Consider the following 56,544-nt stretch of genomic DNA (forward strand, 5'->3'; position numbering starts at 1 on the left):
GCCCGGCGTGCGCCCGGACCTGTCGGTGGACGGCCGCATCGTGCTCGGCACGCTGCGCGACGTGGTCAGCATCCCGCGCCCGGCGCTGGCCGTGCCCAACGCCGCCGGCAGCCTGTTCGTGCTGCGCGACGGCGGCGACACCGCGCAGCGCATCCGCGTGCGCTTCGGCGCCGCCTCCAGCGACCGCATCGAAGTCCGCGCCGGCCTGCGCGCCGGCGACCGCGTCGTGCTGTCCGACACCAGCCAGTGGAATGCCGACGCCACCTTGCGCTTACGCTAGCCTCACCAGGAGAGATCCCGCATGACCGCAGTTCCCGCACCATCCGCCGCGCCGCTGATCCACCTGCACGGGCTCAGCAAGGTTTTCCACACCGAGGAAGTGGAGACCCACGCCCTGGCCGAGATCGCACTGGACGTGGCGGCTGGCGATTTCGTCGCCATCACCGGCCCGTCCGGCTGCGGCAAGTCGACGCTGCTGTCGATCCTGGGCCTGCTCGATGCGCCCAGCGGCGGCACCTACCGGCTCAACGGCCGCAGCGTCGCCGAACTGGATACGGTCGGCCGCGCGCGCATCCGCAACGCCGAGATCGGCTTCATCTTCCAGGCCTTCAACCTGATCGCCGACCTCACCGTGGAAGAGAACGTGGCGCTGCCGCTGACCTACCGCGAGGGCGCCCAGCGCAGCCAGATCCGCCAGCGCGTGCGCGAGGTGCTGGAACTGGTCGGCATGCAGCATCGCCACAAGCACTATCCGGGGCAGTTGTCCGGCGGCCAGCAGCAGCGCGTGGCGGTGGCGCGTGCACTGGCCGGCAACCCGGCGATCCTGCTCGCCGACGAACCCACCGGCAACCTGGACAGCCGCAACGGCGAGGCGGTGATGCAGTTGCTCGAACAACTGCACGACAACGGCACGACCTTGTGCATGGTCACCCACGATCCGGCGTTCGCGCGGCGCGCGCAGCGCATCGTGCACATGCTCGACGGCCGCATCGTCGACGAAGACACCTTCGAGCGGTTGCGCCACGAACAGGACGTGGCGTTGCCGGCGCGTGCCGCGGGGCAGGCACGATGAGCGCCGCCCTGCAGTGGACCGAGATGCGGCAATCCTGGCGCACGCTCGCGCGCAGGCCGGGCTATCTGCTGCTGGCGGTGCTGACCCTGGCGCTGGGCGTGGCCACCACCACCGCGGTGTTCGCGCTGCTCGACCAGGCCTTGCTGAAGCCGCTGCCGTTCCCGCAGCCGGAGCGGTTGGTCACCCTCGGCCTGTCCAGCGACCCTGGCCGCAATGTCGCTGCACCCGGCTACTACCCGGTGTTGCGGCGCATGTCGAGCCTGCAGTCCATCGGCATCGCGCGCGGGTTCCCGGTGCCGGCCAACGTCGCCCGCGGCGCTGCCAGCGAGGTGGTCGCGTCGATCAGTGCCGATGCCGGCTTCCTGCGCACGCTCGGCCTGCCGATGGCGGCCGGGCGCAACTTCAACGACGAGGAAAGCCGGCCTGGCGGGCCGCAGGCGGTGATCCTCAGCCATCGTTTCTGGCAGCGCTATTTCGATGGCGACCCGTCTACGGTGGGACGCACCCTGCAGGTGGAAGGCAAGCCGGTGCAGATCGTCGGCGTGCTGCCGGCGGCCTTCCCCTGGGCCGAGCCGTTCGACCTGATCCGCAACATGCAGCCGGACCTGGCCGCGACCAACCTGTCCACCAACGAGATCGTGGTGGCGCGGTTGCGGCCCGGCGTCAGCGTGGCCGCCGCGTCCGCGCAGACCGCGACCACGCTCCAGGCCCTGTTGCGCAACAGCCCGCACATGGACGCGTCGTGGTGGGCGTCGCTGCAGCGACGGCCGCCCAACGCGCTGCCGCTGCAGGACAGCCTGTACGACGCCAACAGCGGCAACACCCTGTGGCTGTTCTTCGCCGCGGCCGCCTGCGTGCTGCTGATCGCCGCGATCAACCTGACCAGCCTGATGTTGTTGCGCGCGCTCGGGCGCAGCCACGACAGCGCGGTGCGTGCCGCGCTGGGCGCCTCGTGGCTGCGCTTGAGCCTGCCGGCGCTGGCCGAAGGCGTGCTGATCGGCGCGCTCGGCAGCCTGGCCGGCTTGGCGCTGGCCTGGCTGGGGCTGCGCCTGCTCGGCGGCTGGGTGCCGCTGATGTGGATGCGCGGGGAGGCGCCGCACCTGACCGGCGCCAGTGTGCTGTTCGCGCTGCTCGCCGGTGGCGCGACGGCGTTGTTGGCCGCAGCGCTGGGCATCGTCCGCGGCCGCCGCCGCAATCTGGTGACTGAACTGGCTGGCGGTGGGCGCGGCGGCTGGAGCCTGCAGGCCGGCCGCCTTGGCCGTGTCCTGGTGATCGCGCAGGTGGCCATCGCCGTGGTGCTGCTGATCGGCGCGGCCCTGTTCACCCGCACCCTGCAGAAGCTGGCGGAGGTGCCGATGGGCTTCGAGAGCCGCTCGGCGGTGGTGTTCACCCTGGCGCCGGTGAAGGAGCGCTACGTCACCGCGGCCGATGCGGTGGAGCAGACCCGGCGTATCGTCGCGCGCTTGCAGCAGGTGCCGGGCATCGACCGCGTGGGGGTGTCGACCAATCCGCCGACGGCGACGCGGTTGAGCTGGAGCGTGGAGATCGATGGCGCGCCGTCTGTCGACAGCCAGTACCGGTTGGCCACGCCGCAGTTCCTGGAGGTCTTCCGCATTCCCTTGCTGGCCGGGCGCGGGATCGCCGACAGCGATGTGGCCGGAGGCGAGCGGGTCTGCGTGGTCAGCGCCAGTTTCGCTGCGCGTTACCTGCACGGGCAGGCGCTCGGCAGGATCGTCAGCTTGCCCGACGACGGCGGCGACCAGCGCGTGTCGATGCGCGTGGTCGGCGTGGTCGGCGACGTGCGCCACACCAGCCCGGCCGAGCCACCGGAGCCGACCGTGTACCAGCCGCTGGCACAGATGAGCGAGCCGATGTGGCAGATCATCCGCGGCTTCGGCGCGCTGACCTATGCGGTGCATCTGCGGGCCGGCGCACTGGGTGCCGACGAGCGCGCGCTGCGTGCCGCCATCGACGAAGTGGCGCCACAGCAGCCGATCGCCGAGCTGCAACCGATGCAGGCGCTGGTCGCCAGCACCACCGGCGAACAGAAGCTCAACCTGCTGCTGGTCGGCCTGTTCGCTGGGCTGGCGCTGCTGCTGGCGGCGGTCGGCCTGTACGCGGTGATGGCGGTGGCGGTGGCCGCGCGCCAGCACGAGTTCGGCGTGCGCGCCGCGCTCGGCGCGCCGCCGGCGCGGCTGCGGCGGCAGGTGCTGGGCGAGGCCGGCGTGCAGATCGGGGTGGGCCTGCTGCTGGGCCTGGGCGTGGCGATGGCGCTGTCGCGGCTGCTGCAGCGGTACTTGTTCGAGGTGCGCGTGGCCGACCCGCTGGCGATCGGCGCGGTGCTGCTGGTGCTGGCTGCGGCCGGCCTGCTCGCCGCGCTGGCGCCGGCACGGCGCGCGGCGCGGGTGCCGCCGATGCAGGCCTTGCGCGCCGAATGATCGCCTCGTTTCTCGATGCGGCCGGCCGCTAGACTCTGCGCCATGACCGAAACCCGCACACCGCCCTTGCCGCGCATTCTCGTCGTCGACGACCAGGCCGACGTGCGCGAGGCCTTGCGCATGCTGCTCAAGAGCGCCGGCTACGGCATGGTTGGCGCCGAGTCGCCGGAACTGGCGCTGGCCTGCCTGCGCGGCGACGCGTTCGCCGCGGTGCTGGTGGACATGAACTACGCCCGCGACACCACCTCCGGCGCCGAAGGCCTGGCGCTGATCGCGCAGATCGCCGCGCAATGGCCGGGGCTGCCGGTGATCGCGATGACCGCCTGGGCCAGCATCGAACTGGCGGTGGCGGCGATGCGCGAGGGTGCGGTGGATTTCATCGAGAAGCCCTGGCAGAACGCGCGCGTCCTGGCGGTGCTGGAGAGCCGCATCGCGCTGGACCGCAGCCGCCGTGCCGCGCAACGGCTCGGCGAGGCGCAGGCGCTGTTGCTGCAGGACGGCGCCGCCGGCTTCGTTGCCGAATCGGCACCGATGCAGCGCCTGGTCGAGGATCTGCTGCGCATCGCCGGCAGCGGCGCCAATGTGCTGCTGCTGGGCGAGAACGGCACCGGCAAGAGCCTGCTGGCGCAGCTGCTGCACCAGTGGTCGCCGCGCCGCACGCAGGCCTTCGTCAAGGTCAACATCGGCGGCCTGGCGCCGACCCTGTTCGAGGCCGAACTGTTCGGTCACGTGCGCGGCGCCTACACCGACGCGCGCCAGGACCGTGCCGGCCGTTTCGAACTGGCCGACGGCGGCACCCTGTTCCTGGACGAGATCGGCAACCTGCCGCTGCAGCAGCAGCCCAAGCTGCTGCGCGCGATCGAGGATGGCGAGTTCGAGCGACTCGGTTCCTCGCGCACGCAGCGGGTGGACGTGCGCATCGTCGCGGCGACCAATGCCGACCTGGAGGCTGACGTGGCGGCCGGCCGCTTCCGCCAGGATCTGCTGTACCGGCTCAACACCTTCCAGGTGCGCGTGCCGCCGCTGCGCGAGCGCGGCGCCGACATCCTGCCGCTGGCGCGGCATTACCTCGCCGCCGCCTGCACCCGCTACCGGCGGCCGCTGCCGACACTGGCGCGCGACGCCGAGCGCGCGCTGCTCGGTTACGCCTGGCCCGGCAACGTGCGCGAACTGGCCCATGCGATGGAGCGTGCGGCGCTGCTGGCCGACGGCAGCACCCTGGGTAGCGACGACCTGCGCCTGCAGCCGGCGACGAATGCCGCGCCGGCACTGTCGACGCAACTCACCCTGGAAGAAGCCGAGGCGCTGCTGCTGAAGCAGGCGCTGGCGCAGCACCAGGGCAATCTGCAGCGCACCGCCGACCAGCTCGGCATCACCCGGCAGAGCCTGTACCGGCGCCTGGGCAAGCATGGGCTGCGCAGCGATGACGCCGGCTGAGCGACAGCGCTTCCGGCCGCTGTGGCTGGTGGCGCCGGCTTCGCTGGCCTTGGTGCTGGTGCTTGCTGCCGGCGCGCCGCGGTGGCCCGAGGCGGTGCTGTTGCTACTGTGCGTGCTGCTGCTGACCGCGGCGCTGTGGCGCTGGCAGCAGCGCGACGCCGGGCAGCGTCTGCGCACCCTCGGCGGCCTGCTGGACGCGCTGCGCGAGGGCGACTACAGCGTGCGCGCGGCGCAGGACGCGCGCGATGCCGATGGCCTGCTGGCGCGCTTCAATGCCCTGGCGCAACGCCTGCAGGACGAACAGCGCGATTCGCACGAAAGCCTGCAACTGCTGAGCAAGACCCTGGCGGCGCTGGACGGGGCGGTGTTCGCCTTCGAGCAGGACCAGCGCCTGCGCCTGGTCAATCCGGCCGGCGAGCGCCTGCTCGGCGTCGCCGCCCAGCAGGCGATCGGGCAATCCGCGCAGGCGTTGGGACTTGCCGGCCTGTTCGACGTGCCGTCGGGCAGCATCCAGGCGCATGCGTTCGCCGGGCAGCTGGGTCGCTGGCAGATCGGCCACGCCGCCTTGCGCAGCCGCAGCCAGGCCGGGCGGCTGCTGCTGGTGCAGCCGATGGAGCGCGCGCTGCGCGAGGAGGAGGCACAGGCCTTCCGCCGCCTGCTGCGCGTGCTCAGTCACGAGATCAACAACTCGCTGACGCCGATCGCCTCGATCGCCGACACGCTCGCGCGGCTGCTGGCGGCCGCGCCGCAGGCGCTCGACGCCGAACTGCAGGCCGATCTGCACAACGGACTGGGCGTGATCGAACAGCGCAGCGCGGCGCTGCAGCGTTTCCTGGGCGGCTACGCGCGGCTGGCCAGGCTGCCCGCGCCGGTCCCGGCGCCGGTGGCGCTGGCGCCGCTGTGCGCGCGCGTGCAGCGGCTGCTGGACGATGCACGAGTGCACCTGGAGATCGACCCGGCGCTGCACGCGCGCGCCGACGCCGACCAGCTCGAGCAGGTGCTGATCAATCTGCTGCGCAACGCACTGGAAGCCGGCGGCAGCGCGCCGGTGACGCTGCGCGCCTGCGGCGACGGCGCCAGTGTGCGGATCGACGTGCGCGACGGCGGTGCCGGCCTGCCGCCCAGCGACAACCTGTTCGTGCCGTTCTTCACCACCAAGCCCGGCGGTTCGGGTATCGGCCTGGTGCTGTCGCGGCAGATCCTGGAAGCGCAGGGCGGCAGCCTGCGTCTGGAGGCCCGCACGGATGCGCCCGGCAGCGTGGCGACGCTGCGCCTGCCGCTGGCGTAGGGCAGGGTGGGGGTCTTCGGCGGGATCCACCACGTGCGCCACGTGATGGCATCGCGCGTCTCCGGGAGGCTCAATGCCGTCGTAGGAGCGGCTTCAGCCGCGACGGGCGTTCCCGATAACCCCCGTCGCGGCTGAAGCCGCTCCTGCAAAACACCAGCGCGTCCGATCGTGTCGCGGCAATCGCGAACTGTTGGCGGTGTTCCGGCCCGCATATCGCCGGTGACGCCGTACGCACCAGGGTGATCCCGCTCGCCGCGTCGCCGCCGCAACAGGCAAAATGGCCGCTTCCATCGGGAGCCCGCATGCCACTGGACGACACCGCCGCCCCGCACGCCGCGCGGCGCCCCCGGCGCTGGATGCGCCTGCTGCCGTGGCTGCGCTGGGGCACGGTGGCGCTGCTGTCGAGCCTGTTGTTGCTGGACCTGGCGTTCCCGCTGCCGCTGCCGAAGTCGCGCGACACCTCGACCCTGGTGGTGGCCGCCGACGGTACGCCGCTGCGTGCCTTTGCCGACAGCAACGGCGTCTGGCGTTATCCGGCCACGCCGGACAGCGTTTCGCCGCTGTACCTGCAGGCGCTGCTGAACTACGAGGACCGCTGGTTCTGGCAGCACCCCGGGGTCAATCCCTGGGCGCTGCTGCGTGCGGCCAAGCAGTGGCTGTTTTCGCGCCACATCGTCTCCGGTGGTTCCACCCTGACCATGCAGGTGGCGCGCATCCTGATGCCGCCAGAGGTCAGCACGCGCACGCCCTGGGGCAAGGCCCAGCAGGCGCTGCGTGCGCTGCAGTTGGAAGCGCATCTGAGCAAGCGGCAGATCCTGCAGCTGTACCTGGAACGCGCGCCCTACGGCGGCACCATCGAAGGCGTGGAGGCGGCGAGCTGGGCCTACCTGGGCAAGCCGGCCGCGCGCCTGTCGCAGGCCGAGGCGGCGTTGCTGGCGGTGCTGCCGCAGGCGCCGAGCCGGTTGCGTCCGGACCGGCATCCGGAGGCGGCGCGCGCGGCGCGCGACAAGGTGCTCGAACGCATGGTCGCGCTGCGCGTGTGGCCGCGCGCGCAGGTCGACGATGCGCGTATCGAACCGGTGGTGGCGCGTTCGCTGCAGACGCCGCTGCACGCCGCGCTGCTGGCCGAGCGGCTGCGCCAGCAGCACCCGCACGTCGCGCACATCGTCTCCACCCTCGACGCCGACCTGCAGCGCACCCTCGAAGACCGGATCAGCGCCTACTTCTCGCAGTTGCCTGAGCGCACCTCCGCGGCCTTGCTGGTGGTGGACAACCAAGACCTGCAGGCGCGCGCCTACATCGGCTCGGTGCAGTTCGGCGACCGCCGCCGGCTCGGCGACGTGGACATGGTGCAGGCCTGGCGCTCGCCCGGCTCCACGCTCAAGCCGTTCCTGTACGGCATGGCCCTGGACGACGGCCTGATCCATTCCGAAAGCCTGCTGGTCGACGCGCCGCAGAGTTTCGGCGACTACCGCCCGGGCAATTTCGACGAAGCCTTCAACGGCCCGATCGGCGCGGCCAGCGCGCTGCGCCTGTCGCTCAACGTGCCGGCGGTGGACCTGCTCGACCGGGTCGGGCCGGCGCGCTTCGCCGCGCGCCTGAGCAACGCCGGCATCGGCCTGCGGTTCCCACGCGGCAGCACGCCCAGCCTGGCGCTGATCCTCGGCGGCACCGGCGCCAAGCTGGAGGAACTGGTCGGCGCCTTCGCCGCGCTCAACCGCGACGGCATCGCCGGCCACGTGCGCTACAGCGCGACCGACCAGCGCATCGAACGGCGGCTGATGTCGCCCGGCGCGGCCTGGATCGTGCGCGAGATGCTCGAGGCCAATCCGCGTCCGGGCTACGGCATCGGCACCTTCGACGTCGGTTCGCGCCCGCGCGTGGCCTGGAAGACCGGCACCAGCTACGGCTACCGCGACGCCTGGGCGATCGGCAGCACCCGCCGCTACACCGTCGGCGTCTGGGTTGGTCGCCCCGACGGCACGCCGCTGCCTGGCCAGTACGGCGCGGTGACCGCGCTGCCGCTGATGTTCGAGACCATCGACAGCCTGCCGCGCCTGCGCGGCGACAACGCACCACAGCCGATGCCGGCGACGGTGCAGCAGGTGGACGTGTGCTGGCCGTTGGGCATCGCCGCCGAGCAGACCCCGCCGGCCTTGTGCCAACGGCGCTTCTCCGCCTATGCGCTGGACGGCGCGGTGCCGCCGACCTTCGCCGAGCGCGACGCGCGGCTGTGGAGCGCCGGCCGCGAGACCGTGCAGGTGGACGCGCACAGCGGCCTGCGCCTGTCGCCCGACTGCGCGCAACCGCACGAGGCGGTCACCCGCGACCTGGCGCGCTGGCCGGCGCTGCTGACACCGTGGCTGCATGCCAGCGAGCGCCAGGCCGGGCAATTGCCGGCGCTGTCACCGGACTGCCGCGACGACGGCCGCGGCCGCAGCGACGTATTGCGCATCGAAGGCCTCAACGACCGCGCCACCCTGGCACGCGCGCCGGGCAGCACCACGGTGCGTCTGCAGGTGCGCGCGCTGGGTACGAGCACGCCGGTGGACTGGCTGCTGGACGGCCGCTGGATCGCCCGCACCGAGGGCGCGCGCACCTTCCAGCGCGACTTCGCCGATGCCGGCGACCACACCCTGACCGCCCTGGCCAGCAACGGCGCGTGGACCCAGGTGCGGTTTCGGGTGTTGCGTTGAGCAGCGGAGGCGCGCGTTCGTAGAAGCCAACTGTCACGCAACGACGACGATGAGAGTAGGCGGACGATCCGGTCTCGGAAGCAGTCGGGACTGAAGTCCTTTCCACATCGCTCCCGAACACGAACAAGCGTGAGTCCGTGCGAGAGTCGCGGTCGCTTGGCTGTGGCTCGTTGCTGTTGCTGTTGCTCTTGCTCTTGCTTTTGACTTGCCGGGTTCCCTTCCGAAGCGGCGAACCAGGCGGGAAAAACCCGAAGGGCGGCGTACATGGATGTACGCCGTCCGCGGGAGGGGCAGGATGCCCCTTCCGCGGATCCCGTCTGGTTCGCGGACCCGGAGCGCGCAGCGCGGAGGGCGCGAAGGCAGGGCGCGCTTGACCAGCCTTCGGCTGTGGTAAAGCGCTTCTTTTGGTTACCTTTTCTTTGCGCGAGCAAAGAAAAGTAACTCGCCCGTCAGGGCGAAAGCCTTTGCAGTTGCTTCAACCATGTGTGTCAGACCAGAAGAACAGTAGGAGCGGCTTCAGCCGCGACAGGCGCCATCGAAACAGCCTGTCGCCGCGGCTGAAGCCGCTCCTACGAAAACGCTTGAATGCGGAGCCGGCTTATTTGCCGATCCAGCCTTCCAGCATGTCCGAGAACTCGTCGGCGTGCTCTTCTTCCTGGGCCAGGATGTCTTCCAGGATGCGCTTGGTGGTGGTGTCCTTGTCGCCGACGAAATTGATCATCTCGCGGTAGCTGTCGATGGCGATGCGCTCGGCGATCAGATTCTCCTTGACCATGTCGCGCAGATCCTCGCCTTCCTTGTACTCGGCGTGCGAGCGCGCGGTCAGCGTGTCCGGATTGAGGTCCGGTTCGCCGCCCAACTGCACGATGCGCTCGGCCAGCTTGTGCGCATGCGCCTGCTCCTGCTGCGCGTGCTCCAGGAACTCCGCCTTGACCGCATCGGCGAGCATGCCGGCGGCCATGAAGTAATGGCGGTAGTAGCGCAGCACGCACACGTACTCGGTGGCGAGCGCGTCGTTGAGCATCTTGATCACCGCCTCGCGGTCGGCGCTGTAGGTCTTGGTGATCGCGCCGTCCTCGATGCTCTGGCGGGCATTGGCGCGCAGCGTGGCGGTGTCGGTCAGGCCGGCGGTGTGCTGCAGCGGCTTGGCATCGGTCTTCGGGGAGGCTGGCTTGTTGGACATGGCTGGCCGTTTCCTGTGGTGGGTAAGGGGAAGGGGAATCAGTCGGGAAGATGCTGCAGTACGTAGTCGGCGGCGGAGACCTTGAACTCGCCCGGCGCCTCGACGAACAGCGCACGCACCACGCCGTCGTCGGCGTACAGCGCGAAGCGGCGCGCCCGTACGCCCATGCCGTAGCTGCTGGCATCCAGTTCCAGGCCCAGTGCCTTGGCGAAGTCGCCATTGCCGTCGGACAGCATCTGCAGGCCGTCCGGCACCAACTGGCTCTTGCCCCAGGCCTGCATCACGAACGGGTCGTTGACCGCCATGCAGTACACCTCGATGCCGCGCTTGCGGAATTCCTCGAAGTGCTCCACGTAGCCGGGCAGGTGCTTCTCCGAACAGGTCGGGGTGAAGGCGCCGGGTACCGCGAACAACAGCACGCGGCGGCCATCGAACAGGGTGCGCGTGTCCACGGCTTCGACGCCGTCGCGGATGCGCTGCAGCACCACTTCGGGAATGCGTTCGCCGGTCTGGATGGGCATGTCGGGCTCCTTGGATGAACCGAGTCTAGAAACGGAAATGGGAAGGTGGCGTCAACGCCTTGAAAAGCGCCGCGGCAGGCCTATCTGACCGGCATGGACGGCGGGCCGGTCCCGCCGCCGCGAACCGTCCCCTTCGGGGTGTACCTCATTCACGTTTCAGGAGACCACGATGAGCATCGTCCGTTATCGCCAGTGGCCGGCCCAGGCCGCATTCCAGAACGAGATCAAGCAGGTGTTCGATCGCTTCTTCGACCCCAATGGCGGCACCGACGAATCGGCCGTCGTCACCGCGCAGTGGGTGCCGCGCGTGGACATCAAGGAGGAGCCGGAGCGTTTCGTGCTGTACGCCGACCTGCCGGGCATCGACCCGTCGGAGATCGAGGTGTCGATGGACAAGGGCATCCTCTCGATCAAGGGCGAGCGCAAGAGCGAATCGGCCGCCGACACCGAGCGCTTCTCGCGCATCGAGCGCCGCTACGGCAGCTTCCACCGCCGCTTCGCGCTGCCCGACAGCGCCGATCCGGACGGCATTTCCGCCACCGGCTACCATGGCGTGCTGGAAGTGCGCATCCCCAAGCGTCCGGCGAGCACGCCGCGTCGCATCCAGGTCGATACCGGGGCCACGATCGTGCAGTAAGCGCCCGCTCGCAGCGGCGTCGCCCTCGCGACGCCGCGCCCTCGCCGCCGGCCGTAGAATGGCCGGGCGATGGCGCGATGCATGCAACCGGCCCGTTGCCGCAAGGCGGCGGGCCGACTCTTTTTGAGGTGATGGATGGAATTCAAGGATTACTACGCGACCCTGGGCGTGGAACCCAGCGCCGGCGATGCCGAGATCAAGACCGCGTACCGGCGGCTGGCGCGCAAGTACCATCCCGACGTCAGCAAGGAGCCTGGGGCCGAAGAGAAGTTCAAGGCGATCAATGAAGCCTACGAGGCCTTGCGCGACCCGCCCAAGCGCGCCGCCTACGATCAGTTGCGCGCGCAGGGCTACCGGCCCGGCGAGGAGTTCCACGCGCCGCCCAATTACGGTGGCGCGCAGGGCTTCGACTTCGAGGAAGTGTTCGGCAACGGCGGCGCCGGCGGCGGCTTCAGCGATTTCTTCGAGAGCCTGTTCGCCCGCCAGCAGCGCGCCCGGCAGGGTGGCGCCGGCCCCGGGCCGGGACCCGGCGCGCCGCGTGGCGATACCCGCGCCAAGCTGGCGGTGCCGTTGGAGGCGGTGTATGCCGGCGACAGCGTGCGCATCACCATCAACGGCAAGCAACTGGATGTGCGCGTGCCCAAGGGTGTACGCCCCGGCCAGGTGATCCGGCTGGGCGGGCAGGGCAACGGCGGCGGCAACCTGCTGCTGGAGATCGAGTACGCCGCGCATCCGCAGTTCGAGGTGGACGGCCGCAACATCCTCTACACCCTGCAGGTGACGCCGTGGCAGGCGGCGCTGGGCACCAGCATCAGCGTGCCGACCCTGGGCGGGGCGGTGGAACTGAAGATCCCGCCCGAGTCCGACGCCGGCCGCAAGCTGCGCCTGCGCGGCCGCGGCCTGCCGGGCACCCCGCCGGGCGACCAGATCGTCGAACTGGAAGTGCTGGCGCCGGCGCCGGAAACCGAAGCGCAGCGCAAGGCGTATCGCGGGTTGGCCAAGGCGTTTGGCGAAGCCGTTTGAGGTGAGGCGGGATTGGGGAGTCAGGAGCGGGGATTCGCAAGAGCGGTGTCCCCGGCGCTGCAGCGTCGTAGGAGCGGCTTCAGCCGCGACAGGCATTATCGGTAACGCCTGTCGCGGCTGAAGCCGCTCCTGCAAGGGGCGCCGAGTGCAATGCGGCCTTGCGCCGCGCACTCAAACGCCGCCCGTAAACCCGCCCTTACGAATCCCCACTCCCCAATCCCGATTCCCGGCTTCTAGGGCGCATCCTCGCCACTGAACACGCGCTCGATCACCTCGTACAGCTCGTCCTCGGAGAACGGCTTGGTGATGTAGGCGCGGGCGCCCTGGCGCATGCCCCACATGCGGTCGGTGTCCTGGTCCTTGGTGGTGACCAGGATCACCGGGATGTTCTGCGTGGTCGGCTCGCGGCGCAGGGTGCGGGTGGCCTGGAAGCCGTTGAGGTTGGGCATCACCACGTCCATCAGCACCAGATCCGGCAAGGCCGCCTTGGCCGCTTCCACGCCGGCGGCGCCGTCGGTGGCGGTGATCGTTTCGTGCCCCAGTTTTTCCACGATGCGCTGGATGCCCAGCAACTGCGACGGCGAATCGTCGACGATCAGAATGCGTGCCATGTAGTTCCCCCTAGGAGGCTCCGAGTGTAGAGGCAGCGGCGCGAAGGCGGAAAGCGTTGCGTGTCACAAAGCGTCGGCGTGGCTACGCGCTTGGATCCAGCCGCACCACGGTGCGCCCGAACGACTGCCCGGCCAGCATCGTGGCGAACACCTCCGGCAGGCCGGCCAGGTCCACTTCGCGGGTGCAGATCGTCTCCAGGTGGCGCGGCTTCCAGTCGCTGCCCAGGTGCTGCCAGATGCGGTCGCGCAGGTCGCGGGCGGTGCCGGCCGAGCCGATGCCCAGCAGCGACACCCCGCGCAGGATGAAGGGCATTACCGTCATGTCCAGCTCCGCGGTCGCGGCCAGGCCGGCGCTGGCGACGTTGCCGTACGGCGCCGTCTGCGCCAGCAGGCTGGTCAGCATCGCCCCGCCCACGTTGTCCAGGCCGCCGCCGAAACGCACCGACTCCAGCGGCCGCGTGGTCTGCAGGGCCTCGCGACCCAGCACCTGGCTGGCACCCCAGGCCTGGAGCTGGGTGGCGCGCTCGGCCTTGCCGCTGACCGCATGCACCTCGAAGCCGGCGCGGCTGAAGATGTCGACCGCCAGCGAGCCGACCCCGCCGGTGGCGCCGGTCACGCACAGCGGGCCGTGCGCCGGGGTCTGGCGGTTGTCGAGCAGGCGCAGCAGCGTCAGCGCCGCGGTGAAGCCGGCGGTGCCCAGCACCATGCTCTCGCGCAGGCTCAGCCCGGCCGGCAGCGGCACCACCCACCTGGACTCCAGGCGCACGTATTCGCTGTAGCCGCCGTCGCGGGTCTCGCTGAGGCCGCAGCCGGTGACCAGCACCGCATCGCCTTCCTTGAACGCCGGGTCGGTGGAGGCGACCACGTGCCCGGCCACGTCGATGCCGCCGACCAGCGGGAAGCGGCGCAGGATCTTGCCCTGGCCGGTGCCGGCCAGCGCGTCCTTGAAGTTCACCGACGACCAGGCCGCCCGGATCACCACCTCGCCCTCGCTGAGCTGGTCCAGCGACAGCGGGACGAGGCCGGCGTGGTAGCCGCTGGCGTCCTGGCGGATGCGGAAGGCGGAGAACTGGGCGGGAACGGACATGGAATACCTTGGTCGGCACGCAGGAATGCACCAAGATACCCTTTCGAAACGGCGGGTCTGCCCCATCTTGTAGAATCGGCGACTCATTTCCGGTGACCGGCGCGTGACCGACGCGGCGCCACCTTCCTTCTTGGAGCATGCATGGCCTGGAACACACCTGGCGGCAAGGGCGGAGACGGCCCGGACAATCACGGGCGCGGTCCCTGGCCTCCGCGTGGCGGCAATGGGGGAGGCAAGTGGGGTGGGTTGCCCGGTCCGTTGAAGGACCTGTTCGGCGACGGCGGCGGCATCGGCCGCTGGATCCTGGGCGCGGTGGTGCTGGTGCTGCTGTTCAGCAGCTTCCAGTTGATCGGCGAGCAGCAGCGCGGCGTGGTGCTGCGCTTCGGCCAGTTCTCGCGGATCCTGCAGCCCGGCCCGAACTTCAAGCTGCCGTGGCCGATCGAGACCGTGCGCAAGGTCGACGCCACCCGCATCAAGACCTTCGACAGCCAGCTACCGGTGCTGACCGGCGACGAGAACATCGTCAACGTCTCGCTCAACGTGCAGTACCGGGTCGAGGATCCGCGCACCTACGTGTTCGGTGCGCGCAATGCCGACCTGGTGCTGGAGCAGGCCGCGCAGAGCGCGGTGCGCGAGCAGATCGGCCGTTCGAACCTCAATGCGGTGCTCAACAACCGCGGGCCGATGGCCGTGGCCGCGCGCGAGCGCCTGCAGGCGGCGCTGAAGGCCTATCACACCGGCCTGATCGTGACCGGCCTGACCCTGCCCGACGCGCGTCCGCCGGAGGAAGTGAAGTCGGCCTTCGACGAGGTCAACGGCGCCCAGCAGGTGAAGGCGCGGCTGATCGACGAAGCCCAGGCCTACGCGGCCAAGGTGGTGCCGGAGGCGCGTGGTCAGGCGGCGCGCACCCGTACCGTGGCCGAAGGCTACAAGGAAGCGGCGATCGCCCGCGCGCAGGGCGACGCCGAGCGCTTCACCCTGCTGCAGCAGCAGTACCAGAACGCGCCGGACGTCACCCGCAAGCGGCTGTGGCTGGAGACCGTGCAGCAGGTGCTGGCGGAGAACCGCAAGGTCATCGGCGGCGACGGCCGCCAGTTGATCTACGTGCCGATGCCGGCCGACAGCAAGGCGCCGGCGGCGGCGACCCCGCCGACGCCCACCACGTCGCTGCCGACGTTGCCGCAGGAGGTGTTGCTGCCAGCCTCGAACAGCACGTCGGCCGAAAGTGTCCGTAACCCTGAGCGCACGCCGCGCCCGACCGGCCGTTAGGAGATCCAGCGATGAAATTGTCATTGTGGGCGGGCATTGCCGTCGTCGCGCTGTTCGCGCTGCTCAGTTCGGCGTTCGTGGTGCCCGAGGACAAGGCGGCGATGGTGCTGAACCTGGGTCGCGTGGTGCGTGCCGACCTCAAGCCGGGCCTGCACTTCAAGGTGCCGCTGGTCGAGTCGGTGCGCATGTTCGACCGCCGCTTCCAGGTGCTCGACACCAACCCCGCGCGCTACTTCACCGCCGAGCAGAAGGACGTCAGCGTCAGCTTCTTCGCCATCGGCTACATCTCCGACGTGCGCGCCTTCTTCCGCGCCACCCAGGGCGGCGACGAGAAGGTGGCCAACACGCTGCTGGCGCCGATCATCACCGACTCGCTGCGCAACCAGATCAACTCGCGCACCCTGCAGCAGCTGGTGTCCGGCGACCGCAGCGAGCTGATCGCCAAGCAACTGGTGGCGATCAACGCGGCGAGCAAGACCCTGGGCATGCAGATCGTCGACCTGCGCATCAAGCAGATCGACCTGCCGACCGACAGCCAGGTGATCACCGATGTGTACGAGCGCATGCGCGCGCAGCGCAAGCAGGAAGCGGCCAAGCTGCGCGCCGAAGGCGAGGAGCAGGCGCTGACCATCCGCGCCCAGGCCGACCGCGAGAGCACCGTGCTGGTCGCCGAGGCCGAGCGCGACGCGCAGAAGCTGCGCGGCGAAGGCGATGCCGAGGCCGCCAGCGTGTACGGCAAGGCCGGTTCCGCCGACCCGTCGTTCTACGCGTTCTACCGCAGCCTGGAGGCCTACCGCGGCGGCATGGCCGACGGCAACGGCGTGATCGTGCTCGACAAGAACGATCCGTTCCTGCAGTACCTCAAGAGCGATCGCTGAGGGGCGGGAGTGGGGGGGCGGGATCGGGGATTCGCTAGAGCGGGTTCCCTGCTCAGCCTCTTCTTTGCTCTTGCGATTGTTGCTTTTGCTTCGCTTTTGATGTGCCGGGCCCCCTACGTAGCGGCGAACAGGGCGGGAAAAACCCGAAGGGCGGCGCACATGGATGTGCGCCGTTCGCGGCAGGGGCAGGATGCCCCTTCCGCGAATCCCGTCCTGTTCGCGGACCCGTAGCGCGTAGCGCGAAGGGCGCGGAGTCGGGGTGTGCTTTCTTTTGGTTACTTTTCTTTGCACAAGCAAAGAAAAGTGACCCGCTTCAGCGGAAGCTGTTGCTCTTGCTCTGATACTGATGCATCCGTCTTGACGGCCACTCATCTCCGGAGACCGCCATGCACGATCTCATCGCCGCGGTCTGCCTGATGGTGATCCTCGAAGGCCTGCTGCTGTTCGCCGCGCCGGAGGCGTGGCGGCGCATGGTGCAGCAGATCTCGCGCATGCCGCCGCGGCAGTTGCGTGGGGCCGGCGCCATTGCCGTCGGCGTGGGCCTGCTGGCGCTGTGGTGGGTGCGCGGCTGAGCCAGGCGGGTTGCCGCCGCCGGGCCTGAACGCGGCCGGCCAGGGGGTGGTGACTGCCACCCAAAACCCGGATAATGCACAAAAGCCGGCCGGGCCCGCTCCACGCGAGCGTCTCGACCGGCTTTTTCCGTGTATGGGTCCGCCGCCGCTTGGACGCTCCCCGATGGAGCAACCGCATCGGCGCCGGTCGGTCCCCGCACGGCCACCACATCCGCGTGGCCCCGACGGTCGCGCAGCAAACCAGGAGTTACCCAGCCATGGGTCAGTCAGTTGTCGTGCTCGGCGCCCAGTGGGGCGATGAAGGCAAAGGCAAGATCGTCGATCTGCTCACCGAGGAAATCGGTGCCGTCGTGCGTTTCCAGGGCGGCCACAACGCCGGCCACACCCTCGTCATCAACGGCAAGAAGACCGTCCTGCACCTGATCCCGTCCGGCATCCTGCGCGCCGACGCGCTGTGCCTGATCGGCAACGGCGTGGTGATCTCCCCGGCCGCGTTGCGCAAGGAAATCGAAGAGCTGGAGACCTCCGGCGTGGAAGTGCGGTCGCGCCTGAAGATCTCACCGGCCGCGCCGCTGATCATGCCGTACCACATTGCCCTGGATCAGGCTCGCGAGAAGGCCGCCGGCGGCAAGGCCATCGGCACCACCGGCCGCGGCATCGGCCCGGCCTACGAAGACAAGGTGGCGCGCCGCGGCATCCGCGTTGCCGACCTGCATTACCCGCCGCAGCTGGAAGAGCTGCTGCGTACCGCGCTGGACTACCACAACTTCGTGCTGACCAAGTACCTGGGCGTGGAAGCGGTCGACTTCCAGAAGACCTTCGACGAAGCGCTGGCCTTCGGCGAGTACGTGCAGCCGATGAAGTCCGACGTCGCCGGCATCCTCCACGACCTGCGCAAGCAGGGCAAGCGCGTGCTGTTCGAAGGCGCGCAGGGCGCGCTGCTGGACATCGACCACGGCACCTATCCCTACGTCACCAGCTCCAACACCACCGTCGGCGGCGCGCTGGCCGGCACCGGCGTGGGCGCGCAGGACATCGACTACGTGCTGGGCATCGCCAAGGCCTACGCCACCCGCGTCGGCGGCGGCCCGTTCCCGACCGAACTGGACGACGAGATCGGCCAGGGCATCCGCGACCGCGGTGCCGAGTACGGTGCCTCCACCGGCCGTCCGCGCCGCTGCGGCTGGATGGACATCGTCGCGCTCAAGCGCGCGGTGGCCATCAATGGCATCTCCGGCCTGTGCATCACCAAGCTCGACGTGCTCGACGGCATGGAGAAGCTGAAGGTGTGCATCGCCTACGAATACCGCGGCAAGCGCACCGAATACGCGCCGCTGGACGCGCAGGGCTGGGAAGAGTGCACCCCGGTGTACCTGGAGTTCCCGGGCTGGAGCGAGAACACCCACGGCATCACCGTGTGGGACGAACTGCCGCCCGCCGCCCGTGCCTACCTGCGCGCGCTGGAGGAACTGGCCGGCTGCCCGATCTCGATCGTCTCCACCGGCCCGGACCGCGAGCACACCATGGTGCTGCAGGATCCGTTCGCCTGATCCTGGCGCGCGCTGCGGCGTTCAGCGAAAGCCCCGCCTTGGCGGGGCTTTTTTGCGAGAGGATGGTGGGCCAGCAGCCACTCGCGCGATTCGCCTGCGACGGCGCGTTGCGCGCACCCGACTCCAAGGAAGATCGCCGATGTTCAATGGCCTGTTCGACACGCTGTTCAACCGCAAACCGCCGGGCCCGGATGCCTTCGCCCGCTTGTTTCTGGAGGCGCTGCAGGCGCGCGGCTATGCCGAACCCCTCACGTACCAGCCGGACGCGTTCCGCCTGGTCGGCCAGAACGGCCGCACCATCCACCTGCACAACGCTTACCACTCCTACACCCAGGCCGACCGGCGCAGGCGCGACGAGGCGCTGCACAGCTATGTCGCCGCCTTTCTCAACGAGCAGGAGGAAAGCCGCCAGCAACGCAGCTTCGAGGAACTGCGCGCCACGCTGATGCCGGTGATCCGCAACCGTGGCATGTTCGAGGACCTGCGCCTGGAGCAGCAGTGCGAGAAGGGCATGGACGTGCCGTTTCCCTATGCCTGCCGCGACATCGCCGAGGATTGCGTCGAGTTGCTGGCGCTGGACCTGCCCGATTCGACCTCCACCCTGATCGCCGGGCCGCGGCCGGAGTGGGGCATCACCCTGGACGAGGGGTTGGCCATCGCCCGCGACAATCTGCGCGACGCCACCGAGGACCGCTTCGCGGAAGTCGCGCCCGGCGTGTTCCGCGGCGGCTGGTACGACGCCTACGACACCAGCCGCGCCTTGCTGCCGGATGTGCTGCATCGCGCGCCGGTGGCGGGGCGCCCGGTGTTCATGCTGCCCACGCGCGATTGCCTGCTGGTGGTCGGCGAGCGCGACAACGTGGCCATGGCCCTCATGCTGGAACTGAGTCTGCAAGCGGCCGAGCACGGCCGCTGCATCTCCTGGCTGGCCTTCACCTATGACGACGCGCGCCGCATGGTGCCGTTCGTCCTGACGGCACCCGAGCACCGGCAGCGCCAGGCCGACCTGCGGCGGATGCTGGATACGCCGGCCTACGCCGGCCAGAAGGCGCTGCTCGACAAGCTGCACGAGGCCAACAACGTGGATGTGTTCGTGGCCTCGTTCAACGTCTACCAGGACCGCCACGACAGCACGCGGCAGGTGTCGGTCGGCACCTGGACCGAGGGCGTGGACACCTTGCTGCCCAGGACCGACCACATCGCCTTCGTCGTGCCGCGCGACGACGGCGAAGCCGACGTGACCGTCGCGGATTGGGAGCCAGCGTTCGCCCTGCTCGGCGACCTGATGGAGCGCCAACCGAATCTGTATCCGCCGCGCTACCGTGTGCGCGCTTTCCCCAGCGCCGAGCAATTGCGGCAATTGCCGCCGGTGTGAATCCCGGCGTGCGGTGTGGTGCCGTGGCAAAGAGCGCAAATGGGCAGGATCGCCTCGTATCGCAAAGCCACACGTCTCGCGCATGAGTGCCCTCGGGTGGTGCGTCATGTGCGCTACGTGGCTTCCCGCATGAGATGGGGCTCAAGAATCCGGCCGCGCAGCCGATAGCAGCGCACGGATCGGCGTCGCTGCACATCGGCAGCGACACGCGGGGAACCAGATTGCGACGGCAACTGCCGCGCCCAGGGCTCCGGCGTGTGCCGCGGCATCTTGGGGAGAACGCAGTGCGCAGTCGCTTGGTTTGGCAGTCGCTCGGGGCGCTGCTGTGGTGGGGTGTGCTCGTGCCGTGCGCGGCGGCACAGACGGCAGGATCGCCCGCGTGTGCGCCGGCGCAGGCGTTGCCGGCCTGCGTAGCGGCCGTGCGTGCCGACGACCCGGCGGCCGCGTTGCGCATGGGAATGCCGGCGTGGGACGCCGCCGCCGACAAGCAGGGCCTGGTGCCCCTCGGGCTGGAACTGGTGGATGCGGCATCCGCTGCCGGCAAGCCGGAGACCGTGGTCGCCCTCGGCTCGGCCCTGCTCACCCAGCCGTTGTCGCCGCTGCAGCGGCTTCGTTTGTTCAAGCAACTCAACGGCGCCATCTGGCAGCCGCGCGATGCCGCCCGCATCGCCGAACTCGAAGCCGACCTGCAGCGGTTGGAGAGGGAGCTGCCGGACGACCCGCATATCGCCGAACTGTGGCGGCAACTGGCCGCGTCCTACTACCGGATGGGTGCACAGGACGACGCCCTGCGGGTCGCGCGCATCGCCTTGTCGAAGGTGCGCAAGCATCCCGACCTGGTGGAATACAACGCCAACCAGATCATCTTCATCGTGTCCTCGCAGCAGGGGCGCATGCCTGACGCGATCGCCGCCCTGCTTGAGGTCGAGCGGTTGGGCAAGGCGCTGGGCAAGCCGGACGACGCCGCCATGCTGCACAACGCCACCGCTGTGTTCATTTACGCACACGAATGGGAGAAGGCGATCGCCTACGGCCAGCGTGCGCTGGCCGCCTACGACGCCAAGCCGCGCAAGGGACTGCCGCGCGCAGCCGTGCTCGGCAATCTGGGTGCGGCCTACGAAGGCGCCAACGAACTGCAGCGCGCCGAGGCCATCTATCGGCAGGCGCTGGCGTCGGCGCGCGCTGACGGCAATGCCTCACTGATCGGTCCGCTCAACAATCTCGCCAACGTGCTGTCCAGCCAGCATCGCCCACAGGAGGCCTTGCCCTTGCTGCGCGAAGCGGCCGCACTGCTGGAGAACGCGGAGCACACTGGTGATCATGGCGACAACGGCGAAGGCGCCATCGTCTATTCCACCCTCGGTGCCGCCCTGGCCGATCTCGGCCAACGCGAAGCCGCCGCCGACGCGTTTGCGCGTTCGCGGCAATTGTTCGCGCAGTCTGACAACGTGACGCGGCGCTTGGAACTGTATCCGCGCATGATCGATAACCTCGACGCGCTCGGCCGCGACCGCGAGGCGCTGGTGCTGATGCGCGAATACAAGGCGGTCAACGACGAAGCAGTGAACGTCGAATCCAAGACCCGCATCGCCGAGCTCGAATCGGCGGTGGACCTGGCGCGCAAGAAGAGCGAACTGGCCGCACTCGGCCGCGCCCGCGCCGCCGAACAGGCCGCCTACGCGCAACTGCAGGCGCGCGAACAGCGCCAGCGCAGCGTGCTGTACGGTCTGCTCGCCGCACTGCTGGCGCTGGCCGGCTTCTTCCTGCTCAAGGTGCGCGAAGGCCGCGTGCGCCGGCGCATCAACGCCGAACTGGCGCGCAAGAATGACGAGATCCAGACCCAGCACCGCGAACTGGAACAGCTCACCGCCACCATTCGCCGCCAGAGCGAAGAGGATGCCCTCACTGGCCTGCGCAACCGCCGCTACGTCACCGCCTGGCTGCAGGCGCGCGAGGCCGCCGCGACGCCCGAGAACACGCAGGAACCGCTGCTGATCGCGCTGCTGGACATCGACCACTTCAAACGCGTCAACGACCTGCACGGCCACGAAGGCGGCGACCACGCCCTGATGCACCTCGGCGACCTGCTGCGCGACTGCGCGCGCAGCTCGGACATCATCGCCCGCTGGGGCGGCGAAGAGTTCCTGTGGATCTGCCCCGGCGGCACCCTGGCCGACGCCCCGCGCCTGTTCCGCCGCCTGCGCGAACGCCTGCAGGCCGACCCGCTGGTGCGCCCGAGCGGACGCATCGCCCTCACCGTGTCGATGGGCGTGAGCCTGTTCCCCGCCCACCCCGGCGGCGATTGGCCGCTGAGCCTGCGCATCGCCGACGCGGCCCTGTACCGCGCCAAGCACGCCGGCCGCGATCGTTGGGTGGGGCTGACGCTGGAAGGTGTGGCGGCTGATCTCGGCGCCGATGTGTCGCTGGAGGCGCTGGAGGCAGACGGGCGGTTGCTGCAGAGCGGGGGTGGGGGCGATGGGGTGGTGTTTGTGGTGGGGCAGGGGGTGGCGTGAGTTCCCGCTTGGGAGGGCTGAAAGGTCAAAGCGGATCAACTGATGAAAACCCAAAAAGGGTAAATAAATACCCATAATGGGAAGAAAATTGCCCATTTGGATAGTAAGCTGCACCCATGGTCAACAACCTGCTCAATTCCGCAGGCGTGGACGAGGCGCCGCGCTCATCACGCGCGCTGACGTCGGGTCTGGCAGATGCCTTGTTCACTCGCACCCAGCAACGCGTGTTGGCCTTGTTGTACGGTCAGCCCCAGCGCAGCTTCGGTGTCGGTGAACTGATCGCCGCTGCCAGCGGCGGCTCCGGCGCCGTGCAACGCGAACTGGCCAAGCTGGCCGACGCCGGCTTGCTGACGGTACAGCGCATCGGCAACCAGAAGCGCTACCAGGCCAATCCGCACTCGCCCATCCACGACGAGCTGCTCGGCATCGTGCAGAAGACCATCGGCCTGGCCGGCCCGTTCGGCGAGGCCCTGTAGCCCATCGCCGACGACATCGTGGCCGCCTTCGTCTACGGCTCGGTCACCAAGCGCAGCGATATCGCGCGCAGCGACATCGACCTGATGGTGATCTCCCATACGCTGGGCTATGCCGATGCGCGCGCTGGATGGCATGCAGGCGCGGCTGGGCCGCTCGGTCGAACCTATGCTGTACAACATGCGTGCCGCTTATGTGGGCTGGTCATGCAAAGGCCTTTGGCCAGCCAAACTTTTTAGATCAGACCCGCTTGCTCAAGTCTGCGTATAAGCAGGGATGCGAAGGCGAGATGATCTAAGCAGACATCTACGTCATCTGTAGCATCGAACTCATGCCCGCGAGGGTTTCTAATAGCCATTACGCCGCCAGAGAAAAGAAATCTATATCCTTCCTGCTCGTCAACTTCGCTGGGTGTAGTGAGTGTCGTCAATTGGATGGCAGGCTTGTCCTTGTTGAATGCAGCCATCATCAGCTTTACGCCGGATTCTTTACTCTTGGCGTGTTTTTGAACCGTCTTATCTACGAACTTGAAAGCTTCAAAGGTCGCTTCAGCATAGTACCCATCATCAAACAGACTGCGAACTTTAGCCGGTAACCTAGGATGAATGTTTCTCCTGTCGAATGCATGCAGAGAAGCTTCGCTCTCTTCGTTTGGTTCTACGAAGGCGCTGGCTCGGCGGGCAACAGCTTCAAAGGCATTAAGACGACTTTGCATTCAGTAGGTTCTCGCGAATGCTTTTGAAAATTCGGTCGTAGGTCGCTTGGTCCCCAGTAACGGGCAAGTTGATCTCAATACGAACAGTCAATCCGACGTCAGTACCGCCTCCGGCGCCTGTGATTGTGGCTGATGATGTGGCTGCATGTGGCTTGGGATCCTCCTTAGTCGTGGCCGGCTTGGAGGGCGAAATGGCCTTCTTCGTAGCTTTAGACTGCGATGCCTTCGCCGGTGTCATCTTCGTAGTTGCTGAATCAAGCTTCCCACTCAAAATCGCCAATGCCTGAAAGGTAGAAGCTTGGCGCTGGCCGACGATCGCGCTGGTGTGATCGCTGTTGCGGAAGAAGGAGATTAGTTTGTTCGCCGGCAAAGCCCATGCGCCGTCACCATGAAGATCGAATAGGTCACTGTAGGCCGTTTTTACCAACTTGCCAAAGCCATCTTGGAAATCTGAATCCTCATGTTGGTTGAATACCGAAGCGGCACTAGAAGTCTTGTTTCCATCTCCATCAAGGACGCCGACAAACCGAAGAATGTTCAACACGTAAGATTCGTTATTGGACGCGATTCCTAACTTTTTTAGTGTTTCCGCAGAGACCTGTCCTGGAAAGGACTTTCGGAAATGCGAAGTGACTTGCATTAGACCCGCAGTGCCGGACATATACGGGTGCTTGTCCCCCGGCTTGGGCTTGGATGTTGCGGCCATTACTCCCCCTAAGTGACGTTTGGCATATGTTATGAGGTCTCAGAGCTGTAAAGGCAAGAGAGAGCTATAGGATAGACGGCGCGCCAGTAGCTACCATTCGGCCTTGGCACCATCGGCAAGCAGAAAAATGGTCCAGCATTTTTTCCAAGTCATTGTTTTAATATTTATTTGATGGGATGAGCCATCAGTGTTTCCATCGGCGGATCTTTAGTTCGGTACATCTACGATTCGCCACTCTCAAGCCTCTCTTGCGGCATTAGAGTGGGAGCGTTCGCAGCAAGCGTACGCCTCAACTGTTTGTTCAGGCATCGCCCCATCGGCCGATCGATCTTGTCCTGTTGAGGCTAACTATAGCGCGGCTTCTGTGTCTGTGAACTGATTGTCGAAACCAAGGCCGGCTCGGTGCAATGCGAACTGATCAAGGTTGTCTTTCCAGCGTTTAATATTCCGGAATTAAAGTATAGAACTACTTTTAATTAATGCGCAAGCAGTTAACTTGGGGGCTTTTTAATCTGGAGCTACTGGGTATGGAATAAGGTCCGTTGGTTTTTTTTGAGTAGTTTAGAGACGCGCTCAAGATTGCTTTTCTTTGCAAACATCCAAACCCATTGGCCGCCTCTTGCTTTCATCCAACGTCCTCCCCATTCTTTTAGTTTATCTTTGTATTCAAGTGTATTTCCGGCAACAACAAAAGATTTTTCTGAGTAATCGTATATGGCTATCTCATCCTCGGTTTCTGTGATGTCCTGCTTCAAGTTTTTTTCTTCTCCTTGAGTGTTTTTAGATAATTCTTCTGATTTGGTGGCGCGCTTAAGCTCTGCCACATTGACTGTAGGTGCAACATTCATTCGCTCAACTATGGTTGTGAGCTGTTTGAATAGCATATTTTCAAGTGTCGATGGGGTGTTGTAGTCGAATACCAATCCCTTTTGTTGAATTTGTTTTTTGAATTCACGGAGTCGCTTGACTTGATCAATGTCGAAGTCGTTCGGTAGGTTGCGGGTTGAGAAATAGATCATGACTGGCTTTTTTTCTCTTACAAACCAGTTGATCTCTTCAATTGTGCCGGATTCTGCTTCGCCGGTAGGAGATCCTAGTCGCGTCCAAAATACGCCTGCCAGCATGTCGCATTCACGAACAAGCTGTTCGTTAATAACTGCTTGCGGTCGAGCATCAAGTGACGGGGCTGCATGTGTTTCCCACATCACCGGAAGCAGTACAATTCCTCTTGTTTTCGAGTTGTGCGAGTTCCAGTCATGAATCGTGGATGCTACCGCCGCTCTGTCTTCGGCTACATCCGAGGGTGATGCAATAAGTACGCGATAAACCGCAGCAGAGAACGACATGTCATTTCCTTATGCCTATTAGTGGCCTGGGTGTGGTGGGGTCATGTGGTTAAAGTTGGTCTCAACTTGCGATATTTATGTAACACCCTTTCATTCCTCGGCTCATCAGGGTTTTGTAGGTGTTGCGGACAATTATCTCAACTCGTTTTTGAGTACTTGGATTTTGCCTCATAAGTGCCTTGTAGCCTCGTACCGATCTGTCCATTCGCGAGCGTGCCTCAGGAAAAACGTTTGGCTGACCGTTAAGCCAGCGTAGGTCAGGCCCAATTATCACGCCGACATAGTCTAGTTCCAGTCCTTGGCACGTATGTATGCAACCCACCTGCTCAACAGAATTCTCCGCAACAGCCCACAAGCTGCCATCGCTTCCCAGGTTCCACTGTGCGCGATAGTCATGTTCCGGGATTTCGATATCCCAGGCATCCGGATTGTTCTTGCTCTTCCAGTCCCAGCAGTAGCCGGCGACTACGCGCGCCTTGTTGTTGATCTTGTTTTTCTCGCGAATCAGGTCGTGCAGTTCCTTTGGCGAGTCGACAATGCGGAAGTCGAAGGATTCGCGATCGAAATCGGCGTTGGCGGTCTCGCGGATGCCCAGGAAGTTGTCTAGCCAGGCGATGTAGCCGTCGGAGCCGGCGCAGCGGAATTGCGAGGCGAGTTCCAGTTCGGTGACGTCTGCGCCGAGTTGGGCGGCCCAGCGGCGTAACTCGTTGGTTTGGCCGATGTCGGCGAGGGTGACGATCTGGTCGTCGTCGACAAAAAAAATGGTGCAGTGGGCACTGCGGATCAGCTCCATGATTTGGTTCTGGCCGAGGTTGCCGTACAGGCCGCTTTTCTCGTTGAGGCGATGCGCCTCGTCCACCACCAATGCGCCGAACACATTCGGTTCGGTCTGGTGGAAGTTGCCCGAACCGGAGAACAGATTGCCGATCTCGATCTTGCGTACGTGTCCAGCCAACTTCTGCGCGTAAACCGCACGTGGTGCTGCATTCTTTGAGACGTATTTGGTGGTGGTGCCGCGCTTGGTCAGTTCGACTAGCAGGTTAATGGCCACCACTGATTTGCCGGTGCCGGGGCCGCCTTTGACGATCACCACCTGCCTGCGTTCGGCGCTGGCCTGCGCGGCACGCGCCAGGCAGGTCTCGTAGACCAGCTTCTGTTCGTCGATCAGCACGAACTCCTGGTTGCCCTTGAGCATGCCGACTACGCTGTCGGCAAGCATCTTGGATGGGCGGATGCGACCGTGTTCGATCTTGTAGAGCAAATCGCCATTGTCGCCCCGGCGCACGTGCTGACGGATGAAGTCGCGCAGCTTGCGCTTCTCTTCCACGCCGCGCAGGAACAGTGGCGCCTTATCGGTGTAGGGCGTGTAGCGTGGGTCGTCGATGGTCCCATCGCGGAAGTGGTTATGCAGGTAAGCGCATGGCCGCAGCTGCACGCCGCCTTCGTGCACCGCTTCGTTGAAGCCTTGCAGCAGAGCTGCATAGGACCAGGCTTGGTAGGACGGGTGCGGGCCTTCGGTCTCGGTCGGCCCGCCGCGTTGCGCGCGGACGATGCCGTCCTTGTCGGTGACAGCGGAGGACGACCATTGTTTGAGTTCGACGATGATTGCACGCGGCTCTTCGGCCTCGCCAAGCCCGCTCAGGATGAAGTCGATACGCTTGGCGGTCTGCGGGATGCCGAACTCGATGCCCACCCCCATATCCGCGGGTAGGCTGTCGTCGCTGAGGACATCGGCCATCTGGGTCAGCGAGTGGCGCCAGGCGCGGAACTCGCTGTCCGGAGCGTAGCGCCCCGTTTTTTGGATGAAGGCAGTAGCGATAATGTCCTCGATCGCCTGCCGCTCGGAGTCGTGCAAGAAAGCGGCACGGGTCGACTGATATACGATCACGCTTTGCGTTCCCCCTGAATCTCTTCCGCAGCTCGACGGGACTTTGAACCGATGCGATGTGGCTGACAAGTCTTGATGTTGGCACACGTACCCTCATCAGCTATGTCGCAGCGAACTTGGAGCAATTCGTATACAAGGCTCAGCCTTTAGATGTTGCTAGTGCCGTGCATCAAAGTTGGCCGATAGGCGACTTGACGCGTCGCAGCCGCAGTAGCAGGATGGAGAAACGGAGCCTAGAAACTCCTCGAACAGCGGTACCCACCTCCGATAAACCGGTGGGTTTTTTGTGCCTGTGTGCTTTGTGGGTGCAACCGACGCGACGTTCTGCGTCGGGAGGGCGGTGAATACAACACCCGCAAGGGGAATAAACCCGCCGGCTGTTCGCGGTTTCTAGCCTCCCGACTTCCCGTCCGCCATGGCGGCGGACGGCCACTTCATGGATGGAGGCGGCGGCGATGTCGGATGACAACGTGGATTTCGAGGCGACGGGTTATTTTCTGCCGGAGGAGAGTCAGTTCCGGCTGGTGCGGTTGGGTGAGCACATCCGGTTCCTTGCGCGGCTGGCCCGCCCGCGCAGTGCGGACGAGGAGCGCGAGATCGCGGCGATCGCGCGGACTGGCGAGTTGTCGGCGTGCATGGAGCTACTGGCCGAGCAGGTGGAACTGGTGTTGCGCGAGATCTCGTGGCCGGGACTGCCGCAGTCGTCTTACGCGCGGAAGACACGGCGATAGCCAGTCTTTACAGATCTTTATCTGGCGTTGGTGCCTCGCTCACCACCGTCAGTTCAGAGCGCGTGCGCCATCGGCCGTATCTGCTGTTCCTGTTCGCCCGGTGCGTGATACCGCAGCTCCTCGGTGCGTTCCGGCGACAGCATTCGGTTGTCGATGCCCGGTTCGAGGCGTCGGGGGAAGCGCTGCACGGGCACGTCCATCAGCTCGCCGAAGGTGCGGTAGGCGGAGTTGCTGTTGATGGTCTCGCCGAAGACCTTGAAGCCGTAGTTCGGATAGTCGCGGTCCTGTGCGTTGAGTTCCGGTACGGCGCGCACCGCGGTATTCCAGCGCTCCAGGATCTCGTGCTTGTCGCCGGTGGCGACCGCGCGCGACGGTTGGTCGTCGCGGATGTAGCTGGTGCTGTCGACCTTTTCGCCGATGGAGCGGGCGTACGCAGGATCGTGCGGGTGGTGCCAGGCGCGCAGCGAGTGCCGGGTGGCGTGGGTGCCGATGGGGATGGCCTGGCCGGTCTGGCGATCGGTGGCCAGGCCATGCAGTTCCGCCACGGCCTTGCCGTGTTCGTCCCGTAACACCCAGAAGGCGTGGCCGGCGATGCCGATGACGCCGAGCGAGCGGGCTTCGATGGCGTAATTGGGCATGGCCGTGTCCTTCCTTGGTCGCTGTGATGGCGCGGGGATCAGAACCGCCGTGTCCTATTCGGGCTCAATGCGGTTGCGTGGCGACGCAGCGATCCAGTGCGGTCTTGAGATCCTGCATCGCCTTGTCGACGCCCAGGTCGACGAAATAGGCGCCAGCGCCCTTGAGGGCGAGCTTGGCCTGGTTGGCGCCCGGTAGGCGCTCCAGGCGCAGGCGAAAGCCGCTGCGGTTCGTTTCGGGGAAATCGCCCGATTCCAGGATTCCCTTGGTCGGGTCTTCGCGGGTGACCTTGGGCCAGGAGCTGCTGGTCTCGGACAGGGTGGCGATGCTGGATTCGGCGCAATCGAACAGGCGCTGGTTGGGCAGGTCGGCCGGGACGCGCAGCACTGCCGAGGCCATGGGTGTCTTGCGGGCGGCAGCGGGCATGCTGCATGCGCTGGCCACCAGCGCCAGGCCGGCGAATTGGGCGATGCGGTGCCATGGCGTCATGAGGACGTTCCTTGCGTGGGCTGCGGCGAGCTTCCTGCTCGGCGCATGCTGCCGAATGCGCTGGGTGTCGCTGCGCGGTCAGCGCCGTGCGCGCCGCCAGGCAATCAATGCCACGGCTGCCAGGGCGGCGACGGTGCCGACCGCAGCCACCTGCGCCGCGCGCTTGGCGCGTTGTTCGCGAAGGCGCAGCGCTTCCGCGTCGGCGTCGTCGGCGGACAGCGGCGAGCGGTACACGCTGTGCGCGGCGGCGCGGCCGGAGAGGGCGGCACGGCGCGCGGGCGGGGTCGGGGCGCTGTCGGTGGCGGTGTCGTCCACGGCGTGGGCGGTGTCGGTGATCATGGTGGGTTGCATCCTCGGCGCTGCGTTCATGCGTGTCTGTCGATCGAGCGGTCGGTTGGTGGCTGACGCCCTATCTTTCCAAGCGCCACGTTAACGCGGCGCGGGGGAAAAGTAATGTGCAGACGCCCGGGTCCCGCTGGCGTTGGCTCAGCCGACCTGGCGGACCATCAGCAACACGCGGGTGCCGTAGGAATCGGCTTCCTGCACGGGCTGCCAGCCGTGGCGGGCGTACAGGCCGCCGTCCAGATGCTCGGTCTGCAGGTGCAGGGCGCCCAGGCCGAGGGCCGCGGCGTCGGCGAGGGCATGGGTAAGCAGGCGGCCGGCGATGCCGCGTCCGCGGTAGGGATCGGCGACGTACATGCCGCCCAACCAGTACGGGTATTGCGGGAAGGCGTCCATTTCCCGGTATTTCAGCTGCACGACAGCGATCAGTCGAGGGCCGTCGAAGGCGGCCAGCACGCGCGGCAGGCCGTGCGTATCCGGGGCGCGCTGGAGCTGGCGCAGTTCGTCGTCCAGCGAGAAGCCGGCCTCGCGGCCCCAGGCCGCGTGGTACCAGGCGGCGATCTGCGGCAGTTCCGGGGCGTGCTGGTCGAGGGGACGGACGTCCATGTGCGGGCGTTGCGGTGATAGGGGAGCCGGCAAGTGTAAGCGGGCAGGGAGCTTCGGCCAGGGCAGGGCGACGCGGCGGCCCGCGTCCGTGCGGGCTGTCGGCCGATCACGCAGGCTGTGCCCGCACGCGCGGCTTGAATGGTGGCCATGTCATCGTGCGTCTCCACGCGCTCACGTCGGCAAGTTTGGCGATAATGTCGGCCTGTTCCGCCAGGATCGCCGCATGACCGCTCTCACCGAACGTTACGCGCGCGCCGTGGACTATGCGCGCATCGCTCACGCCGGCCAGTTCCGCAAGGGCGGCACGGTGCCGTATCTGAGCCATGTGCTGGGCGTGTCGACGCTGGTGCTGGAGGCCGGCGGCGACGAGGACCAGGCGATTGCGGCGCTGCTGCACGACGTGGTGGAGGATTGCGGCGCCGGCCATGAGGCGGTGATCCGCGCGCAGTTCGGCGAGGCGGTGGCGGACATGGTGATGGCGTGTACCGACGCCACGGCCGAACGCAAAGCCGCGCAGACCGACGTGCCGGCCAGGCGCCGCGACTGGCGCATCCGCAAGCAGGCGTACCTGGCGCACCTGGCCGAGGCCCCGGACGCGGTGCTGCTGGTGTCGGCCTGCGACAAGCTCTACAACGCGCGCAGCATCGTCGCCGACCTGGAAGACCCCGACGTCGGCACCGCGGTGTTCGAGCGCTTCACCGCCGGCCGCGACGGCACGCTGTGGTACTACCAGGCGCTGCATGCGATCTATGCCGAACGCGGCGTGGCGGTGCTGCGCGCGTTCTCCAGCGCGGTGACGCGGATGCAGGCGCTGGCTGCGCGTGCCGAAGATGCCGATACGCTGACGGCGCCCGCGTTGAGCTGAGACCTGCGTCACCGGCGACGCTGCGCCTTCGCCGACGACCGACCGAGCGCGCTGCAGCGCGGTGGCCGCGACACGCCCATGGCAGCCGACCGGCTAAGCTTGCGCGTTCCTTCGCGTTGCCGGTCCTGCCCATGTCCACGCCTCCCGCTTTTGCCGCTTCCGGCTTCGTGCGCGTTCGCGGTGCGCGCGAGCACAACCTCAAGGATGTGGACGTGGAGCTGCCGCGCGATGCGCTGGTGGTGTTCACCGGCGTGTCCGGTTCGGGCAAGTCGTCGCTGGCGTTCGGCACCTTGTTCGCCGAGGCGCAGCGGCGCTACCTGGATTCGATCTCGCCGTATGCGCGGCGCCTGATCGACCAGGCCGGCGTGGCCGACGTGGACGCCATCGATGGCCTGCCGCCAGCCGTGGCGCTGCAGCAGCATCGCGGTGCGCCAAGTACGCGCTCGTCGGTGGGCAGCGTCACCACCATCTCCAACTCATTGCGCATGCTGTACTCGCGCGCCGGCACCTATCCGCCGGGGCAGGGCATCATCCATGCCGACGGGTTCTCGCCGAACACGCCGGCCGGCGCCTGTCCCACCTGCCACGGGCTGGGGCGCATCTACGACGCCACCGAGGCGTCGATGGTGCCGGACCGTTCGCTGAGCATCCGCGAGCGGGCGGTGGCGGCATGGCCGCCGGCCTGGCACGGGCAGAACCTGCGCGACATCCTCACCACGCTCGGCCACGACGTCGACGTGCCGTGGGCGAAGCTGCCGAAGAAGACCCGCGACTGGATCCTGTACACCGACGAACAGCCGACCGTGCCGGTGTATCCCGGCTTCACCCTGGCCGAGACCCAGCGTGCGCTCAAGCGCAAGCAGGAACCGGCGTACATGGGCACCTTCAGCAGCGCGCGGCGTTATGTGCTGCACACCTTCGCCACCACGCAGAGCGCGCTGATCAAGAAGCGCGTAGCGCAGTATCTGATCAGCACCGCATGCCCCAGCTGCGACGGCAAGCGGCTGCGCCGCGAGGCGCTGTCAGTGACCTTCGCCGGGCTGGACATCGGCGCACTGTCGCAGCGTCCGCTCGGCGAGGTGGCCGCGCTGTTGCGGCCCGCGGCGGAAGGCCGCATGCAGGGCCGCTCACGGCATCCCGAGCAGGCGCTGGCCGCGCAGCGCATCGCCCAGGATCTGCTGGCGCGGATCCAGGTGGTGGAGGCGTTGGGGCTGGGTTACCTGACCCTGGAGCGCAGCACGCCGACGCTGTCGCCGGGCGAACTGCAGCGGCTGCGCCTGGCCACGCAGATCCGCTCGCAGCTGTTCGGCGTGGTCTACGTGATGGACGAGCCGTCGGCGGGCCTGCATCCGGCCGACACGCAGTCGCTGCTGGGTGCGCTGGACCAACTCAAGGGCGCGGGCAATTCGCTGTTCGTGGTCGAGCACGAGATCGACGTGATCCGCCATGCCGACTGGATCGTCGATGTCGGCCCCGGCGCCGGCGAGCATGGCGGGCAGGTGCTGTACAGCGGGCCGCCGGCGGGACTGGCGCAGGTGCAGGCCTCGTCCACGCGCCGCTATCTGTTCGCCGAACCGCACGCCGCTGCCCATGCGCCGCGCACGCCTGAGGCCTGGCTGCAATTGCGTGAGGTCAGCCGCAACAACGTGGTCGCGCTGGACGTGGACATTCCGCTGGGCGTGTTCACCACCGTCACCGGCGTGTCCGGCTCGGGCAAGTCCTCGCTGGTCAGCCAGGCGCTGGTGGAATTGCTGGGCACGCAACTGGGGCAGGCGCCGGCCGAGGCGGAGGAGGAGCTGGATCCGCTGGAGCGCGGTGCGCGCGTCGCCACCGACGGCTACATCGCCGACGGCCTGCAGCACGTGCGGCGGCTGGTGCAGGTGGACCAGGCGCCGATCGGACGCACGCCACGCTCCAACCTGGCCACCTACACCGGCCTGTTCGACCACGTGCGCAAGCGCTTTGCCGCCACGCCGACGGCGCGCAAGCGCAAGTACGATGCCGGGCGTTTCTCGTTCAATGTGGCCAAGGGGCGCTGCGACACCTGTGAAGGCGAGGGCGCGGTGAGCGTGGAACTGCTGTTCATGCCCAGCGTGTATGCGCCGTGCCCGACCTGCCATGGCGCGCGCTACAACGCCAAGACGCTGGAGATCGAACTGCGCGGCCAGAACATCGCCCAGGTGCTGCGCATGACCGTGGCGCAGGCGCTGGACTTCTTTGCCGACGATGCGGCGATCGCGCGGCCGCTGCAGGTGCTGGTGGAGGTGGGCCTTGGCTATCTGCGGCTGGGCCAGCCGGCCACCGAACTGTCCGGCGGCGAGGCGCAACGCATCAAGCTGGCCAGCGAGCTGCAGCGTGCGCAGCGCCGCGGCACCGTGTACGTGCTGGACGAACCCACCACCGGTCTGCATCCGGCCGACGTGGACACGCTGCTGCGGCAATTGCACGGCCTGGTGGAAGCGGGCAACACGGTGGTGGCGGTGGAGCACGACATGCGCGTGGCCGCGGCCAGCGACTGGATCATCGACATGGGCCCAGGCGCGGGAGGCGCGGGAGGCAAGGTCGTGGCGGCGGGCGTGCCAGCTGTGGTGGCGCAGCAGGCCGACAGTCGAACCGCGCCGTTTCTGGCGGCGGAGTTGGCGGGGTGATCAGGCTTGCTGCAGTGAGCGCCTGTCGCCTGATGTAAATCCCACGTAGGAGCGGCTTAAGCCGCTCCTACGACGGTCGACGAGCCCGCCCGCGCGCCTGGGGCGTGCGCCGCAGCGGCCGATGATGGCTACTGGTCGTCCAGCCCGACGTTCTGCGCCGCGCTGGCCGGCGGTACGTAGACCCGCTCGTGCGGCACCTGCAGCGCCGCCTCGCCGTGCTGCAGGTTCAGCGCCTGCGCGTGCACGAAATCGGTGATGTCGGTGATCGAGAGGGCCTGCCGTTCGCCGTACTGGCGCAGCGCCTGGCCGCGCAGCCCCAGTTGCAGTGCGCGACGCGGCAGCGCGCTGCCGTCGGGCGCGTGGTCCGGGTCCCACTGCAGGCGCACGTCGGACTGCTGGACCGCGTCCTTCCACGCGGCATGGCTGGCGAAGCGTCCCGGATCGAACGTCGACGGGACCGCGGCACGCAGCAGGTCGTCGAAGAAGGCGCGCGGCAGCCGGATCGCCAGGGTCCGCTCCTGCCCTTGCTTCTGCGCCCAATCGGCGCGGTACATCATCCACAGGAAGTTCGGCTTGATCCAGCTCATGCGGTCGTAGCTGAATTCGCCGCCGAAGCGTTGATGGGCCACCGCGAACTGCGCGATCGCGGGGCGGTAGGCCTGGTAGACATCGATCGCATCGGCGTCGAAGTGCGCCAGGATGTGACGGCCCTGGCGGGGCCAGGTGGGCTGCAAGGCAGCATAGGGAACGGAATGCATCTGCGCGCAGTCTACGGCGTCGCAACAACGGCGTCGATCTGCTGCCGTGTTTTCCCGTGTCGGTTGGCTGCGGTCGCACCTGCGTGCACTGAACCGCTCAGCCTGTGCACGCCCCCAGGCTCGCGCGCTGAGACCGGCACTGGCTACCCTGGTGCACCGCCCTTCCCGGAGCCCCCATGAGCCGACGTTCCGGCAGCGCCGATCTGCCCCTGCACGGTGGCCGCGTGCCGCACTGGCTGGGTGCGCGCATGACCCGGCTCGGCGCGGTGATGTGCCAGGCCATCGTGCACAGCTACGGCCGCGACGAACTGCTGCGGCGCCTGGCGCATCCGTTCTGGTTCCAGTCGCTGGGCGCGGTGATGGGCATGGACTGGCATTCCTCCGGCATCACCACCAGCGTGCTGGGCGCGCTCAAGCGCGGCCTGGCGCCGCTGTCCGGCGAACTGGGCATCCATGTGTGCGGTGGCCGCGGGCGGCATTCGCGGGCCACGCCGGATGAGCTGCAGGCAGTGGGCGAGCGCACCGGCCTGGACGGCGCGGACCTGGCGCGGGTCAGCCGCCTGGTGGCCAAGGTCGACAGCGCCGCGGTGCAGGATGGCTTCGACCTGTACCTGCATGGCTTCATCGTCAGCGACGACGGGCGCTGGGTGGTGGTGCAGCAGGGCATGCACTGCGCGCGCAAGCAGGCGCGCCGCTACCACTGGCTGTCGGAAGGCCTGAGCAGCTTCGTCGATGCGCCGCATGCGGCCATCGACGGTCCGCGCCAGGGCCGCATCGTCAATCTCGCCGATCACCGTGCCGCCGCGGCGCGCGCGGCGCAGGTGGGCCTGCTGCAGACGCTGGCGCCGGAGCGCATCGCCCGCGAGTACGCCGCGCTGCAGGCCGCGCAGGCGTCGGCACCGGTCGCCGCAGCGCCGGCCCGCACCGCGCCGCGGCAATGCGAGACGCCGGCCACCGATGCGCTGTTCGCCGAGACCGGCGACCTGTTCGCCCCGGCAGCGGCCACGCTGCCCGAGCGTCGGCCCGCCGACCTGCCGCATCTGTCGCTGCCCGACCATCACGACGTGCGCGGCAGCGACGTCGTGGTGCGGCGCCTGCACGGGGCGCTGGCCGCCGCCGCCGAATGCGGCCCGCGCGATTTCCAGGATCTGCTGCAGGTACCGGGCGTCGGTGCGCGCACCGTGCGCGCGCTGGCGCTGGTGGCCGAGGTGCTGCACGGCACGCCGTGCCGCTTCAGCGACCCGGCGCGTTTCTCGCTGGCCCACGGCGGCAAGGACCGGCATCCGTTCCCGGTGCCGACGCGGGTCTACGACCACACCATCGGCGTGCTCAAGACTGCCGTGGCGCAGGCCAAGCTGGGTCGCGAGGAAAAGCTGGAGGCGATCCGCCGCCTGGACGCGCAGGCGCGCCTGCTCGAACCGACCGCGCGCGGTCCGTCGGTGGAGGACTACATCGCCGAGGAGCGCTCGCAGTCGCACGCCTATGGCGGGCGCAGCGTGTTCGGCTGGGAGCCGGCGCCGGCGGCTGCAGATGAGCGACGCGCCACGCGCGCAGTAGGGCCGTCAGCTTGATGGCCTGTGGTCGTCACGATCGAATTGGATGCAGGGCGCCCTTTTCTAGGCGTCAGCGGCGATTCGGACGCGACGCGTGAGTTCATCGGTCCATCCAACGCATTGCAGTCGGGACTGAAGTCCCTCCCACAAGGAGCGGCCCACCGGCAGCGCGGCCGTCGGCACGTGCACCGGAGACCATGGCTGCGCCCGTGCGTAAGTCCGCCTTCATGCAATGGCGATGGTCGGAGGAGGGCAAGGGGCTGATCGCCTGCCATGTTCCTCCCATTTCAGCGATCGCCCGTATCATGGCGGCCACGACGCAGAGCGTCGGTGCTCCCAACGACGCGTACGCCGAAGGACGTTTTTCCCAGCATGTGGTCTGCCATCAGCAACTTCGGCGACGCGGCGATGACGCTGCCGCTGGCGCTCGCCTGCGCCCTGTGGCTGGCCCTGGGCGGCAGCGGTTGGCGCGCGGCCGGTACCTGGCTGGGCCTGCTGGCGACCGCCGCGGCCCTGGTCGGTGCGACCAAGATTCTCTATGCCGGCTGCGGCCTGGAGTTGCGCGCGCTGCAGTTCCGGGTCATCAGCGGCCACACCATGCTCGCCGCCTGCGTGTGGCCGATGGTCTGCATGTTGTGCCTGCGCGCGCGCCCACGGCCGCGGCTGGCGGTCGCCTGCGGGTTCGCCATCGCCAGCGTGATCGCCATCGCCCGCGTCTACGCACGTGCGCACAGCCTGTCCGAGGTTGCGGCGGGCGTAGTGCTCGGCGCCGTGGCGACCGCCTGCTACCTGCAGTGGCGCGGTGCGCCGCAGTTGCCCGCGCGCCTGCGCGTGTACGCCATCGCATCGGTGCTGTCGGTCTGTGCGCTGATGTACGGACGCCACGCGCCGATCCAGCACGCCATCCAGACCTACTCGCCGGCGCTGTGCGGCCGCGATGGCTGATCGCGGCGTCGCTGGCGTGCAGGCATGTGCACGCGCGCTTCGCCTGTCGTATGCCTGCTCTTGACCTGGGCGTTGCTACACCCGGAACCGATGGCCGTCATGGCCGCTTTCAGGAGACGTCGCGATGCCGGAGCAATCCACCACCACCCGTGCGCGCCGCGCCAAGCGCGAAGGCAAGGCCGGCACCACCCAGGCCGGCGAGTTCGTGCGCGAGGAGATCGATCGCGTGCGCGAGGGCAAGACCGAGGTGAAGTCGACCAAGCAGGCGATCGCCATCGGCCTGTCCAAGGCGCGGCGCGCCGGGGTCAAGACCGGCGCGTCGAAGACCGCGTCGAAAGCCACCAAGAAGAAGGTCGCGCAGGAAGAGGCCAAGGGCGGCAAGCAGGGCAAGCCGTCGCCGACGCGTTCGCGTGGCGCCAAGAAGGCGCTCAAGACCGCCAGCAAGGGCACGACCGCGCGCAAGACCGTCGGCAGCGAGGCGCTGTCGACGCAGACCAAGCGCGCGGCGAAGAAGCGCAGTGCCAGCAGCCGTTCGGCCGCGGCGAAGAAGGCCGCGCAGACCAAGGATGCGACGGTGCGCAAGGCCGCGGCCAAGAAGGCGGCGCAGACCCGCGCCAAGAAGTCCGGTACGCGCACGTCGGCCGCAAAAAAGAGCACGGCCAAGTCCGCCTCGGCGAGGAAGACGACGGCCAAGAAGGCCGCGAGCAAGACGGCTTCGGCAAAGAAGACCGCAACGAAAAAAGCCGCGACGAAAAAGACTGCATCCAAGAAAACCGCATCGAAGAAGTCGATGGCCAGGAAGACACCGGCGAAGAAGAGCGGCACGCGTGCGAGCAGCAAGCGCGCCAGCAAGACGTCGTCCGCACGCAAGGGCAGTGCGCGATAACAAGGCCTAGCTGCCGCATGCTGCGCCGTGGCGCATGGCCGACAGCTCTGATCGCCCAGGAACGTCCGCTGTAGGAGCGGCTTCAGCCGCGACGGGCGTTTCCGGGTGAAGCCCGTTGCGGCCAAAGTCGCTCCTATGGGGCAAGCCGCATTCGGCTTGCTCCAGAAGCCAGTGGTTGGGGGCGTCGCGTCGTCGCGCGGCAGCCGCCTTGCGCGCCCTATAGCTCGGTGTACTTGGTAATGCGCCCCTTGGCGCGCTCGACCGGATACTTGTTCGCGTTCACCTGCATCTTCTGCCGCGCGGCCTCGATCGGATCGATGCCGAGCTTGTCGCACAACTGCACCAGATACAGCAGCACGTCGGCGATCTCGCTGCCGACCTGCTGCCTTTTTTCTTCAGGAAGCTGGCGGCTCTGCGCATCGTCCAGCCATTGGAAATGTTCCAGCAGCTCCGCCGCTTCCACCGAGAGCGCCGCGGCGAGATTGCGCGGACTGTGGAACTGGCCCCAATCGCGGGCATCGGCGAAGGCGCGCTGCGCGGTCTGCAGGTCGTGGAGGCTGTCGGGCATGGGCGTCGGCTCGCAGTGGGGACAGCGCATGGTAATGCAGCGGCCTCTCATGCACGCAGGGCATTGCCTGCAAGGCACGCGCCGCGCTCGCGACATCGGACTCACGGCATGGTCACCGACGTTGCACGGTATCGAGGGCAACACTGCAGTCACATGTTCGCAGACGAAAGGAATTACCCATGCAAGCTTTGACCTATCACGGCACCAAGGATGTGCGCGTGGAGACCGTTCCCGACCCGGTGCTGGTGGAGACCGACGACATCATCCTGCGCGTCACCGCTACGGCGATCTGCGGCTCGGACCTGCACCTGTACCGCGGCAAGATCCCCGACCTGCACAGCGGCGACGTGCTCGGGCACGAGTTCATGGGCGTGGTGGAGGAGGTCGGCCCGGACGTGCAGCGGGTGAAGAAGGGCGACCGCGTGGTGATCCCGTTCGTGATCGCCTGCGGCGAATGCTTCCATTGCCGCCTGACCGAATACGCCGCCTGCGAGACCACCAACACCGGCAAGGGCGCGGCGCTGAACCAGAAGGGCATCCGCCCACCGGCGGCGCTGTTCGGCTACAGCCATCTGTACGGCGGCGTCGCCGGCGGCCAGGCCGAATACGTGCGCGTGCCCAAGGCCAATGTCGGCCCGCTGGTGGTGCCGGACGTGCTGCACGACGAACAGGTGCTGTTCCTCTCCGACATCCTGCCCACCGGCTACCAGGCCGCAGTCAACGCCGGCGTACGCCAGGGCAGCACGGTGGCGATCTTCGGCGCCGGTCCGGTCGGGCTGATGACCGCCGCCTGCTGCCGCATGCTCGGCGCCGAGCGCATCTTCATGGTCGACCGCTATCCGTACCGGCTGGATTTCGCGCAGCGCACCTATGGGGTGATCCCGCTGAACTTCGAGGAGATCGACGATCCGGCCGACATCATCGTCGGCCAGACCGACGGCCGCGGCGTGGACGCCAGCATCGATGCGGTGGGCTTCGAGGCCAAGGGCAGTACTGTGGAAACGGTGATGGCCACGCTGAAGCTGGAAGGCAGCAGCGGCACCGCATTGCGCCAGTGCATCGCCGCCACGCGCCGCGGCGGCACCGTCAGCGTGCCGGGCGTATACGCCGGTTTCATCCACGGCTTCCTGTTTGGCGACGCCTTCGACAAGGGGCTGAGCTTCAAGATGGGCCAGACCCACGTGCAGCGTTTCATGCCCGAATTGCTGGAGCACATCGGCGAGGGCCGGCTGCGCCCGAACGAGATCATTACCCACCGCCTGAGCCTGGCCGAGGCGGCGCAGGGCTATTCGATCTTCGACAAGAAGGAGCAGGACTGCCGCAAGGTGATCCTGACGCCGTAGGCGCGCGCCACGCCCTCGCCCGCTGCATCGGTGGGCGAGGGCAATGCGCTGGCGATGAATGCTTCATGCGTGTGCACGTCGCGGTGTGGTGCGCACACGCGGTGTGCGCATGCAGGCTGTTGTGATTGCACGTCACCTCCGTTTTACCTCGGACGCTTTGCACTGCGGCACCGGCAGCTTGCCCGGCACCTTCGCACAGAGGATTCGCTTGACCGAACTGCGTTCCCCTGTCGCCCTTGGCGATGCCGCCGACCTGCGCGGTGCCGCACTGCATGCGCTGGCACGCTACCCACGCTTGCCGCTGCCTGGCGGCGGCGACACCTTGGACCGCTGGCGGATCCTGGCCGAGATCGCCGCGGTCGACGTGTGCCTGGCCAAGGTGCTGGAAGCGCATTACGACGCGCAGGCCATCCTCGCCGAACTCGGCGCACCGGCGCCGCCGCCCGGGCAGCTGTTCGCTGTATGGGCTGCAGAGGCGCCGGACGCGCGCCTGGTCTACCGTGGCGATGCGCAACGTGGCGAAGTGCTTGGCCGCAAGGCCTGGTGTTCCGGCGCCGGCATCGTCGACCAGGCGCTCATCACCGCGCACGACGTGGAGCGGCAGCAGCTGGTGCAGGTGCAATTGCGCCAGCCCGGCATCGCCGTCGACGCGCAGGCCTGGGCCGCGGTCGGCATGTCCCGCGTGGTCAGCGGGCCGGTGACCTTCGATGCGGTGCCGGCATTGGCGATCGGCGCGCCGGGCAAGTACCTGCAACGGCCCGGCTTCTGGCACGGCGGCGCCGGGATCGCCGCTTGTTGGTACGGCGCCGCCAGCGCGGTGGCCGAGCGCCTGCGCGCGCATCCCAAGCTGCAGCGCGACGCGCATGCAGCGATGCACCTGGGCGTGATCGACCAGCAGCTCGGCGCCGCGCGCGCGTTGCTGCGCGAACTGGCGGCCGCCATCGATGCCGCGCCCGAGCAGGCGCATCGGCACGCGGTGGTCCGGCTGCGTTCGTTCGTGGAGCGCGCCGCCACCGATGTGCTCGATCGCGTCGGCCGTGCGCTCGGCCCGGCGCCGCTGTGCAGCGACCGCGAACACGCCATGCGCTGCGCGGATCTGGCAGTATTCGTGCGGCAGAGTCATGCCGAGCACGACTGGGCCGCGCTCGGCCAGGCGCTGGGCGAGCAGGTGCGGCCATGGCGGCTGTGAGCGCGCCGCAGCCGCAGATCCATGGCGACGGCACGCCCGAGTCGGCGTGGCAGCGTTCGGCGTGGCTGGCCGCGTTGCCGCAGCGCCCGATCGAGGGCATGATCGCGGACACAGCGCGGTTGCTGGTGGTGTCGCCGCATCCGGACGACGAAGCGCTGGGCTGTGGCGGCGCGATCGCCTGTGCGCGCCGGCTGGGCATCCCCGTGCAGCTGATTGCGGTGACCGACGGCGAAGCCTGCTACCCGCACGACCCGTACTGGACGCCGCAGCGCCTGCGCACGGTGCGGCGTGCCGAACTCGCCGCGGCCATGGGCCGCCTGGGCGTCGATCCCGCCGCGATCTGTCACCTCGGTCTCGGCGACGGCCTGGTCGGCGCGCAGGAGACGGTGCTGGCCGAACGCCTGCATGCGCAGTTGCGCGCGGGCGACCTGGTACTGACCACCTGGCACCGCGATGGCCATCCCGACCATGAGGCCAGCGCACGTGCGGTGCGGCAGGCGGTCGCCGCCGTCGCCGCACGGTTGCTCGAGTTCCCGGTCTGGGCCTGGCATTGGCTGCAGGCCGACACCGCGCCGCAGGCCCTGCACGGCGCCGTCCGCTATGCCCTGAACGATGCCGACTGGCAGGCCAAGCAGGACGCGCTGCAGTGCTTCGCCTCGCAACTGGGCACCGCGCAGCCAACGGTGCCGGCGCCGATCCTGCCACCGCAGGTGCTGCAACGGTTCGCACGCCGCTTCGAGGTCTTTGTCGCATGAGTTCGGTCCAGGCCTATTTCGGCGCCCTCTACCGCGACGACGATCCGTTCGGCTATCGCGAGCGCTGGTACGAAGCGCGCAAACGCGCGCTGCTGCTGGCCAGCCTGCCGCGTGCGCGCTTCGCGCGTGCCTGGGAAGTCGGCTGCTCCAACGGCGAACTGACCGCGGCCCTGGCGCCGCGCTGCGATGCGCTGCTGGCCACCGACCTCTCCGAGCGCGCGGTGGCCCTGGCCGCGCAGCGCAATGCCGCCACGGCGCACGTGCAGGTGCAACAGGCCGAGCATCCGCGCACCTGGCCGCCGGGCCGTTTCGACCTGATCGTGTTCAGCGAGGTCGGCTACTACCTGCCTTTGCCGCAATTGCAGGAATGCACGCAGCGCCTGCGTGCATCGCTGAGCGAACAGGGCGTGCTGGTCGCCTGCCACTGGCTGCACCCGTTCGCCGAGGCCTGCATGGACGGGCGCGCGGTGCACGCCTGCCTCGCGCAGCGCCTGGAGCTGCCGCGGCTGTTGCGCTACGAGGACGAGGACGTGGTGCTCGACGCCTGGAGCGCCACGCCGTATTCGGTGGCCGCGGCGGAGCGGCTGCGGTGATCGCGGTACTGATCCCGGCGCACGACGAGGAGGCGCTGATCGGCGCCTGCCTGCGCTCGGTGGCGCGCGCGGCGCGATGCGCGGGCCTGCGCGGCGAGGCGGTACAGGTGTTCGTCGCCCTGGACCGGTGCAGCGACGGTACGGCCGGCATCGTCGCCGCGCATGGCGCGCACGCCATTGCGCTGCAGAGCGGCAATGTCGGCAGCGCGCGGGCGGCGGCGGCGCAGGCGGCGCTGGCTGCCGGCGCGCGCTGGCTGGCCTGTACCGATGCGGACTCGGTGGTGCCGGCGAACTGGCTGTCGGCCCAGCTGGACTGCGCCAGCGACGCGTTCTGCGGCATCGTCACGGTGAACGACTGGGCCGACTACGACACCACGTTGCGCGAGGCTTACCTGGCCGGTGAGTGCCATGAGGACGACCACCCGCACGTGCATGGCGCCAACCTCGGCGTCAGCGCCGAACTGTACTTGCGCTGCGGCGGCTTCCTGCCGCTGGCCGCGCACGAGGACGTGGCCCTGGTCGAGGCGATGGTGCGCGTGCAGGCGCGGATCGCGCGCCGCGCGCAGCCGGTGGTGGTCACCAGCGCGCGGCGGGTGGCGCGTGCCTGCGGTGGCTTCAGCGACTATCTCAAGCAGATGGAACGCAGCCTGGCCGAGTCCCTGCTGCCCGTGGTCGATGGCGACGCGCTGGCTTGAGGGTTGGAGCGCCGCGGCGGGCGGCTTTGCCATCGCGCGCTTCAAATGCCCGTGTCGACTCCGGCAGCGCGGGCTGACCAACTGGCTGGGCGTGGTGCAGTGCAGCATGCATGGCTCGGCGCTGCCGGTGAGAAGCAGCGCCAGGGCCGGCCACAAAGGGCTCTCGCCAGCGGCGTCAACCGTTCGTCGCGAACAGGTGAAGATTTCACGCCTCCTTCACCCTGTGTCTTTGTAGACACGCCGCCCCGAGGTTCGGGATAAGTTTTCCTCGGGCCTCGCCCTCGCTGGCGGCGCGGAAGGGGCTCGCCCGCTTTTTGTCAAGTCCGTGACAGGCTTTTTGACCATGAATCAATGACTTATTTGTTCTGGTCAGGTGAGGGCGCCTTTGGCCCCTTGTCCACAGGGGGTGTGGATGACTTCTGCATAAGGTTGTGGATAAGGCCGATGCCGGCCCGTGACACAACAGTGTCAAGAGGGGTGGCGAAAAATTGACCAGGCGATTTTCCGGTCGTCATCCGGCCCGCCCGGATGGCCTGTTTCGGCCGCTTGATGAGGGCATGAAGGCTGTGGATGGGGACGGTACCTGCGGCCGGATCCTGTCCTCGCAATGCCGCTCGTCGATGCGGACGGCAGCCTGGGAACACGCGCTGGCGCGCGGCCATCCGTTGAGGCCGTGGTGACACCGAACGATGGCGTCCCCAGCGCACCCCAGGTCTCGGCTCGCGGCCATCGTGGTGCACCGGTTGGCGGACCGGCGAGTGCCGACGGCGACCCGGCCGGGTCACGATCATCGCCATGGCGCCACGCGGGGCGGCGCCATGACGGGCACCGCCGCATTGTGCTCAGGCGAGCAGGCGCAGCTTCGGCTCGCGGCTCCACTGGCGGGTCTTGGCGGCGTTGATGAAGCCCTTGCTGTCGCCGGCCTCGACCACCCCGGCATCCTTCTGCACATTGCCGGCCTTCAGCAGCGGCTGCGCGCCGGCGTCGGCCGCGATGGCCTTGAGGTGGGCGAAGGCGTTGCTGACGAAGTCGATGGCCGCCGATTCCTTGCTCAGTTGCTTGCCGGCCTCGGCCGACAGCACCACCGCCACCGCGTCGAACACGAACGATGGGGTGCCGGCCAACTGGCCGTCGGCGGCCAGCTTCTTGCCATCGCTGAGCTTGGCGCCGCCGACCTTCGGCGCGACGATCTTGACCGTGGCGCCGGCGTCGCGCGCCGCCTTCTGCAGCGCCTTCACCGTTGCCGCGTCCGAGCCGTCGTGGACCAGGATGCCGATGCTGCGCCCGACCAGGATGGGCTTCATCTTGCCGATGATCTGCAGCGCCGGCGACAGCGGCATGTCCTGCGGCGCGACGGCGGCCGGCGGTGCCGGCGGCAACGTGTCCATGCCCAGACCGTCGGCGACGCGCTGCGCCAGCTTGGGATCGATGTGGCGCAGATGCCCGACCACCGCTGCACGCACGTGCGCGGTCTCGACCTTGGACAGCTCGAACACCAGCGCCGAGGCCAGGTGCGCCTGTTCCGGCTGGGTCTGGCTGCGGAAGAACAAGCGCGCCTGGCTGTAGTGGTCGGCGAAGCTCTCGGCGCGGATGCGGCCCTTGGCGGCGTCCTCGGCCGGCGTGCGATGGCTGACGAAGCCACGCGCGGTCTCGCGCGGGCTGTCGCTCTGCAGCGAGCTGGGCTCGTAGGCGACGCGGCCCTTGGGCACGCCCATCTGCATGTGGCCGTCGCGCTGCATGTTCGCGAACGGGCACTTCGGCGCGTTGATCGGCAACTGGTGGAAATTCGGCCCGCCCAGGCGGCTGAGCTGCGTGTCCAGGTACGAGAACAGGCGGCCCTGCAGCAGCGGGTCGTTGGAGAAGTCGATGCCGGGCACGATGTTGGCCGGGCAATACGCCACCTGTTCGGTCTCGGCGAAGAAATTGTCCGGCCAGCGGTCCAGCACCATGCGCCCGACGATCTGCAGCGGCACCAGTTCTTCCGGGATCAGCTTGGTCGAATCCAGATGGTCGAACGGGAAGGCGTCCGCCTGTTCCTCGGTGAACAACTGCACGCCCAGCTCCCATTCCGGGAAGTCGCCTTGCTGGATCGCCTCGAACAGGTCGCGGCGGTGGAAGTCCGGATCGGCGCCGGCCAGCTTCACCGCCTCGTCCCAGATCGTGGACTGCAGGCCGAGCTTCGGCCGCCAGTGGAACTTGACGAAGGTGCTGTTGCCGTCGGCATCGAGCAGGCGGAAGCTGTGGATGCCGAAGCCTTCCATCATGCGCAGCGAGCGCGGAATGGTGCGGTCGCTCATCGCCCACATGATCATGTGCAGCGACTCGGGCGTCAGCGAGATGAAATCCCAGAACGTGTCGTGGGCGCTGGCGGCCTGCGGGAAGCCGCGGTCCGGTTCCATCTTCACCGAGTGGATCAGGTCCGGGAACTTGATCGCGTCCTGGATGAAGAACACCGGGATGTTGTTGCCGACCAGATCCCAGTTGCCTTCCTTGGTGTAGAACTTGACGGCGAAGCCGCGCACGTCGCGCGGCGTGTCCACCGAGCCGGCGCCGCCGGCCACGGTGGAAAAGCGGGTGAACACCGGCGTCTTCACCCCGACCTCGGTGAGCAGCTTGGCGGTGGTGTACTTGGCCAGCGAGGCGGTCAGCTCGAAGTAGCCGTGCGCGGCGCTGCCGCGCGCGTGCACGATGCGCTCGGGAATGCGCTCGTGGTCGAAGTGGGTGATCTTCTCGCGCAGGATGAAGTCTTCCAGCAACGTCGGCCCGCGCGGCGTGGCGCGCAGCGAGTTCTGGTTGTCGGCGACCGGGATGCCCTGGTTGGTGGTCAGCGGCGGATGCGTGCCGCCGGCCTGCTGGTGCAGTTCGTCGCCATGGCCGCGCTGGTCGGTGGGCGCGGCGGTGGAGGTGGGGGCGGTGGACGATGCGGAATCGCTGGGCGTGCGCTTGCGGCTGGCCATGGAAGATCGCTCCGGGAGGCGACGAACGGGGAGGGTGCTGAGAGACCGACGCGCGAACACGTGGGCTGCAGTGGAATCCCGATCCTGGGCGGCGCGGCGTGAACGAGCCGTGCAACGCGCTGCATCGCACGCACTTGTCTACTGCCGTGCGCGCGATGCGCAGGCATGAAAAAACCCAGCCTCGCGCACGAGGCTGGGTCTCGGGTGCAGCGTCGAACGAGGACGCGGCTCAGACCACCGCGTCTTCCTTGTACGCATCCACCGGGATGCACGCGCACATCACGTTCTTGTCGCCGTACACGTTGTCCACGCGCGCCACCGGCGGCCAGTACTTCTGCTGTTTCAGGGTCGGCAGCGGGAACGCGGCCAGCTCGCGCGGGTAGGCGTGGGTCCACTCGCTGGCAGTGACCTGCGCGGCGGTGTGCGGGGCGTGCTTGAGCGGGTTGTCCTCGCGGTCCAGGCGGCCGTCCTCGATCGCGGCGATCTCCTCGCGGATCTGGATCATCGCGTCGATGAAGCGGTCCAGCTCGTGCTGCGATTCGCTCTCGGTCGGCTCCACCATCAGCGTGCCGGCGACCGGGAAGCTCAGCGTCGGCGCGTGGAAGCCGAAGTCGATCAGGCGCTTGGCGATGTCCTCGGCACCGATGCCGCTGGTCTTCTCCAGCGGGCGCACGTCGAGGATGCACTCGTGCGCGACCAGGCCGTTGCGGCCGGTGTACAGGGTCTTGTAGTACGGCGCCAGGCGCTTGGCGATGTAGTTGGCGTTGAGCAGCGCGACCTGGGTGGCCTTGCGCAGCCCGCTGTTGCCCATCATGGTGATGTACATCCAACTGATCGGCAGGATCGAGGCGCTGCCGAAGCTGGCGGCGCTGACCATGCCGACCTCGCCGTCGCCGCCCAGGGTCTTGGGCAGGTACGGCGCCAGATGCGCCTTCACCGCGCACGGGCCGACGCCGGGGCCGCCGCCGCCGTGCGGGATGCAGAAGGTCTTGTGCAGGTTCAGGTGCGACACGTCCGAGCCCCACTTGCCGGGCTTGGCCAGGCCGACCAGCGCGTTCATGTTGGCGCCGTCGGTGTAGACCTGGCCGCCGTGCGCATGCACCGCTTCGCAGATCGCCACCACGTCTTCCTCGAACACGCCGTGGGTGGACGGGTAGGTGATCATCAGCGCGGCCAGGCGGTCCGAGTACTTCTCGGCCTTGGCGCGTATGTCGGCGACGTCGACGTTGCCGTTGCCGTCGCACTTGGTCACCACCACGGTCATGCCGCACATCTGCGCCGAGGCCGGGTTGGTGCCGTGCGCCGATTCGGGGATCAGGCAGATGTCGCGATGGCCTTCGCCGCGGGCGCGGTGATAGGCGCGGATCGCCAGCAGGCCGGCGTACTCGCCCTGCGCGCCGGAGTTGGGCTGCAGGCTGACCGCGTCGTAGCCGGTGCATTCGACCAGCATCGCCTCCAGTTCGTCGATCAGCTGCTTGTAGCCGACGCTCTGCTCGACCGGGGCCAGCGGATGGATCGCGCCGAACTGCGGCCAGGTCACCGGGATCATCTCGGCGGTGGCATTGAGCTTCATGGTGCAGCTGCCGAGCGGGATCATGGTGCGATCCATCGCCAGGTCCTTGTCGGCCAGCGCGCGCATGTAGCGCAGCAGTTCGTGCTCGCTGTGGTGGGTGTTGAACACCGGGTGCTGCAGGAACGCGCTGTGCCGCAGCAGTTGCGGCGGCAGCGCGTCGGCGGTGGCGGCGTCGAGCGCGTCCACGTCGGCCCGTGCGCCGAACAACTGTGCCAGCGCGACCACGTCGGCGCGGGTGGCGGTCTCGTCCAGGCTGATGCCCAGCGACGCGCTGTCGATCTTACGCAGGTTGATGCCGGCCGCACGCGCCTTGGCGTGGATGGCCTCGGCATCGACGCCGGTGACGTGCAGGGTGTCGAAGAAGCGCTCGCCGACGGCGACGCCGGCGCCGCGCAGCGCTGCGGCGAGGATCGCCGCCAGACGGTGGGTGCGGCGGGCGATGCGCACCAGGCCCTCGGGGCCGTGGTACACCGCGTACATCGAGGCCATCACCGCCAACAGCACCTGCGCGGTGCAGATGTTGGAGGTGGCCTTCTCGCGGCGGATGTGCTGCTCGCGGGTCTGCAGGGTGAGGCGGTAGGCGGGGTTGCCGGCGGCGTCGATCGACACGCCGATCAGGCGGCCCGGCATCGAACGCTTGTAGGCGTCGCGGCAGGCCATGAACGCCGCGTGCGGGCCGCCGAAGCCGAACGGCACGCCGAAACGCTGCGAGTTGCCGACCACGATGTCCGCGCCCCATTCGCCCGGCGCGGCGATCAGGGTCAGCGCAAGCAGGTCGGTGGCGACCGCGACCAGGCCGCCTTGCGCATGCACCGCGTCGGCCAGCGCCTTGTGGTCGCCGATGTGACCGAAGCTGTCGGGGTATTGCAGCAGCACGCCGAAGCACTCGGCCTGCAGCGCTTCCTCCGGGGTGCCCACGCGCAGCACGATGCCCAGCGGCTCGGCGCGGGTGCGCAGCAGTTCCAGGGTCTGCGGATGCACCGCGTCGTGCACGAAGAACGTGTCGGACCTGGACTTGGCCGAGCGCTTGGCCAGGGTCATCGCTTCGGCCGCGGCGGTGGCTTCGTCCAGCAGCGAGGCGTTGGCGATCTCCATGCCGGTGAGGTCGGCGCACATGGTCTGGAAGTTGATCAGCGCTTCCATGCGGCCCTGCGAGATCTCCGCCTGGTACGGCGTGTAGGCGGTGTACCAGGCCGGGTTCTCGAGGATGTTGCGCAGGATCACCTTCGGCGTGTGGGTGCCGTAGTAGCCCTGGCCGATGAAGCTGCGGAACACGCTGTTCTTGTCGGCGATGGCGCGGATCTTGGCCAGCGCCTCTTCCTCGGTGACGGCGTCGGGCAGCGCCAATGCGGCCGGCGATTTGATGTTGCCCGGCACGATGGCATCGGTCATCGCCTCCAGCGAGTCGTGGCCGACGGTGCGCAGCATGTGCGCGATCTCGGCGTCGTTCGGGCCGATGTGGCGCTCGATGAAGGCCGAGTGATGTTCGAGGTCGCGCAGCGAAGAGGTGTGAGACATGGCAGTCGTCCGGCTGAGGAAGGCACGAGGAGGCGGGGACGCGCGCAAGGCCGTCGTCGGGCCGCAGCGGCGGGCACGATCGACGGGAAGCGCGTGTCTTCCCAATGCCCCTCTGTCCTTTTGCCTGAGAGTTTGGAAGCGGCGGCTGGCGCGCGCTTCGTGCCCCTTCGGCGCCGGGTTTGACCGGTCTCTCCAGAGTCTTGGTGCGGGTGGTATCGGGCCTGAGCGATTACGGGCGTTTGCGCCTTCGGCAGCGGGTCGCCCCGCTTCTCCCACCTTGCTGCGCCGCGATTATAGCGTGGCCGGCGCCGCCCACGGCGGGCGGTTCGCCCCCACGCCAGGCTGAATGGGCAAGCCGTGGCGGATGCGCGCCGGCGGCGGCTGCGCGTATCATGCCCGCACTCCCTTCTCTCGCGCCCGTCCATGCCGGACGGCGTCGTCGCGCGCGCGCCGGTCCTGCGGCCGCCGCGGCCGGCTTTTCAGGATGATCTCCCCATGACGCTCCCGTCCGTGTCCACGCGCCGCATGGCCCTGTTGCTGGCCGGGCTGGCGATGTTCGGCCCGTTCTCCATCGACACCATCTTCCCGGCGTTCCCGCAGCTGGCGCAGCGCCTGCACGCCGATCCGGTGGCGATCCAGCAGACGGTGAGCGTGTACCTGCTGGCCTACGCGCTGATGGGCCTGGCCCACGGGCCGCTGTCCGACGCGCTGGGGCGGCGCCGGGTGATCGTCGCCGGGCTGGTCGTGTTCATCCTGGCCTCGGCCGGTTGCGCGCTGTCGCGCGACCTGCCGACCCTGCTGATGTTCCGCGCGCTGCAGGGCGTGTCGGCCGGCGTCGGCATGATCGTCGGGCGGGCGGTGATCCGCGACCTGTACCACGGCGACGATGCGCAGCGGCTGATGAGCCAGGTGTCGATGATCTTCGGCATCGCCCCGGCGATCGCGCCGGTCATCGGCGGCTGGATCCTGGGCAGCGGCCGCGGCTGGCCATTGATCTTCTGGTTCCTGGTTGGCTTCTCCTCGCTGCTGTTGCTGGCGACCCTGCGCTGGATGCCGGAGACGCATCCGCCGCAGGCGCGCACGCCGCTGGCGCCGCACACGTTGCTGCGCGACTACATCGGCATCGCGCTCAATCCGCGCTTCCAGCGCCTGGCCGCGGCCGGCGCGTTCAATTTCGGCGGGGTGTTCCTGTACATCGCCTCGGCGCCGGTGTTCATGATCGACCTGCTGGGCAAGACCGAGCGCGACTTCGCCTGGCTGTTCCTGCCGACCATCGGCGGCATGACCCTGGGCGCGTTCCTGTCCGGGCGCATGGCCGGGCGGCTGGGGCCGATGCGCCAGGTGCGCTTCGGCTTCGTCTGCTGCGGCCTGTCGATGGCCGGCAACATCGCCTACACCGCGCTGGCGCCGGCGATCGCGCTGCCGTGGGCGGTGCTGCCGATCTTCTTCGCCGGCCTGGGCACCGCGCTGATCTTCCCAATCCTGGCGCTGGCGGTGCTGGACATGTACCCGCGCCAGCGCGGGCTGGCCTCGTCGCTGCAGGCCTTCACCCAGTTGATGGTGACCGTGCTGGTGGCCGGGGTGCTGTCGCCGCTGCTCAGCGGCCATGCGCTGCACCTGGCGCTGGGTTCGGGCGCGTTCTTCCTGCTCGGCTGGGGCTTCTGGCGCTGGGAGCGGCGCAGCGGCAAGCGCCTGCCGCGTCCGGGCGCGCAGGTGCCGCGGCTGGAACCGGCGGACCCGCTGTGAGCGGCGTCGCGGTTGGGCTATCGTCGTCGGGTCATCGTTGAGGAAACCGCATGTCCATCCAGTCCAAGCAGCGCCGCGATCTGCGCAAGAAGCTGGCCGAGCGCCTGCGCCACCGTGCCGAGGATGCCGCGCCGGTCGCGCCCATCGAGCCGCATGCGGAACTGCGCGACCAGCAGCGCACGCTGCTGGCCGGCATCGTGCGCCGCGACGGCGAGTGGGTGCTGGGCATGGACGGGCGCATCGCCGGCCAGAGCGAGAGCGCCGCGCAGGTGCTGTCGCTGATCATGCAGGCGGCGGAACTGCACGAACGCGCCGGCACGCCGGTGCGGCTGATGTACTCGGACGCGCTGAAGGACGCCGCGCACGCCGATGCGCAGGCGCAGGGCCTGAGCTTCGACGAGTTCAAGACGCGCCACGCCCAGGTCATGCGCCGCGACGACGGCGCGGCGGCCCCGGCCTGAGGCCATGGGCCAGAGCGCGGGCCAGGCTGCGCAGGAGGCCGTGTTGCTGACGCGGGTGCGTCGCCGCGACGGCATCGCACTGATCCAGGCGCACCGCGCCAGCGTCGCCCTGCATCACCCGTGGAGCTATCCGTTCACCGACGTGCCCGGGTTCGAAGCCTGGTACGCGCAGACCCTGGACGGCAGCAACATCGCGCTGCTGGCGCGCGAACGCAGCAGCGGCGCGCTCGCCGGCCTGTTCACCTTCAGCCAGGTGGTCGGCGGCTGCTTCCAGAGCGCCTATCTGGGCTACCACGCCATGGCCGGCTGCGAGGGCCGCGGGCTGATGACGCATGCGCTGCGCCTGTGCGTGGCCTACGCCTTCGCCGAACTGGGCCTGCACCGGGTGGAAGCCAACATCCAGCCGGACAACACCCGTTCGCTGGCCCTGGCGCAGCGCGCCGGCTTCCGCCGCGAAGGCTATTCGCCACGCTACCTGCGCATCGGCGGGGTCTGGCGCGACCACGAGCGCTGGGCGCGGCTCGCCGACGACTGAACGGCCGCATCGCGGTCGGCTGAGGCGGGCTGGCGCGGACCTGCCTGCGCAAAACCGGCGGTGACAGCGTCGTTGGCCGGCTCGGGACATGCCGCGACGCAATGTCGGAGTTTTCCTACCCAGATCGGCGAAAGCATTGGCATGCCTGGCTTCGCTGAATACGCCTCCCTACGGGGCCGCATGGGGCGGTGGAAATGGAATGCGCTTCATGCAAGAGTCCCGCGCCACCTGACTCATCCGCTCATCAAGGACGATGGCCGCAGCAGGCTCTCGAACCCGACCATCCAGTGGCCGCGCTGCGGCCGCTGACGGCGGTTCGTCGCCGCCTGCCGCCGTGCAGTCGCCGCGATGATCGTCACTCCCCTGTATCGCACCAGACATGCCGAGACCGCCATGACCCACCCCTCGACCCGTCGCCACCGCTTCTCGCGCCTGTTCGCAGGTGTCGCGCTCGCCGCCTGCCTGGTCGCCGCGCCCGCCAACGCGACATGGATCGTCAACGACCCGATGTCGATGGCCAAGGCGTTGGAGGAATACGCCAAGGATGCCAAGCGCTGGGCAGAGACCGTCAAGCAGTACCAGATGCAGTTGGAGCACTACCAGCAGCAGCTGATCAAGCTGCAGCGGCTGCAGTTCGGCGATTCCCCCATGGCCGACACCTTTCCGGAACGGCCCCAGGACTACGGCCTGGAAGACAGCTGCCCGGGCGCAAGCCAGAGCGGCATCGCCGGGCTGATGAACCAGTTCAAGGCGCTCGCGCCGGACTTGAACGGCAGCGCCGTCGACGAGCAGATGAAGGTCTGCGCGCGCATCGTGCTGGCCAAGAACGCCCAGTACAACGAGACGGTGCGCATGCTCAAGCGCCTGATCCAGCGCAACGAGCAGTTCAAGCAGGTGCAGGCGCAGCGCGACAGCGTACAGACCAGTCAGGGCGCCCTGGCCGCCAACGACAACGAGGTACAGCGCTTCGTGGCGCAGAACGCCATGGACCTGGATTACTGGCAGGCGCAGATGAAGGCCTACGACACCTACATCGTGGCGCTCAAGGACGACCAGTCGCGGTTGGCGCGGCGGGCGCTGGACGGCAACAAGAGCAACATCCTGGGGCAGGTGATCCAGGCGGGTGTGCTCGCCGGCGCGCTGTCGAAGTAACGGCGCAGGCAACTCCAACACAGCACAGGACATCGGGCAGGCACGCAGCATGAACGGACTTTTCGACACCGCCACGCACTGGATGCAACCGTTGGCGGACGCCAATCTGGGGGACTTCCTGTTCTTCCGCCTGGTGAACAACTACTTCACCGACGAGATTGCCGATTTCGGCCTGGAGCTGATGCGCCGGGCAATGCATTGGGTGAGCGTGATCGCGCTGACCGCGACCACGTTCTGGGTCCTGATCCAGGGCTACCGCATCGCGACCGGGCAGTCGCGCGAGTCGGCGATGGCGACGATGGTCAAGGCGGCCAAGGTCGCGGTGATCCTGATGATCGCCTCGACCCTGGGCGCGAACGGCGCGGCGCTGCACAAGACGATGACCGACAACCTGGACAAGGAGATCCATGGGTTGTTCACGGGCGACGACACCAGCAGCGCAGCCGACTCGATCGACGACAACCTCAAGTACACCCAGTTGGCGCTGTCGGCGCTGGATGCGGTGCGTGTGGACGCCAACGATCCCGAATCGATCGAGAAGAAGGGGCGCTCGATGCTGCTGGCCAGCTTCGGCACGGCCAGCCCGCCGATGGCGGCCGGGGCGATGTTGCTGCTGTTCAAGTTCACCATGGCATTTCTGGTGGGCATCGGCCCGATCTTCATCTTCTTCCTGATGTTCGACCAGACCAAGGACCTGTTCCGGAAATGGCTGTTCTACGTCATCGGCACGCTGTTCTCGATGTCCATGCTGTCGGTGGTGTCGGCGATGGTGTTGAAGTTCACCGCCAAGGTGGCGGCGGCGTACTGGGCGATGAAGTTCATTCCGCTGGCCAACGCCGAAGGCCTGTCGTCCCAGGCGTTGCAGCAGGGCGGGATCGGGTTGCTGATGACGGTGCTGATCGTCACGGTACCCACGATCGCGGCGGCGGTCTGGCAAGGCAACATGGGCACGTTCATGACCTACACGGCCTTCGGCCCTGCGACTGCGTCTTCGCCGGGGCCGCAGGGGCAGCCGCCGGGGTCCTACCGCCCACCACAAACCCGACCGGATTCGCAGGCTTCGTCGGATTCGATGGTGGGATCACCCAGCCAGCGGGTGAGCGGCGCGCCGTCCAACAATGTCCTTCCCGAGGGCAGTGGTGGTAGAGGGTTGGCCAACCAAGGGCCCCGTTTCAGCTGAGGTGACAGATATGCCCATGAAATGTAAGTACCTAACACTTCTCGTCTTGATAGTTGCGGCGCACGAAGCTCACGCGGAAGGGGGATGCCCCCCCGGGCAGTACCCTATTGGAGGTCAGGGAGCGGCCGGTTGTGCCCCGATTCCGCAGAGCCAGGCGGCCCCGCAGGAGGCTCCCCGGCCGACTGGGTACTGGGTCAAGACCTGGGGTGCCATTGCCATGGGCGCGGGCGATGGCTGGAACAGCTTTGGTGTGACGACAGGCAAGGCGTCGAAATCCGAAGCGGAGGCTGACGCGCTGAAACGATGCGTCTCCAATGGTGTAAAGGATTGCCGGATTGGCTTTGTCTATAAGAACCAGTGCGCTGCCGTCGCGGAGCCACAAGTGGGGGGGAGAGGGTACCTTGATGGACCGACAAGTTTCGCCGCGGCAGGCGACGAAGAAGCAGCCAGCGGTGTCGCGATGGAGCGTTGCGAGCGAGAGAATCGCGCGGTCACCGGCATGCAATGCAAGGTCATCTACACCGCATGTTCCAAGGCGGTTTTCAAGCGCTATTGATGCCTGGCCTCGAGCGAGGCTGGAAGATTGGTACCCCCTCAAGGAGAAAGGGTCGTGAAGAAGCGTGGATTGTTTCCCTTGGCGCTGCTGTCAGTGATGGCGTTGCCCTCGTCGGCGCAGACTGACGGTTACTACGAGTTCATTCCGTACTACGACAACGATCCGTTTCTCTTCTGCACGATCGGCGTGCCCAGCGACTGCTGGGCGCCGATCAATCCCGCCACGGGCGCGTTCACCGTCACCAATCCTTACTGCTACAACGCGTACTCGTCGGCGATGTATGCGCGTGTCTGCCCCCATGCGTTCACGAGCGGTAAGGTGGGGTCAGCGGCGGCGACACCGCGCTCTTCCGTGGTGCGGGACAGCGCTGCCGTTCCCTGACTTGGTCGATGCAGGAGTCGTGACATGTCCCACGTGCTGTGGTCGAAGGAGTGGCAGATATGCGTGCGGCGCACATGTGCGCTGCTGACCACGGCGCTGCTCGCACTGCTGCTCACCGCCGGGATGGCTGCGCTGGCCTACCGTCATGCGGGCGGCGCGGCGCTGCTGATGGCCCAGGCGTTGGCGGTGTTGGGTGCTCTGCTGCAACTGGGCATGGTGGGCATGCTGGCGCTGCTGGTCGTGCGCGCGTCGCGCGCCTGGTGGCGCCTGCGCTCCGGTGGCAAGCGCACGGTCCAGTCCAGGCAGTTGTGCCATGCCATCCTGCAGGTAGCCGCGATGACCTTGCTGATGTGGTTGTCTGCGCTGGCAGCCGTCGCGCTTCCCGGTTCGCTGCCGCTCTTCATCCGGGTGCCGGAGCTGGGCCTGTCGTTGCTGATGTTGATCGCTCTGTTGCTGATGCAGCGCCTGCACGTGCGCCATGGCTGCCGCCGGCTGACCGACGCCCTCGCTGCCGCAGAGCATGCCGCGCGGCGCACGATCGTGGCCTGAGATCCTTTCCGTGAAAGCCAAGATTCCCTGTGCTCTGTCCTTTCTGCTGTTGTTGACAGGATGCAACCCGATGAACACTGCCTCGGAGAACGCCGCCAATCCGCATGGCGACGCCCATGGTGACCCGGTGTACCGCAAGAATCCGCATCCGACGCAGGCGTATCGGATCACGATGACGATTGAGGATGCGCCGGGACCGTTTGGATTCGTGGATGCTGCCGCTGTCTATCAGATGAGCAACTACGAACAATGCACGCCAGGAGAGCCGCTTGAAGGCGTGTGGACAAAACGCAAGGACGATCATATCCCTGCGGCTTTTGCGAAGGTCGATGCCAACACCTATGCCACTACGATCTATACCGATGGGATGGTGGATGCTGACTACTACGGTAAGGGAATCTGCCACTGGAGGATCAATGGCATCGTCATCGGATTGAAGGCAACAGGCAAGCAGCAGGAGACGAATTTCTCTCCCAGTCTTGAGAGGCCAGAGATTATCGGGTCCCGGTCGAAGGTCACCTACTTCTGGAAGGGCCGCTATCCCAAGGAGGATATGGATGATTTCCAGGATATCGGTCAGCGCAATGCGGAAGATTTCGACGAAGAGACTCGCAACAACTTGTTCAAGGTCACGCTCAAAGCAGAGCGGGTGGCCCCATGACGTTGACCAGTCAACAGTACGCAACCCTCGCATACGACGTTTATTCGAAGCCGAATGAGTTTGGGCCGAAGAGCGCCACCATTGAAATCGGTGGAGAGTTCTACCGGCGCCTTGCATACGTGGATCGACCTTCCGGCTATCAAGGCATCCTCTACCAGCGAGTGAATACCGGCGAGTTGGTTGTCGCGCATCGCGGGACCGAATTCGATCGTCAGCCGTTGCAAGATGGCCTTGCGGCCGATGGCGGCATGGTCGCTACGCGGCACAATAGGCAGGTGAATGACGCCATCGAGTTCACGCGCGAAGCCGTGCAATATGCCGAGAAGATAGGCGAGCATGGAAGGGTTCCGCCTGTCGTTGTCACCGGTCACTCCCTAGGCGGTGACCTCGCACA

General features: G+C 67.6%; 52 protein-coding genes, 1 pseudogene and 1 riboswitch (2 of these 54 running past the window's edge). Of the genes and pseudogenes, 37 read left to right on the plus strand and 16 right to left on the minus strand.

Going from position 1 to position 56,544, the window contains the following annotated elements:
• From J7357_RS08405 to pbpC, 6 genes are all read left to right on the plus strand, one after another.
• Nucleotides 1–280 carry the 3' end of an efflux RND transporter periplasmic adaptor subunit gene (locus J7357_RS08405; RefSeq protein WP_209245776.1) on the plus strand. 971 nt of this gene lie to the left of the window's left edge, so 280 of the gene's 1,251 nt are visible here — the last part of the coding sequence; its start codon lies off the left edge, out of view; the stop codon is at nt 278–280.
• Nucleotides 281–301: 21 nt separating this feature from the next.
• Nucleotides 302–1,072, plus strand: a complete 771-nt coding sequence (locus J7357_RS08410; RefSeq protein ID WP_209245777.1) for an ABC transporter ATP-binding protein — start codon at nt 302–304, stop codon at nt 1,070–1,072.
• A complete protein-coding gene (locus J7357_RS08415) occupies nt 1,069–3,510 on the plus strand; it encodes an ADOP family duplicated permease (protein WP_209245778.1) in 2,442 nt (813 codons plus the stop codon). The genes J7357_RS08410 and J7357_RS08415 overlap by 4 nt, the downstream gene beginning before the upstream one ends.
• A 42-nt stretch (nt 3,511–3,552) precedes the next feature.
• On the plus strand, nt 3,553–4,947 hold the full coding sequence (locus tag J7357_RS08420; protein WP_209245779.1) for a sigma-54 dependent transcriptional regulator: 1,395 nt from the start codon (nt 3,553–3,555) through the stop codon (nt 4,945–4,947).
• Nucleotides 4,948–5,746: 799 nt separating this feature from the next.
• A complete protein-coding gene (locus J7357_RS08425; RefSeq protein WP_209245953.1) occupies nt 5,747–6,235 on the plus strand; it encodes an ATP-binding protein in 489 nt (162 codons plus the stop codon).
• 302 nt (nt 6,236–6,537) lie between these two features.
• Entirely contained in the window at nt 6,538–8,931 is a 2,394-nt protein-coding gene (gene pbpC, locus J7357_RS08430) for a penicillin-binding protein 1C (RefSeq protein ID WP_209245780.1), read from the plus strand.
• Between the two features lie 598 nt (nt 8,932–9,529).
• On the opposite strand, the gene J7357_RS08435 is transcribed toward pbpC, so the two are convergent.
• A complete protein-coding gene (locus J7357_RS08435) occupies nt 9,530–10,114 on the minus strand; it encodes a ferritin-like domain-containing protein (RefSeq protein WP_019801047.1) in 585 nt (194 codons plus the stop codon).
• 38 nt (nt 10,115–10,152) lie between these two features.
• Nucleotides 10,153–10,635, minus strand: coding sequence for a peroxiredoxin (locus J7357_RS08440; RefSeq protein ID WP_010341348.1), 483 nt, complete (start codon nt 10,633–10,635; stop codon nt 10,153–10,155).
• Between the two features lie 169 nt (nt 10,636–10,804).
• Here J7357_RS08440 and J7357_RS08445 point away from each other — a divergent pair, with 169 nt between their 5' ends.
• Nucleotides 10,805–11,272, plus strand: a complete 468-nt coding sequence (locus tag J7357_RS08445) for an Hsp20/alpha crystallin family protein (protein WP_010341349.1) — start codon at nt 10,805–10,807, stop codon at nt 11,270–11,272.
• 135 nt (nt 11,273–11,407) lie between these two features.
• On the plus strand, nt 11,408–12,295 hold the full coding sequence (locus J7357_RS08450; RefSeq protein ID WP_209245781.1) for a DnaJ C-terminal domain-containing protein: 888 nt from the start codon (nt 11,408–11,410) through the stop codon (nt 12,293–12,295).
• A 233-nt stretch (nt 12,296–12,528) separates the two neighbouring features.
• Here J7357_RS08450 and pilH read toward each other — a convergent pair whose 3' ends face one another.
• Both pilH and J7357_RS08460 read right to left on the minus strand, forming a co-directional pair.
• Complete coding sequence (gene pilH, locus J7357_RS08455) at nt 12,529–12,906, minus strand: twitching motility response regulator PilH (RefSeq protein WP_010340114.1); 378 nt, start codon at nt 12,904–12,906, stop codon at nt 12,529–12,531.
• A gap of 82 nt (nt 12,907–12,988) precedes the next feature.
• Nucleotides 12,989–13,993 carry an acryloyl-CoA reductase gene (locus tag J7357_RS08460; protein ID WP_209245782.1) on the minus strand — a complete coding sequence of 335 codons (1,005 nt, stop codon included), beginning with the start codon at nt 13,991–13,993 and terminating at the stop codon, nt 12,989–12,991.
• 141 nt (nt 13,994–14,134) lie between these two features.
• Here J7357_RS08460 and hflK point away from each other — a divergent pair, with 141 nt between their 5' ends.
• The 8 genes from hflK (at nt 14,135) to J7357_RS21340 (ending at nt 22,863) form a co-directional block, all read left to right on the plus strand.
• Nucleotides 14,135–15,262: an FtsH protease activity modulator HflK gene (gene hflK / locus J7357_RS08465; RefSeq protein WP_209245783.1), complete on the plus strand. Its 1,128-nt coding sequence runs from the start codon at nt 14,135–14,137 to the stop codon at nt 15,260–15,262.
• 11 nt (nt 15,263–15,273) lie between these two features.
• Nucleotides 15,274–16,140, plus strand: a complete 867-nt coding sequence (locus J7357_RS08470; RefSeq protein ID WP_209245784.1) for a protease modulator HflC — start codon at nt 15,274–15,276, stop codon at nt 16,138–16,140.
• Between the two features lie 386 nt (nt 16,141–16,526).
• Nucleotides 16,527–16,712 carry a DUF2065 domain-containing protein gene (locus J7357_RS08475; RefSeq protein ID WP_209245785.1) on the plus strand — a complete coding sequence of 62 codons (186 nt, stop codon included), beginning with the start codon at nt 16,527–16,529 and terminating at the stop codon, nt 16,710–16,712.
• A 257-nt stretch (nt 16,713–16,969) separates the two neighbouring features.
• Nucleotides 16,970–18,262 (plus strand): adenylosuccinate synthase, encoded by a 1,293-nt coding sequence (locus J7357_RS08480; protein ID WP_010340110.1) that lies wholly within the window; start codon nt 16,970–16,972, stop codon nt 18,260–18,262.
• A gap of 139 nt (nt 18,263–18,401) precedes the next feature.
• Complete coding sequence (locus J7357_RS08485; protein WP_209245786.1) at nt 18,402–19,637, plus strand: hypothetical protein; 1,236 nt, start codon at nt 18,402–18,404, stop codon at nt 19,635–19,637.
• A gap of 419 nt (nt 19,638–20,056) precedes the next feature.
• The gene (locus tag J7357_RS08490) at nt 20,057–22,150 is read left to right on the plus strand and encodes a GGDEF domain-containing protein (protein WP_209245787.1); all 2,094 of its coding nucleotides are present in this window, start codon (nt 20,057–20,059) and stop codon (nt 22,148–22,150) included.
• A gap of 200 nt (nt 22,151–22,350) precedes the next feature.
• Nucleotides 22,351–22,626 (plus strand): winged helix-turn-helix domain-containing protein, encoded by a 276-nt coding sequence (locus J7357_RS21335; RefSeq protein WP_244667375.1) that lies wholly within the window; start codon nt 22,351–22,353, stop codon nt 22,624–22,626.
• 18 nt (nt 22,627–22,644) lie between these two features.
• Nucleotides 22,645–22,863 carry a nucleotidyltransferase domain-containing protein gene (locus J7357_RS21340; RefSeq protein WP_244667376.1) on the plus strand — a complete coding sequence of 73 codons (219 nt, stop codon included), beginning with the start codon at nt 22,645–22,647 and terminating at the stop codon, nt 22,861–22,863.
• Here J7357_RS21340 and J7357_RS08500 read toward each other — a convergent pair.
• The 4 genes from J7357_RS08500 to J7357_RS08515 all read right to left on the minus strand — a co-directional run bounded on the left by J7357_RS08500 (nt 22,860) and on the right by J7357_RS08515 (nt 27,279).
• Nucleotides 22,860–23,339, minus strand: a complete 480-nt coding sequence (locus tag J7357_RS08500) for a TIGR02391 family protein (protein ID WP_209245788.1) — start codon at nt 23,337–23,339, stop codon at nt 22,860–22,862. The genes J7357_RS21340 and J7357_RS08500 overlap by 4 nt on opposite strands.
• Entirely contained in the window at nt 23,323–24,045 is a 723-nt protein-coding gene (locus J7357_RS08505) for a DUF5343 domain-containing protein (RefSeq protein WP_209245789.1), read from the minus strand. The genes J7357_RS08500 and J7357_RS08505 overlap by 17 nt, the downstream gene beginning before the upstream one ends.
• A 518-nt stretch (nt 24,046–24,563) precedes the next feature.
• The gene (locus J7357_RS08510; RefSeq protein ID WP_209245790.1) at nt 24,564–25,391 is read right to left on the minus strand and encodes a hypothetical protein; all 828 of its coding nucleotides are present in this window, start codon (nt 25,389–25,391) and stop codon (nt 24,564–24,566) included.
• Between the two features lie 61 nt (nt 25,392–25,452).
• On the minus strand, nt 25,453–27,279 hold the full coding sequence (locus J7357_RS08515; RefSeq protein WP_209245791.1) for a DUF2075 domain-containing protein: 1,827 nt from the start codon (nt 27,277–27,279) through the stop codon (nt 25,453–25,455).
• Between the two features lie 455 nt (nt 27,280–27,734).
• Between J7357_RS08515 and J7357_RS08520 the strand changes: the two genes are divergently transcribed.
• Entirely contained in the window at nt 27,735–28,010 is a 276-nt protein-coding gene (locus J7357_RS08520) for a hypothetical protein (protein ID WP_244667377.1), read from the plus strand.
• 53 nt (nt 28,011–28,063) lie between these two features.
• Here J7357_RS08520 and J7357_RS08525 read toward each other — a convergent pair whose 3' ends face one another.
• The 4 genes from J7357_RS08525 to J7357_RS08540 form a co-directional block, all read right to left on the minus strand.
• Entirely contained in the window at nt 28,064–28,648 is a 585-nt protein-coding gene (locus J7357_RS08525) for a hypothetical protein (protein WP_209245793.1), read from the minus strand.
• A 64-nt stretch (nt 28,649–28,712) separates the two neighbouring features.
• The gene (locus J7357_RS08530; protein WP_209245794.1) at nt 28,713–29,135 is read right to left on the minus strand and encodes a hypothetical protein; all 423 of its coding nucleotides are present in this window, start codon (nt 29,133–29,135) and stop codon (nt 28,713–28,715) included.
• Nucleotides 29,136–29,213: 78 nt separating this feature from the next.
• Nucleotides 29,214–29,474 (minus strand): hypothetical protein, encoded by a 261-nt coding sequence (locus tag J7357_RS08535; RefSeq protein ID WP_244667378.1) that lies wholly within the window; start codon nt 29,472–29,474, stop codon nt 29,214–29,216.
• A 147-nt stretch (nt 29,475–29,621) separates the two neighbouring features.
• Nucleotides 29,622–30,083 (minus strand): GNAT family N-acetyltransferase, encoded by a 462-nt coding sequence (locus J7357_RS08540; RefSeq protein WP_209245796.1) that lies wholly within the window; start codon nt 30,081–30,083, stop codon nt 29,622–29,624.
• A gap of 223 nt (nt 30,084–30,306) precedes the next feature.
• Between J7357_RS08540 and J7357_RS08545 the strand changes: the two genes are divergently transcribed.
• Both J7357_RS08545 and J7357_RS08550 read left to right on the plus strand, forming a co-directional pair.
• Nucleotides 30,307–30,948 carry an HD domain-containing protein gene (locus J7357_RS08545; RefSeq protein WP_209245797.1) on the plus strand — a complete coding sequence of 214 codons (642 nt, stop codon included), beginning with the start codon at nt 30,307–30,309 and terminating at the stop codon, nt 30,946–30,948.
• A gap of 131 nt (nt 30,949–31,079) precedes the next feature.
• Nucleotides 31,080–33,596, plus strand: a complete 2,517-nt coding sequence (locus J7357_RS08550) for an excinuclease ABC subunit UvrA (protein WP_209245798.1) — start codon at nt 31,080–31,082, stop codon at nt 33,594–33,596.
• Nucleotides 33,597–33,724: 128 nt separating this feature from the next.
• Here J7357_RS08550 and J7357_RS08555 read toward each other — a convergent pair whose 3' ends face one another.
• Nucleotides 33,725–34,354 carry a DUF4291 domain-containing protein gene (locus tag J7357_RS08555; RefSeq protein WP_209245799.1) on the minus strand — a complete coding sequence of 210 codons (630 nt, stop codon included), beginning with the start codon at nt 34,352–34,354 and terminating at the stop codon, nt 33,725–33,727.
• Between the two features lie 176 nt (nt 34,355–34,530).
• On the opposite strand from J7357_RS08555, the gene J7357_RS08560 reads away from it, so the two are divergent.
• From J7357_RS08560 to J7357_RS08570, 3 genes and pseudogenes are all read left to right on the plus strand, one after another.
• Entirely contained in the window at nt 34,531–35,925 is a 1,395-nt protein-coding gene (locus J7357_RS08560) for a DUF763 domain-containing protein (RefSeq protein ID WP_209245800.1), read from the plus strand.
• Nucleotides 35,926–36,279: 354 nt separating this feature from the next.
• Nucleotides 36,280–36,852, plus strand: a complete 573-nt coding sequence (locus J7357_RS08565) for a phosphatase PAP2 family protein (RefSeq protein WP_209245801.1) — start codon at nt 36,280–36,282, stop codon at nt 36,850–36,852.
• 124 nt (nt 36,853–36,976) lie between these two features.
• A pseudogene (locus J7357_RS08570) lies at nt 36,977–37,465 on the plus strand (DUF6496 domain-containing protein); the annotation flags it as partial.
• A gap of 490 nt (nt 37,466–37,955) precedes the next feature.
• Here J7357_RS08570 and J7357_RS08575 read toward each other — a convergent pair.
• On the minus strand, nt 37,956–38,306 hold the full coding sequence (locus J7357_RS08575; protein WP_209245802.1) for a nucleotide pyrophosphohydrolase: 351 nt from the start codon (nt 38,304–38,306) through the stop codon (nt 37,956–37,958).
• Nucleotides 38,307–38,485: 179 nt separating this feature from the next.
• Between J7357_RS08575 and J7357_RS08580 the strand changes: the two genes are divergently transcribed.
• From J7357_RS08580 to J7357_RS08600, 5 genes are all read left to right on the plus strand, one after another.
• Complete coding sequence (locus J7357_RS08580) at nt 38,486–39,649, plus strand: zinc-dependent alcohol dehydrogenase (RefSeq protein WP_209245803.1); 1,164 nt, start codon at nt 38,486–38,488, stop codon at nt 39,647–39,649.
• A 217-nt stretch (nt 39,650–39,866) separates the two neighbouring features.
• Nucleotides 39,867–40,838 (plus strand): acyl-CoA dehydrogenase, encoded by a 972-nt coding sequence (locus J7357_RS08585; protein WP_244667398.1) that lies wholly within the window; start codon nt 39,867–39,869, stop codon nt 40,836–40,838.
• Nucleotides 40,826–41,593, plus strand: a complete 768-nt coding sequence (locus tag J7357_RS08590; protein WP_209245804.1) for a PIG-L family deacetylase — start codon at nt 40,826–40,828, stop codon at nt 41,591–41,593. Before J7357_RS08585 ends, J7357_RS08590 begins: the two co-directional genes overlap by 13 nt.
• Complete coding sequence (locus J7357_RS08595) at nt 41,590–42,186, plus strand: class I SAM-dependent methyltransferase (RefSeq protein ID WP_209245805.1); 597 nt, start codon at nt 41,590–41,592, stop codon at nt 42,184–42,186. The genes J7357_RS08590 and J7357_RS08595 overlap by 4 nt, the downstream gene beginning before the upstream one ends.
• On the plus strand, nt 42,183–42,881 hold the full coding sequence (locus J7357_RS08600; protein WP_209245806.1) for a glycosyltransferase: 699 nt from the start codon (nt 42,183–42,185) through the stop codon (nt 42,879–42,881). Before J7357_RS08595 ends, J7357_RS08600 begins: the two co-directional genes overlap by 4 nt.
• A gap of 842 nt (nt 42,882–43,723) precedes the next feature.
• Here J7357_RS08600 and J7357_RS08605 read toward each other — a convergent pair.
• Both J7357_RS08605 and gcvP read right to left on the minus strand, forming a co-directional pair.
• Nucleotides 43,724–45,838 (minus strand): catalase, encoded by a 2,115-nt coding sequence (locus J7357_RS08605; RefSeq protein WP_209245807.1) that lies wholly within the window; start codon nt 45,836–45,838, stop codon nt 43,724–43,726.
• Nucleotides 45,839–46,067: 229 nt separating this feature from the next.
• Complete coding sequence (gcvP, locus tag J7357_RS08610) at nt 46,068–48,929, minus strand: aminomethyl-transferring glycine dehydrogenase (protein WP_209245808.1); 2,862 nt, start codon at nt 48,927–48,929, stop codon at nt 46,068–46,070.
• Nucleotides 48,930–49,031: 102 nt separating this feature from the next.
• Nucleotides 49,032–49,135, minus strand: a riboswitch (glycine riboswitch).
• A 289-nt stretch (nt 49,136–49,424) separates the two neighbouring features.
• On the opposite strand from gcvP, the gene J7357_RS08615 reads away from it, so the two are divergent.
• The 10 genes from J7357_RS08615 to J7357_RS08660 all read left to right on the plus strand — a co-directional run.
• Nucleotides 49,425–50,675: a multidrug effflux MFS transporter gene (locus J7357_RS08615; RefSeq protein WP_244667379.1), complete on the plus strand. Its 1,251-nt coding sequence runs from the start codon at nt 49,425–49,427 to the stop codon at nt 50,673–50,675.
• A gap of 50 nt (nt 50,676–50,725) precedes the next feature.
• Nucleotides 50,726–51,136 (plus strand): hypothetical protein, encoded by a 411-nt coding sequence (locus J7357_RS08620; RefSeq protein WP_209245809.1) that lies wholly within the window; start codon nt 50,726–50,728, stop codon nt 51,134–51,136.
• Between the two features lie 4 nt (nt 51,137–51,140).
• Nucleotides 51,141–51,671 (plus strand): GNAT family protein, encoded by a 531-nt coding sequence (locus J7357_RS08625; RefSeq protein ID WP_209245810.1) that lies wholly within the window; start codon nt 51,141–51,143, stop codon nt 51,669–51,671.
• 513 nt (nt 51,672–52,184) lie between these two features.
• Nucleotides 52,185–52,823 (plus strand): hypothetical protein, encoded by a 639-nt coding sequence (locus J7357_RS08630; protein ID WP_209245957.1) that lies wholly within the window; start codon nt 52,185–52,187, stop codon nt 52,821–52,823.
• A gap of 49 nt (nt 52,824–52,872) precedes the next feature.
• On the plus strand, nt 52,873–54,003 hold the full coding sequence (locus J7357_RS08635; RefSeq protein WP_209245959.1) for a type IV secretion system protein: 1,131 nt from the start codon (nt 52,873–52,875) through the stop codon (nt 54,001–54,003).
• A 16-nt stretch (nt 54,004–54,019) separates the two neighbouring features.
• The gene (locus J7357_RS21500) at nt 54,020–54,559 is read left to right on the plus strand and encodes a DUF4189 domain-containing protein (protein ID WP_209245811.1); all 540 of its coding nucleotides are present in this window, start codon (nt 54,020–54,022) and stop codon (nt 54,557–54,559) included.
• A gap of 54 nt (nt 54,560–54,613) precedes the next feature.
• The gene (locus tag J7357_RS08645; RefSeq protein WP_209245812.1) at nt 54,614–54,940 is read left to right on the plus strand and encodes a hypothetical protein; all 327 of its coding nucleotides are present in this window, start codon (nt 54,614–54,616) and stop codon (nt 54,938–54,940) included.
• Between the two features lie 24 nt (nt 54,941–54,964).
• The gene (locus J7357_RS08650) at nt 54,965–55,489 is read left to right on the plus strand and encodes a hypothetical protein (protein WP_209245813.1); all 525 of its coding nucleotides are present in this window, start codon (nt 54,965–54,967) and stop codon (nt 55,487–55,489) included.
• Between the two features lie 70 nt (nt 55,490–55,559).
• Complete coding sequence (locus J7357_RS08655; RefSeq protein ID WP_209245814.1) at nt 55,560–56,150, plus strand: hypothetical protein; 591 nt, start codon at nt 55,560–55,562, stop codon at nt 56,148–56,150.
• Nucleotides 56,147–56,544: the 5' portion of a hypothetical protein gene (locus J7357_RS08660; RefSeq protein ID WP_244667381.1), read on the plus strand. Its footprint extends 949 nt past the window's final position; only the first 398 of its 1,347 coding nucleotides appear in the window; its start codon is at nt 56,147–56,149; its stop codon lies beyond the right edge, outside the window. Before J7357_RS08655 ends, J7357_RS08660 begins: the two co-directional genes overlap by 4 nt.

Source organism: Xanthomonas sp. D-109 (genome assembly GCF_017746095.1).
Lineage (GTDB): Bacteria > Pseudomonadota > Gammaproteobacteria > Xanthomonadales > Xanthomonadaceae > Xanthomonas_A > Xanthomonas_A sacchari.

Excerpts from the sequence above, each read along its gene's own strand:
- J7357_RS08410 (WP_209245777.1), top strand. The coding sequence starts at position 302 with ATGACCGCAGTTCCCGCACCATCCGCCGCGCCGCTGATCCACCTGCAC.
- J7357_RS08415 (WP_209245778.1), top strand. The coding sequence starts at position 1,069 with ATGAGCGCCGCCCTGCAGTGGACCGAGATGCGGCAATCCTGGCGCACG.
- J7357_RS08420 (WP_209245779.1), top strand. The coding sequence starts at position 3,553 with ATGACCGAAACCCGCACACCGCCCTTGCCGCGCATTCTCGTCGTCGAC.
- pbpC (WP_209245780.1), top strand. The coding sequence starts at position 6,538 with ATGCCACTGGACGACACCGCCGCCCCGCACGCCGCGCGGCGCCCCCGG.
- J7357_RS08435 (WP_019801047.1), bottom strand. The coding sequence starts at position 10,114 with ATGTCCAACAAGCCAGCCTCCCCGAAGACCGATGCCAAGCCGCTGCAG.
- J7357_RS08440 (WP_010341348.1), bottom strand. The coding sequence starts at position 10,635 with ATGCCCATCCAGACCGGCGAACGCATTCCCGAAGTGGTGCTGCAGCGC.
- J7357_RS08445 (WP_010341349.1), top strand. The coding sequence starts at position 10,805 with ATGAGCATCGTCCGTTATCGCCAGTGGCCGGCCCAGGCCGCATTCCAG.
- J7357_RS08450 (WP_209245781.1), top strand. The coding sequence starts at position 11,408 with ATGGAATTCAAGGATTACTACGCGACCCTGGGCGTGGAACCCAGCGCC.
- pilH (WP_010340114.1), bottom strand. The coding sequence starts at position 12,906 with ATGGCACGCATTCTGATCGTCGACGATTCGCCGTCGCAGTTGCTGGGC.
- J7357_RS08460 (WP_209245782.1), bottom strand. The coding sequence starts at position 13,993 with ATGTCCGTTCCCGCCCAGTTCTCCGCCTTCCGCATCCGCCAGGACGCC.
- hflK (WP_209245783.1), top strand. The coding sequence starts at position 14,135 with ATGGCCTGGAACACACCTGGCGGCAAGGGCGGAGACGGCCCGGACAAT.
- J7357_RS08470 (WP_209245784.1), top strand. The coding sequence starts at position 15,274 with ATGAAATTGTCATTGTGGGCGGGCATTGCCGTCGTCGCGCTGTTCGCG.
- J7357_RS08475 (WP_209245785.1), top strand. The coding sequence starts at position 16,527 with ATGCACGATCTCATCGCCGCGGTCTGCCTGATGGTGATCCTCGAAGGC.
- J7357_RS08480 (WP_010340110.1), top strand. The coding sequence starts at position 16,970 with ATGGGTCAGTCAGTTGTCGTGCTCGGCGCCCAGTGGGGCGATGAAGGC.
- J7357_RS08485 (WP_209245786.1), top strand. The coding sequence starts at position 18,402 with ATGTTCAATGGCCTGTTCGACACGCTGTTCAACCGCAAACCGCCGGGC.
- J7357_RS08500 (WP_209245788.1), bottom strand. The coding sequence starts at position 23,339 with ATGCAAAGTCGTCTTAATGCCTTTGAAGCTGTTGCCCGCCGAGCCAGC.
- J7357_RS08505 (WP_209245789.1), bottom strand. The coding sequence starts at position 24,045 with ATGGCCGCAACATCCAAGCCCAAGCCGGGGGACAAGCACCCGTATATG.
- J7357_RS08510 (WP_209245790.1), bottom strand. The coding sequence starts at position 25,391 with ATGTCGTTCTCTGCTGCGGTTTATCGCGTACTTATTGCATCACCCTCG.
- J7357_RS08520 (WP_244667377.1), top strand. The coding sequence starts at position 27,735 with ATGTCGGATGACAACGTGGATTTCGAGGCGACGGGTTATTTTCTGCCG.
- J7357_RS08525 (WP_209245793.1), bottom strand. The coding sequence starts at position 28,648 with ATGCCCAATTACGCCATCGAAGCCCGCTCGCTCGGCGTCATCGGCATC.
- J7357_RS08530 (WP_209245794.1), bottom strand. The coding sequence starts at position 29,135 with ATGACGCCATGGCACCGCATCGCCCAATTCGCCGGCCTGGCGCTGGTG.
- J7357_RS08535 (WP_244667378.1), bottom strand. The coding sequence starts at position 29,474 with ATGATCACCGACACCGCCCACGCCGTGGACGACACCGCCACCGACAGC.
- J7357_RS08540 (WP_209245796.1), bottom strand. The coding sequence starts at position 30,083 with ATGGACGTCCGTCCCCTCGACCAGCACGCCCCGGAACTGCCGCAGATC.
- J7357_RS08545 (WP_209245797.1), top strand. The coding sequence starts at position 30,307 with ATGACCGCTCTCACCGAACGTTACGCGCGCGCCGTGGACTATGCGCGC.
- J7357_RS08550 (WP_209245798.1), top strand. The coding sequence starts at position 31,080 with ATGTCCACGCCTCCCGCTTTTGCCGCTTCCGGCTTCGTGCGCGTTCGC.
- J7357_RS08555 (WP_209245799.1), bottom strand. The coding sequence starts at position 34,354 with ATGCATTCCGTTCCCTATGCTGCCTTGCAGCCCACCTGGCCCCGCCAG.
- J7357_RS08560 (WP_209245800.1), top strand. The coding sequence starts at position 34,531 with ATGAGCCGACGTTCCGGCAGCGCCGATCTGCCCCTGCACGGTGGCCGC.
- J7357_RS08565 (WP_209245801.1), top strand. The coding sequence starts at position 36,280 with ATGTGGTCTGCCATCAGCAACTTCGGCGACGCGGCGATGACGCTGCCG.
- J7357_RS08575 (WP_209245802.1), bottom strand. The coding sequence starts at position 38,306 with ATGCCCGACAGCCTCCACGACCTGCAGACCGCGCAGCGCGCCTTCGCC.
- J7357_RS08580 (WP_209245803.1), top strand. The coding sequence starts at position 38,486 with ATGCAAGCTTTGACCTATCACGGCACCAAGGATGTGCGCGTGGAGACC.
- J7357_RS08590 (WP_209245804.1), top strand. The coding sequence starts at position 40,826 with ATGGCGGCTGTGAGCGCGCCGCAGCCGCAGATCCATGGCGACGGCACG.
- J7357_RS08595 (WP_209245805.1), top strand. The coding sequence starts at position 41,590 with ATGAGTTCGGTCCAGGCCTATTTCGGCGCCCTCTACCGCGACGACGAT.
- J7357_RS08605 (WP_209245807.1), bottom strand. The coding sequence starts at position 45,838 with ATGGCCAGCCGCAAGCGCACGCCCAGCGATTCCGCATCGTCCACCGCC.
- gcvP (WP_209245808.1), bottom strand. The coding sequence starts at position 48,929 with ATGTCTCACACCTCTTCGCTGCGCGACCTCGAACATCACTCGGCCTTC.
- J7357_RS08615 (WP_244667379.1), top strand. The coding sequence starts at position 49,425 with ATGACGCTCCCGTCCGTGTCCACGCGCCGCATGGCCCTGTTGCTGGCC.
- J7357_RS08620 (WP_209245809.1), top strand. The coding sequence starts at position 50,726 with ATGTCCATCCAGTCCAAGCAGCGCCGCGATCTGCGCAAGAAGCTGGCC.
- J7357_RS08625 (WP_209245810.1), top strand. The coding sequence starts at position 51,141 with ATGGGCCAGAGCGCGGGCCAGGCTGCGCAGGAGGCCGTGTTGCTGACG.
- J7357_RS08630 (WP_209245957.1), top strand. The coding sequence starts at position 52,185 with ATGGCCAAGGCGTTGGAGGAATACGCCAAGGATGCCAAGCGCTGGGCA.
- J7357_RS08635 (WP_209245959.1), top strand. The coding sequence starts at position 52,873 with ATGAACGGACTTTTCGACACCGCCACGCACTGGATGCAACCGTTGGCG.
- J7357_RS21500 (WP_209245811.1), top strand. The coding sequence starts at position 54,020 with ATGAAATGTAAGTACCTAACACTTCTCGTCTTGATAGTTGCGGCGCAC.
- J7357_RS08650 (WP_209245813.1), top strand. The coding sequence starts at position 54,965 with ATGTCCCACGTGCTGTGGTCGAAGGAGTGGCAGATATGCGTGCGGCGC.
- J7357_RS08655 (WP_209245814.1), top strand. The coding sequence starts at position 55,560 with ATGAACACTGCCTCGGAGAACGCCGCCAATCCGCATGGCGACGCCCAT.